This is a genomic window from Pseudomonas sp. AN-B15 (assembly GCF_019056475.1).
Taxonomy (GTDB): Bacteria; Pseudomonadota; Gammaproteobacteria; order Pseudomonadales; family Pseudomonadaceae; genus Aquipseudomonas; species Aquipseudomonas parakoreensis.
This window is the reverse complement of record NZ_CP049737.1, coordinates 2,807,052-2,864,722: the sequence shown is the minus strand read 5'-3', so window position 1 is coordinate 2,864,722 and position 57,671 is coordinate 2,807,052. Positions and strand designations below refer to the sequence as shown.

The following is a 57,671-nucleotide window of genomic DNA, read 5'->3' as shown; positions in this document are numbered from 1 at the left end:
CACGGCGGCTGGCATGACGACCACCATCGGTACCAGGAAGGTCCCGGTTATTACCAACATCGATAGGCGATGACTCCCCGCATAAACGTTAAAAACTGTGTTCCCGGAACGACCGCGCCTGCTGAATAGCAGGCGCTTTCTGTCTCTAATCTGACCTGCTCGTGTAAGACGTTGATCAAGCTTTTGTAGGACTCTTCGAGCTGCAACGATTTGCGCATTTTTGATATTTCTGGTCACACCCGTCTGGTGTAAATCCCCCTCCCCTCCGCTCTACTCTCTGCGCCCCTGAAGCCCAACCAGACGAGCTCATCCGCGCATGCAACGAACACTTATCGATATCAGCCCCGGACAGGCCATCGGCTTCTGTCTGGCCGTCTCCCTGTTTGAACTGCTGACCTACATGGCCAGCGACCTGATCATGCCGGCAATGCTGGCCGTTACCCTGGAATTAGAAGCAGACGCGCGGCATGTTCCCTACGCATTCAATCTGTACCTGATCGGTGGTGTCTGTCTGCAATGGCTGATAGGTCCACTCTCCGACCGTTTTGGCCGGCGGCGGCTGCTGTTGAGCGGGTGCCTGTTGTTCGGCGTGGCCTGTGCCGCGACCTTTGGCACCAGCAGCATTGAAGCGTTCAACCTGCTGCGGCTGATGCAGGGGATGGGCCTGGGCTTCGTTGTGGCCGTCAGTTATCCGGCCCTGCAGGAAGTTTTCTGTGAAGCGGATGCCGTGCGCTTGATGGCACTGCTGGGCAATGTGGCCTTGCTGTCGCCGCTGCTCGGGCCATTGCTTGGCAGCCTGCTGCTCGAATGGCTGAGCTGGCGGACGCTGTTTCTCGGCCTGGGCCTGGCGGCGGCCGTTGCCTGGCTGGGGCTGTATGTCTGCATGCCCGAAACCATCGACGTCATGCGCAACGACGGCCAACAACAGGCACCCGTTGCGTTCAACGCACGGCAGGTTGGACATCGCTATCTGACCCTGCTCGGCAACCGCCACTTCCTGTACGCCAGCCTCGCACTGGGCTTGATGAGCCTGCCGCTGATTGCCTGGATCGGGCTGTCGCCGCTGCTGCTGATGCAGTTGCTGGGCCTGTCCTCGCGCGAATACGGGCTGTGGCAGATCCCGATCTTTGGCGCCGTGATTGTCGGCAATCTGATCCTCGATCGTTTGCTCGCCAGCCACTCGTTGACCCGGGTCATTCGCATTGCGCTATGGCCACTGTGCCTGGGCCTGACCGGATTGATTGGCACAGCCCTGTCCAGCACTGCGCTGCCGCTGTTGATTGCCAGCCTGTCGCTGTATGCCATTGGCCTGGGCATGAGCAATGCAGCGCTGTACCGGTTGGCACTCTTCGCCAGCGATGACAGCAAGGGCCTGGTTTCCGCGACCATCGGCATGCTCTCGATTGTCGTAATGGGCACGGGCGGTTCGCTGATAGCCGCTGTTGGCGGTGCCGACAGTCTCGAGGGTTTCGCCCTGTGCGCGGCACTCGCTGGTTTGCTGTGCCTGCCGCTGATCCAGCGCTTTGTGCACTTGTCAAAGCAACCCAGCCTTGCCCCGGCTACACCTGAGGAGGCCCGCTAATGCACCTTTTCCCTCACAGTGACGCACTCTGTGCATCCCCGGCCGCCTACTGTGCGGACTCGTTGGCGCCCGGTCTGTTTGATCGTGCGATGCTCGAAATCACCCGTTTTCACATCGAACAGACCCCAGGTTATGAGCATTGGCTAAACGCCAATGGCATTGCAGCCAAAGACCTCGAAACCCTGGAGGACTGGTCGCAGCTGCCACCGATTTTCGCCAATTTCTTCAAACAGCATTTGCTGCTCAGCTCCACGGGCGAGGACGCGCTGCAACTGACGTCCTCCGGCACCAGCGGGCAAAAAAGCCGCATGCGTTATGACGCGCGCAGCCTGGGTGCGGCGCAGTACATGGTCGAGCGGATCTTCGCGCAGTACGGCTGGATTACACCGCATACGCCCTGCAATTACCTGTTGCTGAGCTACGAACCCCAGGCGCGAATCACCTTGGGCACATCGTTCACCGATCAGTTTCTGTGTGGCTTTGCCCCGGTCAATCGGGTGGTGTATGCACTACGGGCCGACGGTGACGGCCATCGCTTCGATCTGTTCGGCGTGATAACAGCCCTGCAAGCCTTTGCTGAAGAAGGTTTGCCGGTGCGCATCTTCGGTTTCCCGGCCTTTCTCTGGGAAACCCTGCAACGCATGCGCGCCACCGGCGCGACGGATCTGCAACTGCCGGCCGGATCGTTGGCGTTCTTTGGTGGCGGCTGGAAAACCCGTGCCACCGAAGAAGTCCCCAAGCAACAGCTGTACGCGCGGATCCAGCAACAATTGGGCATTGATGCCAACGACTGTCGCGATGGCTACGGCGCCGTCGAGCACGCGGTGCCTTATATCGAGTGCGCCCACCACCATTTTCATGTGCCGGTCTATTCGAAAGTGTACGTGCGCAGCCCCGTGGACTTTTCGGTCCTGCCCTATGGGCAGTGCGGCCTGCTCAGTCTGGTCTCGCCTTACATCTCGTCAAGTCCCGCCCACGCGGTGGTCATGAGCGACCTCGCCACGCTGTATCCCGCTGCAAGTTGCGGCTGCGGTCTGGCGAGCGACTGGTTCCAGTTGCATGGCCGCGCCGGCACGGCGCCCGCGCGGAGCTGCGCCATGGCCGCTTCGGAATTCCTGGGGAAACACTGATATGTACTTGATCAACGGAAAACTGCGCTGCGATTGCGATCTCGACAGTGCGTTGCAACAACTTTACCCGCTGCTGCCAAACCGGCTGCAGACGCCCCTTGAGACCTCCACTTTACTCACCGCTGCGCAGGCGTTCGCCGAACGCCTGCAACATCAATCTCTGGCGCTGTCACTCGACACCGGCCAGCGCCAGGCCCTGATCGACTTTTGCCAGCCAGCGACGCTGCAGGCCAAGCTGGATCATGAGCTGGGCCTGCAACCCGACTCCCTGCGCCGCATCGACTATCGGCAGTCGCGTTTCGAGCGCTGGAGCCCTCTGGGACTGGTGGTTCACATCACGCCGGCCAACGCGCCGTTGCTGGCGTTCTGCGCAGTGCTGGAGGGCCTGTTGAGCGGCAACGTCAACTGGCTGCGGCCCAGCAGCAGCGACGGCGGACTCACTGCGCGCCTGCTCCAGAAGTTGCTGGAATGTGACCCGAGCGGGCAACTCGCTGGTTACGTCGCGGTGTTGCCGACAACGACCGGACAAATCGGTCAGCTGTGCAGACACGCCAACGGTGTCTCCGCCTGGGGCGGCGACACCGCGCTGCAAGCCATCCGCCTGCAGATCCCGCCAGGCTGTCGCTGGATCGACTGGGGTCACCGCATCAGCTTCGCCTACCTGACCCCGGATGCGGCATCACCCGCCGTCCTCGATGCCATTGTCGATGAAGTCTGCCGCCTCGATCAGCAAGCCTGCTCCAGCCCGCAATGGTTGCTGGTCGACAGCGACGATGTGAGCGTATTGAACGATATCGGGGCGCAACTGGCTGCCGCGTTCGAGCGTCGCAGCGGGCACTGGCCGGCGCTCACCCCGACGCTCGAAGAAGCCTCACAAATCACCACCAGTACGGCGATGGCGCGGCTGGGGCAAAGTTTTGTCGGGCAGACCGGCCGGGTCTGGAGTACGCCGCACTGGCGGGTGATCTGGAGCCATGACCGTCAGCTCGAACCTTCTGCGCTGTTTCGCAGCCTGCTGCTCAAACCCCTGCCCCGCGAACTGCTGGGTACTACGTTGTTGCCGTGGCGCAACGTACTGCAAAGCTGTGCCTTGCTGTGTCCCGAGGCGCAAATCGCCGAACTGGCGCAGATGCTGATCGCCGCCGGTGTGACCCGCATCGCCCCGATTGAAGCCATCCACGACGGCTACGACGGCGAACCCCATGACGGTGTCTACGCCTTGCAGCGCCTGAGCCGTCGCGTGTCGGTCAGCCTGCCGCCGGACGCGCTGGCGGGGTGTGCCACGCTTGACCGCCAGCCGATTGCGCCAGCGCTATCAGGGGTGTCGATCATGGACAAGGCGACATTTGCAAGCCAGCCACCGAACGCCAAGGCACAACTGTACTTTCGGTCCGGCGGCAGCAGCGGTACGCCGACACTTTCCGCTTTCAGTTACCACGATTTCCAGCTTCAGATGCGTGCCACTGCCGACGGCCTGCTCGCGGTCGGCCTGGATCCGGCGCAAGACAATGTCATGAACCTGTTCTTCAGCGGCGGGCTGTACGGCGGATTTTCAAGTTTTGCCAAGGCGCTGGAACAACTGGAGGCCCGACACTGGCCCATGGGCGCTCCAGCGGATGACGATTACCGGGAGATCGCGCAACTGATCGTGGAACAACGGATCACGGTGCTGATCGGCATGCCCAGCACCGTGCACCGGTTGTTTCTCAATGAACAGCAGACGCTGCAGCGCTACGGCGCCATCGACAAGGTTTTTCTCGGTGGCGAGCACGTGAGCGCGCCCACCCGCGAGTTGTTGCAACGCTGCGGAGTCAGGCTGATCCGGTCGGCAATTTACGGCAGTGTCGATGCCGGTCCGCTCGGCCATGCCTGCCAGTTCACGGCAGACGGTGTGTTCCACCTGATGAGCGACATTCAGCACCTGGAAATCGTCCATTTCGATCAGGACGCGCCGGTCGATCACGGTGAGTCGGGGCGTCTGCTGGTGACCTCCCGGGCGCGTCAGGGCCAGTCCGTGCAGCGCTATGACATCGGTGACAGCGGACGCTGGCTATCCGGCCCATGTCCCTGCGGTCTGACCTCACCGCGCTTCGAGCTGCTGCAACGGCACGGCAAATTGCTGCGCATCGCCACTGACTTCATCTCGCTGGCAACGCTGGAGCAGCGCCTGCAAGCGCCGTTTCAACTGATCCTCGACCACGGCCCTGACGGCCGGGAACGCATGCGACTGCGCAGCCCACTGGAGCCGGCTCAGGCCCATCTTCAGCTGCAGGGCTATCAGACGCTGAGCACGCTGGTGCAGACCGGACTGCTCACCGTAGACGTCGAGCAATGTGCCGTTGCGCAATTTGCCCGAAACAGACACAGCGGCAAGACACCGTCCGTGATTGATTCACGCCGCTGAAGACGGGCGCCTGCTGGCGCCCCACCGCTCCTTTCCATACGAAACCACCATGAACACCACCACAGATTTGAATGCCTTGCTCGATTTTTCCCGCCGACATTCGCCTTATTACCGTGATCACTTCAAGAACGTCCCAGCCCCCATCAACGGTTTGAACGAGCTGCCCCTGGTCGATCCCGGGCAGTACTGGCACGGCAGCCAGTCCCTGCAGCAGTGGTCGGCGTTGACCGGCCCGACCGCGGATGCGCTGGTGTTTCAGACCGGGGGGACCACCGGTTCAGGCAAACTGTCGCTGTTCACCCGCGGCGAATGGCAAACCCTGACGCGTGATTTCGGTAGCCACCTCACGGCACAACTGAACCCCGGCGACCGGGTCGCCAATCTGTTCTTCGTCGGTGACCTGTATGCCAGCTTCATTTTCGTCCACGATGCCCTGGCACATGTCGAGACACCCGTCAGCGAGTTTCCATTCACCGGGGCCGTCGATAGCGCTGTACTGGCCAAGTCGATCGTGGCGAACCGGATCAACGTGCTGGCTGGCGTGCCGGCGCACCTGTTGAAATTTGCCGCCTGGCTCGAGCGCCGGTCGCAGGTTCTGGTGGGTGTCGAGACCCTGCTCTACGGTGGCGAGAGCCTGTTCGAAGCACAGTTGCAAATGCTGCGTCGGGTGCTTCCGAATGCGCGTATCGCCTCCATCGGTTACGCCAGCGTCGATGCCGGATTGATCGGCGTCAGCACTCGCGATTGCGCTCTGGGCGAACACCGGATGCTGGAGCGCCACAGCCTGCTGGAGATCATCGATGAGGTGAGCGGCACTGTCATCGAAGAATGCGACCGTAACGGCAAACTGGTCATGACCAATCTGACCCGTCGCCTGATGCCCGTCCTCCGCTATCCCGTCGGCGATCTGGCATGCTGGCGTGAACCGCCCGGCACGCCCATGCGCAAATTCGCGCTGATGGGACGCAGCATGAGCAGCCAGCGCGTACGGGTGGGCGTTTTGAGTCTGGACATGCGTGACATTGGCGATCTGGTGCAAAGCCTCGGTAACCGCGCCGACTGGCAATTGGTCATCGAGCAACAGGGAAAAAAAGACCTGCTGAGTCTCAGATGGGTACCCGACAGGCACATGACTGATATCGCCCAGACCAGCGCAAACCTGCGCAGCACATTGATCGAGCAATATCCGTGGATCGAGAAGCTACACGGCGAGCAATTGCTCGATCTGCATGTGATCGCCTGCGCCAGCGATGAACTGACGTGTCACCCACGTTCCGGCAAGCATCAGCGGGTCGTGGACCGGCGCGACTATCAGACTCCGTGCGAGCAGCAAGCCTGATGGCCAAGACCCTCCTGCGGCGTTATCGCATCACCGACGCACCGGCAGTCAGTGGCCTGTTCGAAGCCATTTACGGCACTCGCTATCCTCAACCGCATGTGTATCTGCCGTGCATGATCAATCAGAACCACAGTGACGGGCGCTGGCACTCGCTGGTGGCGGAGGTAAACGGGCAGATTCGCGGGCATGCCACCCTGTTTCGCCGGTCAGGCAGATCCTCACTGGCAGAACTGGCACTGACGGTGGTACATCCGGATACCCGCGGGCAGAACATCGCCACACGGTTGGGCCGGCAATTGCTGATTCATGCCCAGGCCCTGGATTGCCGGGGCGTCACCATCAAGCAGGTTACGCACCATCCGTACACTCAGCGTATGGCCGCCAGTCTCGGCTTTCACAGCTGCGGTCTGTTGCCGGATTACGCCGCTTCGCCCTTCGAAGGACAGGACCGAGAGAGCATCGTTGTCGGCCACTACGACATTGAGGGTTTTCGACGCCCGCTGCCCGCGCTGGCCTGGCCAACGGATTGCGGCGAATTGATGTCGCATCTGGAGGGGGCGTTTGGTACCACCGACAAAGCGGCACCCTGGAGCGGCCCGAAGGTCCATGTCGAACACGCCTCGGGGCGCTATGACATTGTGCTCAAGGAACTCGATGACAACCTGCTCAGGCAACTTGAGCGACTGCCGGTGCAATGGCTGGTTTCGCTCAGACTCAGGCTCGCCCAAGGATTTCCCGGCTCACTGAGCCAACTTGCCGATGTGGGTTTCGCTTTCACCGGAATCGTTCCCGATGAGCGTAGCGAAGGCTGGCTTGGGCTGTTTCATCGCGGTTACCAGCCGTCAACGCTGACATTGCACTGTCCGCACATGCAACGCTTGCAGGACCAGGTCCGACAGGTCGGGCAAATGTACCGAGGCTGAAAAAACGGCCCGCCCACAAAATGGGCGGGCCGTTTTCAAGATTCAGGCCTTGGCTTTGACACCTTGATCCACAGGTTTCGGCGCGTTGCCTTCACCGTAGGTTTTCAGGTTCTGCAGCACGTAGATCGCCTTTTTGAATTCGGGGATCAGGTTCTTGCCGTAAGCGTTGCCATTGAGGCCATTGCTCTGTATCGCGTCGAGCTGGGTCGCGAAATATTCCAGTGCGTTGAATTTGGCATCGACGTCTTTGGTCACGCCGAACCGGTCGAACTTGTCGCCGGCATTGAGCAAGGTGAACGAGGTGATCTCGGAGATCAGCCCGCGGCTGCGCAGGAAAACGCTCAGATTGCCCAGTTGTTTGACGGAAGTGTTCGACGGGTCGAAGCCCTTGATGTTCTTGCGCAGGCCCTGCTTGTCCATTTCTGCGGTGTTCAGCGCGTTCGGATCGTTGCCGACCATGGTCAGCATCTGCTGCACCTTGACGCTCTGACTCACCTGCTTTTTCGCGCCCGTATTGCGAACCAGCACACCTGCCTTGCTTTCCCAACCACCGACAATGCCGATCGTCATGAGAAGACTCCCTGTGAAATAACCATGAAATGTCCTTGGTGACACTTTGAATGACGCGAAGTATCTACCGGCCAACTAGTGGCACCAACCCTTTTAGTGCAGTCGCTTACAATTTCTGTACATTCTCGATACAAATCACCGCAAGCTCACTATCACTGGGCTTCATGGCAGTTTGACGATGGCTGGCGATGCTTTTTCCTTACCGGTTAAACAGGCGGTCAATTCATTTGTATCAGGATCGATACGCCCCTTCTGTCAGCCCGAAACTTTCTTGCACGAAAGTACCTAAAGCTTCCCCGCTCGCCGACGATACGCTGGTGTAACCCCGCCGTTTTTCCCTCGACCCCACAATAAGAATCGCAGCTCAAGGACCGGTCTCCATGCCCGCATTCCGCACCATCCAGGCTCGCTACACGTTATTTCTGGTTCTGTTCATCCTGCTGCTGTCGGTGCTGACCGTGGTCGGTATCAGCCAATTGGTCGCACCCAAGCTGCGACATACCGAAGAACAGGTGGTGCTCAATCGCATCGCCGAAGTCGCCGAGCAGATTCAGGGCGAACTCAATAAGGTTCAGTCGCAGCAACGCAGCATCACCCAGACCATTCCGCTGCTCGACAGCGCGGCCATCGACACGGTGTTGCCGGGGCTGGTGGATCAGTACGGCGAACTGAAAGTGTTTGGTGGCGGGATCTGGCCGTTGCCGGGCCAGCGCGAGGCCGGGCGGAACAAGTTCAGCACGTTCTGGCACCGCGATGCCTCGGGCAAACTGGCGGTGAACACCTTCTGGAACAGCGACGCGGCGCCGAACTACTACGATCAGAGCTGGTACAAGGGTGGCATGCAGACCCCGCGCGGCCAGTGCGCCTGGGCGGCCGCCTATAAAGACGATGCGAGTGCCGAGCCGCGCACCAACTGCGCCATGGCGATCCAGAAAAACGGTGCTGCCTGGGGCGTGTCGACCATCGACGTGACGCTGGGCTTCTTCAATGATCTGGTGGCGCGCAAGGAAAAAGACCTCAACGCCGAAATGCTGATCGTCGAGGCCGACGGCAAGATCATCAGCAACAGTTCGCGCATCAGCGGCCCGATCGTGCTGAAGAACATCAGCGAGCTGGCCGCCGGTTCGACCTTCGCCAGTCAGGTCAAGGCCGGCCTGCAAAACCGTGATCAGGCGCAACGTGTCGAGTTCGACAACAATGGCGAGGCCAGCACGTTCTTCATGCGCCCGATCGAAGGCACGCCGTGGTTCCTCGCCACCGCCCTGCCAACGAAAATGCTCACCGCCCAGCGTGACGACGTGCTCAGCAGCCTGAGCCTGCTGCAGATTCCGCTGGTGATTCTGCTGGTGCTGTTGCAGGTGTATGCGATCCGCCAACTGGTGTCGCGGATGAAAGCGCTCAAGGCCAATATCGACTCGTTGTCCAGCGGCGATGCCGATCTGACCCGGCGCATCACCATCCGCGCCGAAGATGAACTGGGCGCCATCGGCCACTCGGTCAACACCTTCATTGCCTACCTGCAGAACATGATCGGTGAAGTGACGCAGGCCACCGGCGCCATGGCCTCAAGCCTCGATGATCTGCAACGCACATCGGCCAACACCAGCCAGATTCTGCTGCGCCATGCATCGGAAACCGATCAGACCGTTACCGCCATCACCGAGATGAGCTCGACGGCTGAAAGCGTCGCGCAGAACGCCGCAGAAACCGCAGCGTTCACCCAGCGCGCCAACGAAAACGCCGACCGCTCGCGGGTGGTCGTCGGTGAAGCCACCAACAGCGTGGTGGCCTTGATCGATGAAGTGGCCAGCGCCACCAAAAAAGTCGAGAACATGCAGCAGGACGCGCAGCGCATCACCGAGATTCTCGGAGTGATCGGCGCCATCGCCGGCCAGACCAACCTGCTGGCGCTCAACGCCGCCATCGAAGCCGCCCGGGCCGGTGAACAGGGTCGCGGCTTTGCCGTGGTGGCCGACGAAGTCCGCGCCCTCGCCGCCCGCACTCAGGCCAGCACCTCGGAGATCAACGAAATGCTGACTCGCCTGACCCAAGGCGTGAGCTCCTCGGTCAGCGCCATGGAAAACACCCAGGCCAGTTGCCAGTCTGCCGCCGACGCCACGGCGCGGGTCAACTCAGGTCTGGATGAAATGGCCGGCTCGGTCAGTCACATCAACAGCCTCAGCACACAGATCGCCACCGCTGCCGAGCAGCAGAGCGCAGTCACCGAAGAGATCAATCGCAGCATGGTGCAGATCCGGCACATGGTCGAAGAACTGGTGCACAGCGGCCAGGCCAGCGAACGCAACACCCACCAGCTGCTGGAAGCCAACAACCGGGTGAGCGCGATCATGGGGCGGTTCAAGGTTCGTTGAGCCTGACAGATTTGTAATCTCCCTCTCAGCAGGCTGTCAGGCTTGATCAATGATCATCCTGCCAGCCTGTCTTGTATCAACTTGAAACACACCGTTGATGCCCGGCAGGATAATCCGGTCAAAATGCTTTCCTTTTTGATCGTCATCCGAGCCGAGAATCCATTATGCGAACCTCCCTGCGACTGGCCGCCCTCAGCGCCCTGCTCCTCTCCTCCCTGGCCCAGGCGGCCGACCTGATTCCGATCGAAGTCCATCGCGATGCCAATTGCGGCTGCTGCAAAAAATGGATCAGCCACCTCGAAGCCAACGGCTTCAAAGTCGAAGACCATATCGAAAGCGACATGAGCAGCTTCAAGCAGCAACACGGCGTACCACCGCGCCTGGGCTCGTGCCATACCGCGCTGATCAATGGCAAGTTCGTCGAAGGCCACGTGCCGGCTGAACAAGTGCTGGCCCTGAGCAAGCGTGACGATCTGTTGGGTATCGCCGCACCGGGCATGCCCATGGGGTCGCCGGGCATGGAAATGGACGGCATGAGCGATGCCTATCAAGTGATCGGCCTGAAGAAAGACGGCACGGATGTGGTGGTGGCGGACTACCCGGCGCATTGATGGCTGCCGGTTACCTCGGGCTGTTCGCGGCGGCGTTCGGCGCTGCGACGCTGCTGCCGCTGCAATCGGAAGCGTTGCTGGTCGGCCTGATCGCCAGCGACCGTTACTGGCTCTGGGGTCTGTTAGGCGTGGCGACGCTGGGCAATGTCCTCGGTTCGCTGGTCAACTGGTGGCTGGGGCGTGGCCTCGAACGGTTTCAGGATCGACGCTGGTTTCCGGTCAGCGCGAAACACATGGCCACCGCGCGCAAACATTACGAGCGGTACGGCCACTGGTCACTGCTACTCAGTTGGCTGCCGGTGATCGGTGACCCGCTGACCCTGATCGCCGGCGTCATGCGCGAGCCACCCGGGCGCTTTCTATTGATCGTCACCCTGGCCAAGGGCGCGCGCTACGCGGTGGTGGCGATGCTGACCCTGGGCTGGCTCGGTTGAACATTCTGCACGCAGCGTTGCCTGTGGTTAACGTCGCCCTAATCCGGGCGTTCCAGCATCGGCCGATTTTCATGGAGTTTGTCCCTATGTCCGTCACGCTCTCCCGCTGGCTGCCCGGCCTGTTCCTCAGCGCCGCGCTGCCGCTGTTTGCCCATGCCGCTGCCTCTGAAGCAGCCCCCGCCGACGGCCCGACTTATGGTCCGGAGCTGCAGGGTTTTCAGTATCCCTACACACTCAAGCACTTTGCCTTTCAGTCCCAGGGGAAATCCCTGCAGATGGGTTACATGGACGTTGCCGCCCACGGTAAGGCCAACGGCCGCACCGTGGTGCTGATGCACGGCAAGAATTTCTGCGCCGCCACCTGGGACAGCTCGATCAAGGCTTTGAGCGAAGCCGGTTACCGGGTGGTTGCGCCGGATCAGATCGGCTTCTGCACCTCGAGCAAGCCCGACCACTATCAGTACAGTTTCCAGCAACTGGCGACCAACACCCAACAACTGCTCAAGGCCCTCGGCATCCAGAAAGCCACGCTGCTCGGCCACTCCACCGGCGGCATGCTCGCCACCCGCTACGCGCTATTGTTCCCGGAACAGGTCGAACAACTGGCGCTGGTCAACCCGATCGGTCTGGAGGACTGGAAAGCCCTTGGCGTGCCTTATCGCACCGTCGATCAGTGGTACCAGCGCGAACTCAAGGTCACCGCCCAAGGCATTCGCGACTACGAACGCAACACCTATTACGACGGCCGCTGGAAACCCGAATTCGACCGCTGGGTCGACATGCTCGCCGGTCTGAGCAATGGGCCAGGCAAGACCCAGGTGGCGTGGAACTCGGCACTGATCTACGACATGATCTTCACCCAGCCGGTGTACTACGAGTTCAAGGACTTGAAAATGCCGACCCTGTTGCTGATCGGCACGTCCGACACCACGGCCATCGGCAAGGATCTCGCCTCCCCCGAGGTCAAGTCGAAAATCGGCCACTATGAGGTGCTCGGCAAGCAGGTCGCCAAACTGATTCCACAGTCGACGCTGGTGGAGTTCCCCGGCATGGGCCACGCGCCGCAGATGGAAGAACCGGCGAAATTTCACCAGGCCTTGCTCGGCTGGCTGAACAACCCCAATCCCGTTCGTTGATGAGGTAAGGCTGATGGCGGTGCAGATTGCAGTAATCGATGACTGGCAAGACGTGGCGCGGGACGTGGTCGACTGGTCGGTGCTCGACAGCATCGGCGAAGTGACGTTTGTGCACGACTACCCGGCGGACAATGCCACCCTGGCCGAACGTCTTGGCCAGTACCAGGTGATCTGCGTAATGCGTGAGCGCACGCGTTTCGACCAGGACCTGCTGCAGCGCCTTCCCAACCTCAAGCTGCTGGTCACCGGCGGCATGCGCAACGCGGCGCTGGACATGCAGGCGGCTGCCGACCTCGGGATCAAGGTCTGCGGCACCGACAGCTACAAGCACGCGGCGCCGGAGCTGACCTGGGCGCTGATCATGGCCGCCACGCGCAATCTGCTGAACGAAGCCAATGCCCTTCGCGCCGGCGGCTGGCAGCAAGGGCTGGGCGGTGATTTGCACGGTAAGACCCTGGGCATTCTTGGTCTGGGCAGCATCGGTCAAAAGGTCGCGCAATTCGGACAGGTGTTTGGCATGCGCGTGATTGCCTGGAGTGAGAACCTAACCGCCGAACGCGCTGAAGCCGTCGGCGTGACCCGGGTCAGCAAACAGCAACTGTTCGAGCAGGCCGATGTGCTGTCGGTGCATCTGGTATTGAGCGAGCGCAGCCGTGGGCTGGTCGACGCACAGGCACTGGACTGGATGAAACCCGGCGCGCTGCTGGTCAACACCGCCCGCGGGCCGATCGTCGATGAAGCGGCGCTGATCAAGGCCTTGCAGAAACGCAAGATCGCTGCAGCGGCGCTGGATGTGTTCGATCAGGAACCGCTACCTGAACTGCACCCGTTTCGCACACTGGACAATGTGCTGGCCACACCGCATGTGGGGTATGTCAGCCGACAGAACTACCAACAGTTCTTTTCGCAAATGATCGACGATATTCAGGGTTGGGCGGCCGGCAACCCAATCCGAATCCTCAACTGACCCCGTGTAGGAGCTGCCGAAGGCTGCGATCTTTTGATTTTGATTTTCTAAAAACAAGATCAAAAGATCGCAGCCTTCGGCAGCTCCTACAGGTTCACCAGCGTTCAGCAGATCAACAAATCTGACCGCACCACAACAGTGCACATTGCCTTTCCTCTAGCACAAAATCGTGACCGGCCAGTCACCGTTTTAGCCCTCCCCATCAAAAAAACCTGCCCTTCGTCGGTGCGTTCCGGCTTGAACACCACGGTTTTCGCTGCCTGCAAACCGATTGTCGAACAATTTACCCGTTTGCTCTCGCCCGCTCTAGGATCTGGCCTAGACTGATTTTCGCGGGTTAAAACCGGTCAGTCACAAAGCCGAAAAATTGTCGAAACTTTTGCCGATGGCGGCGGGTCATCTGAAAGGCAGGGTCAACGCGACTGGTGCAATCCTTGCAACGGCCCTTTCACCCATTCTGCTTGCGCGTGTTGGGTAGCGTTTGCTCACCGATGCGTGGCGCGTTTGCGCCCGGCCACAGGATTTGGCCACAGCTTGTTCGATACAAGAATCAGATCAACGACACGGGAGATTCATATGATCAGTGCGGCATTGGATATTCAGGGAGAGCGTGCTCAGCAGGCGGTTGGTGAATCGAGCACCATGAGTCTTCCCGGCAGCCGGTCGATCAGCGTCCCGGGCACCAAAACGCTGACGCCGGTCGCCAGCCAGAATCCGAACAAGAAGAAAGTGCTGTTCGTCACCTCGGAAATCGCCGACCTGGTGAAAACCGGCGGTCTGGGTGACGTCTCCGCCGCCCTGCCCCGCGCCATGGCGCACTTGCACGATGTGCGGGTGTTGATCCCCGGTTACCCGCAGGTGATGCACAGCGAGAACCCGATCCATATCATCGGCGAACTCGGCGGCCATGCCGCGCTGCCCCCGTGCAAGATCGGGCGCATGGACATGCCGGACGGACTGGTGATCTACGTCCTGATCTGCCCTGAACTGTATGAACGTGAAGGCTCGCCCTACGGCGCCAACAATGGCCGCGACTGGCCCGACAACCATATCCGTTTCGCCCGCCTGGGCCTGGCCGCTGCCGACATCGCCGCCAACCTCGCACAAATCCACTGGTGCCCGGATCTGGTGCACGCCCACGACTGGCCGGCCGGTCTGGCTCCTGCCTATATGCACTGGCGCGGGCAGCGCACGCCGACCCTGTTCACCATTCACAACCTGGCCTATCAAGGCGTGACCAGCCTCGGCTCGTGCCCGGAGCTCGGCATCCCGACCCATGCCCTGCAACAGGAAGGCATGGAGTTCTACGGCAAGATGTCGTTCCTCAAGGCTGGCATGGCCTATTCGAGTCACATCACCACGGTCAGCGCGACCTATGCGCAAGAGATCACCACCCCGGATTTCGGCTGCGGTCTCGACGGTTTCCTCGCCGCCAAGACCCAGCAAGGCTTGCTCAGCGGCATTCCCAACGGCATCGACGAGAGCTGGGATGCGGCGACGGATCCGCACCTGTTCGCGCCGTTCGCCACCGGCGACTGGGAAGGCAAAGCGATCAACGCCGCCCATGTGCGTGAACTGTTTGGTTTGAGCGACTCCAGCGGCCCGCTGTTTGCCGTGGTTTCGCGACTGGTCTATCAGAAAGGTCTGGACCTGACGCAAGCCGTCTCCGAATACATCGTGCAGAACGGCGGCCAGATCGCAATCATCGGCCGTGGCGAGCCGGAAGAGGAACAGGCCATGCGTGAGCTGGCGCTGCGCTTCCCCGGGCAGATCGGCGTGCGCATCGGCTTCAATGAAACCGACGCCCGCCGCATGTTCGCCGGCAGCGATTTCCTGCTGATGCCGTCGCGTTACGAGCCTTGCGGCCTCAGTCAGATGTACGCCCAGCGTTTCGGCTCGTTGCCGGTGGCGCGCAATACCGGCGGGCTGGCCGACACCATCGAGAATGGCGTCACCGGTTTCCTTTTCGACGAATCCACCGCCGACAGCTACCGCGAAGCCCTGAGCCGTGCGTTCAAGGTCTTCGCCTTCCCCGAATTGCTCAACGCGATGCGCTGCCGAGCCATGGCCGCGCCGTTCAACTGGTGCAAAGCGGTCGAACCCTACGCCGAACTCTACGAACGACTGGTCGCCAAGGCGCTGGGTAAAGCCGGCCACAAATAACTCAAGGAGCTTTCACGATGCCGTTACGGACCCAAGAAAACTGGCCCCACGGCGCGATCATGCAGGACGCCGAACACACTCAGTTTGCGCTGTGGGCACCGGATGCGTTTTACGTCAGTGTCGAACTTGAAGACGGCCAGTCCCTGCCGATGTTGCCGCAGGGCGATGGCTGGTTCGTGATCAAGGCCCGGTGCCCGGCGGGCACCCGCTACCGCTTCAACATCGACGGTGAACTGGAGGTGCCCGACCCGGCCTCCCGTGCTCAGGACGGTGATCTTGACCGTCACAGCGTGGTGGTCGATCCGCTGGCCTACGAATGGCGGCACACCACCTGGCACGGCCGGCCGTGGAGCGAAGCGGTGATCTACGAGCTGCACGTCGGCGCACTCGGCGGTTTTGCGGAAGTCGAGCAGCATCTGGCACGTCTGGTCGAGCTGGGGATTACCGCCATCGAACTGATGCCTGTCGCGCAATTTCCCGGTACCCGCAACTGGGGTTACGACGGCGTACTGCCTTTCGCACCTCAAGCCTCCTATGGCACCCCGGAACAACTCAAACACCTGATCGACAGCGCCCACGGCCATGGTCTGGCGGTAATTCTCGACGTGGTCTACAACCACTTCGGCCCCGACGGCAATTACCTCGGTCGCTACGCCAAAGGCTTCTTCCGCGAGGACAAGCACACGCCTTGGGGGGCGGCGATCGACTTCCGCCGCCGTGAAGTGCGGGACTTCTTTATCGAAAACGCGCTGATGTGGGTGCTCGAATACCGTTTCGACGGTCTGCGCCTGGACGCAGTGCATGCGATCGAAAGCCCGGATTTCCTGCCGGAGCTGGCACAACGCATCCGTCAACAGATCGATCCGTCGCGTCACGTCTGGCTGACCGTGGAAAACGAGCTCAACCAGTCGAGTCTGCTCGAAGAGGATTACGACGCCCAGTGGAACGACGACGGGCACAACGCCCTGCACGTGCTGCTGACCGGCGAAACCGATGCCTATTACGCTGACTATGCGCTGCAACCCACTGAGCAACTGGCCCGCTGCCTGAGCCAGGGCTTCGTGTTTCAAGGCCACATCACTCGCCACGGCGAACCGCGCGGCGAGCCCAGCGAACACCTGCCCTCCACCGCTTTCATCCTGTTCCTGCAGAACCACGACCAGATCGGCAACCGGGCCTTCGGCGAACGCCTGCATCAATTGGCCGACCCACGCGCCGTGCAGGCCGCCACCGTGCTGTTACTGCTGTCACCGATGATTCCGCTGATGTTCATGGGCGACGAGTTCGCCGCCGAGCAACCGTTCCTGTTCTTTACCAGCCACCACGGTGAACTGGCGGATCTGGTGCGCGAAGGCCGGCGCAATGAGTTCGCCGCATTCAGCGCCTTCACCGATCCGCACCAGCGCGAAAAAATTCCCGACCCGAATGCTGAACAGACCTTCCACGCCTCACAGCCACGCCTGGTCGGCAGCGGCAGCGCAAAACAGCAGGAAACCCTCGCGCTGTACCGACGCCTGCTGCAATTGCGCCATCAATACATCATTCCCAACCTGTCCGGTACTCAGGCGCTCGGGGCGCACATGCTCGGGCGTGGCGCGGTCAGTGCGCGCTGGCGCCTGGGCGATGGCAGTGAGCTGCGAATTGACCTGAACCTCAGCGACACGCCAGTGGTCAACCCAGCACAGAGCGACGCTGTGTGGCTGTTTCAGCAACCGCCCGCCGTTGCCCTGTCGGAACCGGGCCAACTGCCCGCGTATTGCGCGCTTGTCAGCCTCACGGCCGCAACCCCCTTGCAACCTCTGGATGGAGAGCGCCTATGAGCGATGCGCAACTGGAAATACTCGCAAGCCGCGCCGGCCTCGCCGTCGACTGGATCGACGCCAACGGCCGCCCGCAGAAAGTCGCCCCGGCGGTACTGCGCAACGTTCTTACCGGGCTGGGTCATCCGGCCAACACCGCGCAGGAAATCGATGCCAGCCTGCTGCAACTGCAACAAGTACAGCAAGATCGTCACTTGCCACCGCTGTTGACCGCCGATGTCGGGGTCGGCGTTGATCTGGCTCGCTATTTCGAGCCTGAGACGCCTTGCGAAATCCACCTCGAAGACGGTTCCCGCCTTAACCTCAAACTCGACGCCGAAGCGAAACTGCCCGGCTTGATCCCGGTCGGTTATCAGCAGGTGCATATCGCCGATCAGTATTTCACTCTGGCCGTGGCCCCCGAGCGCTGCTTCAGCGTGGGCGATGCGGTGGACAACCCGATCCCTCGCGTCTGGGGTCTGAGTGCGCAGCTGTACAGTCTGCGTCGCCCCGGAGACTGCGGCTTTGGTGACACCCAGGCACTGGAGGAACTGGCTCGTGTAGCCGGCGAACGCGGCGCCGATGCGCTGGCGATCAGTCCGTTGCACGCGATGTTCAGCGCCGATACCGGGCGCTACAGCCCTTATTCGCCCTCCAGCCGTCTGTTTCTCAACCCCCTGTATGCCGCACCGGGCGCCATCCTTGGCGAACGGGCTCTGCGCGATGCGATCGACGCCAGTGGGCTGGCGGAACAATTTCGCCAACTGGAAGATTCGAAACTGATCGACTGGCCGACCGCCGCCAACGCCAAACAGGCATTGCTGCAAGCCTTGTACGATGGTTTTGTCGCCGGCGAACATCCGTTGCACCCGGACTTCGCCAGTTTCCGTCATGCCGGTGGCGAAGCGCTGGAAAACCACTGCCGCTTCGAAGCGATTCAGGAAATGCGCGCCGCCCGTGGCGAAAGCCTCGACTGGCGCGAATGGCCGGAACACTGGCACGACCCGCGCGGTGCCGCCCTTGAAGCCTTTGCCGAGGAATACGCCGAACGCATCGGTTACTTCGCCTTCTGCCAATGGCTGATCCACCGCTGCCTGGAGCGCGCGCAGACGGCTGCCCGTAGCGCCGGCATGGGCATCGGCCTGATCGCCGACCTCGCGGTCGGAGCCGACGGCGCCGGCAGTCAGGCCTGGAGCTTTCAGGATGAATTGCTGGCCTCGCTCACCGTGGGTGCGCCGCCGGACATCCTCAACCGCTCCGGTCAGGGCTGGGGGATATCCGCGTTCTCGCCCGAGGGCCTGGTCCGTAATGGATTTCGCGCGTTCATCGACATGCTCCGGGCCAACTTCGCCCATGCCGGCGGACTGCGCATCGATCATGTGATGGGCCTGCAACGCCTGTGGGTGATCCCCAATGGCGCCGCTCCGGCCGATGGCGCTTATCTGTATTACCCGTTCGACGACCTGCTGCGTCTGCTGACCCTCGAATCCCATCGGCATCAGGCCATCGTCCTCGGCGAAGACTTGGGCACGGTGCCAGAGGGGCTGCGGGAAAAGCTCAGCGCACGTTCGATTCTCGGCATGCGCGTGCTGTTGTTTGAACAGGACAACACCCGTTTCAAGCCGATCCTTGACTGGCCGGACAACGCACTGGCGACCACCAGCACCCACGATCTGCCGACGCTCAACGGTTGGTGGCACGGCCGTGACATCGACTGGAATGCGCGCCTGGGCTTTGTCGATGCCAACGGTGAAATCGACTGGCGCCGTCATCGCCAGCGCGAACGCGAAGGCCTGCGCGGAGCCCTGAGTCAGGACCCGCAGAACTTTCGCGAAGAGTCCCACGAAGCCGATCAGGTGGTGGACGCCAGCGTGCGTTTCCTCGGCCACACCCGCGCGCCGCTGGTGTTGCTGCCGCTGGAGGATGCGCTGGGCATCGACGAACAAGCCAACCTGCCGGGTACCATCGACAGCCATCCGAACTGGTCGCGGCGCCTGCCTGGCAACAGCGAAGCATTGCTCGACGGCACCGATGCTGCGCGGCGTCTGGAACTGCTGGCCTGTGCCCGCCTGCAAGCTGCCGAGCGTGACCAATGAACCAGACGCTCATCCAGCCCCTGCGCGCCACCCTGCGCCTGCAATTTCACAAGGGTTTCACGTTGGAACAAGCGGTGCCGCTGGTACCCTACTTTGCCCGTCTCGGCATCAGTCACCTCTACGCCTCACCGCTGCTCGCGGCCCGCGCCGGCTCGATGCACGGCTACGACGTGGTCGACCCGACCCAGGTCAATCCGGAACTCGGCGGCGAACCGGCGCTGCGGCGTCTGGTCAGCACCCTGCGCGAACACAACATGGGGCTGATCCTCGACATCGTCTCCAACCACATGGCCGTCGGCGGCGGGGACAACCCATGGTGGCTCGACCTGCTGGAATGGGGCCGACTCAGCCCTTACGGCGAGTTCTTCGACATCCAGTGGCACTCGCCGGATCCATTGATGGAAGGCCAGTTGCTGCTGCCGTTTCTCGGCAGCGATTACGGCGTCGCGTTGCAGGAAGGCACGCTGAAACTGCACTTCGACGCACAGCAAGGGCGCTTTTACGTCGAGCATTACGAACACCACTTCCCGATCTGCCCGAATGACTACGGTGAACTGCTCAAACCCATTGAGACGCTGAAGTCACTGGCTGATCGTTTCAGTGCGTTGAGCTACCAGAACGACGCGCATGCGCTGGCGATGCCGCTCAAAGCTGAATTGAAGGAGCTGGCAAGCGATCCGCAGATCTTCGCCGCGATCAAGGAAAGTCTCGCGCATTACGCTTCCACCACTGCCGAAGGTTTTGACAAGCTGCATCAATTGCTCGAACGCCAGAGCTACCGTCTGGCCAGTTGGCGCACCGCAGCGGATGACATCAACTGGCGGCGTTTTTTCGACATCAACGAACTCGGCGGCCTGCGTGTCGAACGCCCGGCGGTGTTCGAAGCGACTCACGGCAAGATTTTCCAGTTGATCGCCGAAGGGCTGGTCGACGGTTTGCGCATCGACCACATCGACGGCCTCGCCGACCCGCGTGGCTATTGCCGCAAGCTGCGGCGGCGCCTCGACTTGCTCGCGCCGGGTCGGCACTTGCCGATCTACGTCGAGAAGATTCTCGGTGAAGGCGAAACGCTGCGCACCGACTGGGCGGTGGATGGCAGCACCGGTTACGAGTTCATGAATCAGCTCTCGTTGCTGCAACACGACCCCGATGGCGAACACGTCCTCGGCGATCTGTGGCAGCGGCGTACCGAGCGTCCGGCGGCGTTCATCGAAGAAGCGCAACTGGCGCGCCAGCAGATTCTCTATGGCTCGCTGGCCAGTGACTTCGAAAGCGTCGCTCAGGCGCTGCTGCAGGTTGCCCGGGACGACCTGATGACCCGCGACCTGACCCTCGGCGCGATTCGCCGTGTGTTGCAGGCGCTGATCGTGCATTTCCCGGTGTATCGCACCTACATCAGCGCACTCGGTCGCTCGGCCCAGGATGAGCACTTCTTCCAACAAGCCATGGACGGCGCCCGGCAGACCCTGAGCGAAGGCGACTGGCCGGTGCTCGACTGCGTGGCCGCATGGCTCGGTGGCACGCCATGGCGGCACACACCGCGCGGACGCTCGCGCAAGATTCTCAAGCACGCCTGCGTTCGTTTCCAGCAACTGACCTCCCCAGCGGCGGCCAAAGCCGTGGAAGACACCGCGCTGTACCGCTCGGCGGTGCTGCTGTCGCGCAACGACGTCGGCTACAACACCGAACAGTTCAGCGCACCGCTGAGTGACTTCCACGCGATCAATCAACAGCGCATGGAGGCGTTTCCCGACAACTTGCTGGCCACCGCCACCCATGACCACAAACGCGGCGAGGACACCCGTGCGCGGCTGGCGGTGCTCAGCGAGCGCAGCCACTGGTACGCCGAACAGGTCGAGTTGTGGCGCGCCCTCGCCCGTCCGCTGCGTGACGATGATCAACAGCCCTCGTCCGCTGATGAACTGATCCTCTATCAAGCCCTGCTCGGTAGTTGGCCGCTGCACTTGCGCGATGACGATCAGGCCGGTTTGGCCGATTACGCCGAGCGGATCTGGCAATGGCAGCAGAAAGCCCTGCGCGAAGCCAAGCTGCAAAGCAGTTGGAGTGCGCCGAATGAAGCCTATGAAAACGCTGCGCAGACGTTCACTCAACGCCTGCTCACCGGTGAAGCGGGCGAGCTGCTGCGCGCCGCGCTGAGCAAGACCGTCAACAGCATCGCTGCGGCCGGCGCCCTCAACAGTCTGGCGCAAACCTTGCTGCGCATGACGGTGCCGGGGGTGCCGGATCTGTATCAGGGCAACGAGTTCTGGGATTTCAGCCTGGTCGATCCGGACAACCGCCGGCCGGTGGATTACGCCGCTCGCGAGCAGGCCCTGCATGAACGTGTTGAAGTCGAGACGTTGCTGGCGAACTGGCGTGACGGGCGTATCAAGCAAGCGCTGATCGCCGAGGTGCTGAACCAGCGCGTCGAACACGCCGAGCTGTTCCGGCGCGGCGCGTACCAGGCCCTGGAGGTACTGGGCAGCCAGGCGCACAACGTGCTCGCGTTTGCCCGTGAGCACGAGGGGATGTACGCCATCGTGATCGTCCCGGTGCGCTGCGCGACGCTGCTGGAAAACGGTGCCGTCCCTCAAGTTGATGCGCCGCGCTGGGGCGATACACGGGTGGTTTTACCGTTCGCCGCCTCCGACACAAACCTGAAGGGACTTTTTCACAGCAGCGCAGTCACAAAAAACAGGGAGCTGAACGTCAGCGCCGCGCTGGGGGATATCCCGGTCAATCTGTTTATCCAACTCTTTACGTAACGACGAGTTCAGTTCAGGAGCATTGCGATGAGTACCGACGATAAACGCATCCGCGAGTTCGCCTATCAGATCTGGGAATCAGAGGGCAAACCTGAAGGTCATGAAGCACGCCACTGGGAGATGGCGCGCAAACTGGCTGAAGCCGAGGCTTTGGCGCCGAAGAAAGCACCGAAGGCAGCGGGCAGCAAGACTGCCGGCAAAGGAACTGACAGCAAGGCCCCGGCGGCCAAGCCCAAGGCGCCAGCGGCCGCCAAAGCCAAACCGGCAGGCGCCGCCAAAGTCGTACCGCCGGGTGAGAAAGCCGCCGAGAAAAAGCCCCGCGCCCCACGCAAGCCCCCGGCCAACTGACACACCCGGATTATCGAACTGAATGACCGTGTGGCGGGTTCGCCCGCCACGCAGGGACAACTCGTCCTTAAAAAACCCAATAACCCCTGTCAGGGAGAGATGTCTGTGGTGAGGGGATTTATCCCCGATCGGCTGCAAAGCAGTCACAGGGCCGCTGCGCGATCCATCGGGGATAAATCCCCTCACCACAGATTCTTTTCCCACCGTTGATTATTCGAACCAACCCGTTTTGCAGGAGCAATCATGACCAGTCCAAAAAAAGCCGAGCCCGCAGCGCACGCTGAACCGTCGAGAATCCGTGAAGGCCTGCCCTTCCCGCTCGGTGCGACCTGGGATGGTCTGGGGGTCAACTTTGCGCTGTTTTCCGCCAATGCCACCAAGGTTGAGTTGTGCATCTTCGACGACGCCGGCGAAGTTGAACTCGAACGTATCGAACTGCCGGAATACACCGACGAGATCTACCACGGTTATCTGCCCGACGCCCACCCGGGGCTGATCTACGGCTACCGCGTCTATGGCCCGTATGACCCGGCCAACGGCCACCGCTTCAACCACAACAAACTGCTGATCGACCCCTACGCCAAGCAACTGGTTGGCGAATTGAAATGGTCCGAGGCGCTGTTCGGCTACACCATCGGCCATCCCGACGCCGACCTCAGTTTCGATGAGCGCGACAGTGCGCCGTTCGTGCCCAAATGCAAAGTCATCGACCCGGCGCACACCTGGGGCAACGACCATCGCGTCAGCGTGCCGTGGGACAAAACCATCATTTATGAAACCCACGTACGCGGCATCAGCATGCGTCATCCGTCGGTGCCGGAGAACGTGCGTGGCACCTTCGCCGGGTTGATGGTCGATGATGTGCTCGAACACATCCGCAAACTCGGCGTGTCGTCGGTGGAACTGCTGCCGATTCACGCGTTCGTCAATGACCAGCACCTGCTGCACAAGGGCATGACCAACTACTGGGGCTACAACAGTATCGCCTTCTTCGCCCCCGACCCGCGCTATCTGGCCAGCGGCAAGATCGCCGAGTTCAAGGAGATGGTCGCGCACCTGCACGAGGCCAATCTGGAAGTGATCCTCGACGTGGTCTACAACCACACCGCCGAGGGCAACGAACAAGGCCCGACCCTGTCGATGCGCGGTATCGACAACGCCTCGTATTACCGGTTGATGCCGGACGACAAGCGCTACTACATCAACGATTCCGGCACCGGTAACACCCTCGACCTGAGCCACCCGTGCGTGCTGCAGATGGTCACCGACTCGCTGCGTTACTGGGCCAGCGAAATGCATGTCGACGGTTTCCGCTTCGACCTGGCAACGATTCTCGGGCGTTATCACGACGGTTTCGACGAACGCCACAGTTTCCTCGTCGCCTGCCGTCAGGATCCGGTACTGCGCCAGGTGAAAATGATCGCCGAGCCATGGGACTGCGGCCCCGGCGGCTATCAGGTCGGCCACTTCCCGCCGGGCTGGGTCGAGTGGAACGACAAATTCCGCGACACCGTGCGCGCGTTCTGGAAAGGCGACGACGGCCAAGTTGCCGACTTCGCCAGCCGCATGACCGCGTCCGGCGAGATGTTCAACCAGCGTGGGCGACGGCCGTATTCGTCGGTGAATTTCATCACCGCCCACGACGGTTTCACCCTCAACGATCTGGTGTCGTACAACGACAAGCACAACGAGGCCAACGACGAGAACAACCAGGACGGCAGCAATAACAACCTGTCGTGGAACCACGGCGTCGAAGGCCCGACCGACGACCCGGAGATCAACGCGCTGCGCCACCGGCAGATGCGCAACTTCTTCGCCACGCTGCTGCTGTCGCAGGGCACGCCGATGATCGTTGCCGGCGACGAGTTCGCCCGCACGCAGGACGGCAACAACAACGCCTATTGCCAGGACAGCGAGATCGGTTGGGTCAACTGGGACCTGAGCGAGGATGGCAAGGCGCTGCTCAAGTTCGTCAAGCGCCTGATCAAGTTGCGCATGGCATATCCGATTCTGCGCCGTGGGCGCTTCCTGGTCGGCGAATACAACGAGGACATTGGCGTCAAGGACGTCACCTGGCTGGCGCCGGATGGCACCGAGATGACCACCGAACACTGGCATGACGCGCATAACCGTTGCCTGGGCATGCTGCTCGATGGCCGTGCGCAGGAGACCGGGATCCGCCGCAAGGGTGCCGACGCGACGCTGCTGCTGGTGGTCAACGCCCATCACGACATCGTCAATTTCAGCCTGCCGGAAGTGCCCGAAGGCAGTTTCTGGACCTGCATGATCGATACCAATCAACCGGCCATTCGCGGTCAGGAGCGCTTCGAGTTCGGCCATGAATACTCGGTCACCGGCCGTTCGCTGCTGCTGTTCGAACTGCAACGCGAAGAAGAAGACTGATATGGACCTGCAACACTATCTGGCGCGCCGCCCGCCGGACTACGCCGACACCGCCGCCCTCGGCCACTGCCTGCGGGCGTTGGTCGAAGCCGGGCTGGATCAACTGCCGTTACCGGGCAGCGGCCTTACGCTGGAGCGTTTTCAGCGTCTGGCCGAAGTCGGCGGACACGACTTGGGCTTGTGCAAACTCTACGAAGGCCACACCGACGCACTGGCGATCATCGAACAGCTCGGTGGTTCGCCCACCCCGGGCAGCACCTGGGGCATGTGGGCCGCTGAACCGCCGCAGGCGCGGGTGCAAGTGCACCCGGCCGGGCACATGGTGCGTCTCGACGGGCGCAAGGCCTGGTGTTCCGGGGCGGCGGTGCTCAGCCATGCGCTGCTCACCGCGTGGGACGCCGAAGATCGTCAGCAACTGGTGGCGGTGGCGCTTGATCAACCGGGCGTGACCATCACCGATCAGGGCTGGCAAGCGGTCGGTATGGGTGCCACCGGCAGCGTCGAAGTGTTGTTCGACGGCGCCGAAGCCCAGGCCATCGGCGAACCCGGCGACTACCTGAAACGTCCGGGTTTCTGGCAAGGCGGGATCGGCATCGCGGCGTGCTGGTACGGCGCGGCGCGGCAGATCGCCGAGGCACTGCGGCAACACTGCGCGCAACGCCAGGAGCCACACGCCCTCGCCCACCTCGGTGCGGTCGATGCGGCGTTGTACGCAGCGGCGAATGTGCTGCGTTTCAGTGCTCTGCATATTGATGCGCACCCCGAAGCCGATGCACGACTGTTGGCCCAGCGCGCCCGCGCTGTGGTCGAACAATCCGCTGAGCAGGTAATGCGCGATGTCGGCCGGGCGCTGGGGGCCGGACCATTCTGCAAGGATCGACACTTCGCTCGGTTGAACGCCGATCTGCCGGTGTTCCTGCGTCAGAGCCATGCCGAGCGTGACCTTGCCGCGCTCGGCCAAGCGCTGGCCGAATACCCTGAGGAGGCGTGGACGCTATGAATGTCGCGAACAAACCCGATCCGATCATCGGCCACCAAGGCACGTCCCTGCTGCAATGGCAACATTCCCGGCACCTGGCGGCGCTGGACAGCGTCGATGTCCTCAGTCTGGTGCCACCGGGCGCGCGGGCGGTGATTGTCGCGCCGCACCCGGACGACGAAGTGCTCGGCTGCGGCGGGATGCTGCAGTTGCTGGCCGCCGCCGGGCGGCAGTTGCAACTGATCTCGGTCACCGATGGCAGCGCCAGTCATCCCGGCTCCGAGCGCTGGCCGGTGGAACGTCTGAGCGTGGTGCGGCCGCAGGAATCGGCAGAAGCCCTGCGCCGCCTCGGCGTGCCGCTGCACCGGATGAAATGGCTGCGCGGCGGTTTCAGCGACAGCCAGGTGGCCGAGGATGAAACGTCGCTGGTCGCGTTCATCGAACGCCATCTGCGCCCCGGCGATGTGGTGTTCAGCACTTGGTGCGAGGACGGCCATTGCGATCACGAAGCCGCCGGCCGTGCCAGTATCGAGGCCGCACGCCGGGTCGGCGCCACCTGCCACGAACTGCCGGTATGGACCTGGCACTGGGCCTCCCCCGAAGACGCTGCGGTGCCGTGGCAGCGCGCACGCAAAATCCTGTTGTCACCCGAGCAAGTGGCGCGCAAACGGCACGCGGTGCATGCCTTTGCCAGCCAACTGGAAGGCGACCCGCAAGCCGGGCTGCAACCGGTGCTGGCGCCCTACGTGCTGGATCGGCTGCTGCAACCTTTCGAAGTGGTGTTCCTGTGAGTGTCGATGATCGCTACTTCGAAGGCTTGTTCCGCGCCAGCGATGACCCTTGGGCGTTTCGCGAGCGCTGGTACGAACAACGCAAACGCGCGATCACCCTCGCGGCCCTGCCCCGCGCGCATTATCGGGCGATCTTCGAACCCGGATGCGCCAATGGTGAATTGAGTGCCGAACTGGCTGGCCGCTGCGACCGCCTGCTGTGTTGCGACACTGCCAGCGCGGCGGTGAATCTGGCGCGCAGCCGATTGAGCCTGTTCGACCACGCCGAAGTCCGCCAGAGTCGCCTGCCCGGCGACTGGCCGGAAGAAAAATTCGACCTGATTGTATTAAGCGAAATCGGCTACTACCTCGATGCCCAGGATCTGACAGACGTGATCCGGCGCATCAGCGATTCCCTGACCGCAGACGGGCAATTGCTCGCTTGCCACTGGCGCCCGCCCATCGACGGCTGCCCGCTCAATGCCCGCCAGGTGCATGACCTGATTCACGAACAATTGCCGCTGCCGCGTCTGGCGCTGCATCAGGAAGCCGACTTCATCCTTGAGGTCTGGAGCCGCGAGCCGCGCTCGGTGGCCGCACTGGAGGGCCTGCGATGATCGGCATTCTGATTCCCGCGCACAACGAAGAAGACTTGCTCGAGCAGTGCCTGACAGCCGCCCTGCGCGCCAGCAAACACGGACTGCTGGCCGGCGAACCGGTGGAGGTGCTGGTGGTGCTCGACAGTTGTACCGACCGGTCGGCACAGATTGTCAGCGGCTTTCCGGTGCTGAGTCTGCACATTGACGCTCGCAACGTCGGCCAGGCCCGTGCCGCTGGCGCGCAGGTTTTGCTGGAGCGTGGTGCACGCTGGATCTCCTGCTCCGACGCCGACAGCCGTGTGGCCGACGACTGGCTGGTGGCGCAGTTGGGCCTGGGCGCCGACGCGGTATGCGGCACGGTAACCGTCGAACACTGGGATCAATCGTTCGACGAAGCCGCGCAAATCCGCTATCACAGCCACTATCAGGCGCGTGACGGGCATCGGCACATTCACGGTGCCAACCTCGGAATCAGCGCAGACGCCTATCGTTGGGCCGGGGGGTTCAAACCTTTGGCCTGCGATGAAGATGTCCAACTGGTGCGGCAACTGGAGCTGTCCGGTGCCGACATCGCCTGGAGCCATCGCCCGCAAGTGCACACCAGCGCCCGTCTGGACAGCCGAGCCCGGGGCGGATTCGGTGATTACTTGCGGAAAGTGGTACAGATAGACATAAAAAAAGCGGATCAGATTGATCTGTGACGCGACGAATCAACTTTCATGAGCAATACTCTGCTGCGCGGCAATCCAGGGTTCGGAGCGACGCACGGCAATTCATCCGCCTTCACGGGTCGCGCGCACCTGGTTTTCCACGGTGTCTGCACGACTGAGGGCCAGAGACAACAAGGACGTAATACCCATGAAACCGTTATTCCTCAGCGAACACTCGCTGCCGGCGCAGATATGGAACAGCGCCCCGCAGCTGGACAACATTCCCGTCATCAACACCCACAGCCTCGTTCCCCCCGGTGCCCGTGCCGTCGTGGTCGCCCCGCATCCGGGTGATGAAGTGGTGACCTGTGGCGGTCTCCTGCAACTGCTTTCCAGCCTCGGTCATCCGCTGCAACTGCTGTCGATCACCGACGGCAGCGCCAGCCATCCGGGTTCACGACAATGGTCGGAAAAACGCCTGAGCGTATTCCGTCCCCAGGAAAGCGTCGAGGCCCTGCGCCGGCTCGGCCTGCCGATGCACAGTCTGAAATGGGTGCGCGGCGGTTTTACCGACAACGCGCTGCTCGACTGCGAGGCTGACATCACCCACTTCATCGCGCGCTACCTGCGCCCCGGCGACGTGGTGTTCAGCACCTGGCGCAACGACAGCAACGACGACCATGAAGCGGTCGGCCGTGCCAGTGCCCAAGCGGCTGCGCAAGTCGGCGCGACCTTCCATGACGTGCCGGTCTGGGCCTGGCACTGGCCGGAACGCGAGCAGAACCTGATTCCCTGGGAACGTGCGCGCAAACTGCGACTCGACACCTGGACCGTGGCGCGCAAAAGTCACGCCACCCACGCCTATGCCAGCCAGCTCAAGGGCGAACCGGCGATCGGCATTGCGCCGATGCTGCCGCGGGTGATCCTCGAGCGCATGCGCTTGCCGTACGAAATCGTGCTCATCTGAAACACGTTTCCCCTGTGGGAGCGGGCTTGCTCGCGAAGAGGCCAGTACTGCCGGCGCCTATTCCTTTGGCACCACATTATCCAGTGCCTGATTCACCGCCAGCTCCCCCAGCATCACCACCTGCGCGATGCCCAACGCCGTATGACGGCTCGGCCCTTCGAGCGTGCCGGCGAAATCACCGAGCATCACCGTGGCCGAGGCCAGGGACTCGCAGGCGTTGGCCAGCAGCGATTCGGTATCGGTTTGCGGGTTGACCAGGAACATGCTGCTGGGGGTGTACGGCGTTGCCATGATGTGCGCGGGCGCGAGGTAGTGGTCGAGGGCGCGTTCGGCAGCTTCGTGGAGTTTTCTGGAGTTGTGGGATTCGTAGGGTGATACCGGGTCTGTAGCGGGTGGATTGGGGGTGGTTTCGGGCATCATCAGTTGGAACTCCGATCGAGGCACTTTGAAAGAATGAGTCTCTGTAGGAGCTGCCGCAGGCTGCGATCTTTTGATGTTGCTTTTAAAAAAACAAGATCAAAAGATCGCAGCCTTCGGCAGCTCCTACAGAGGACCGGGCAGTTAGTTCGGCACGCGGCGGCCGTCCAGGACTCGGTTGACCATCAGTTCACTGAGCATGATCACCTGATGCAGCATCAGCATGGCCCGGCGCTGTGGGTGGTCGGCGACGTCGCTGATGTCCCGGGCCATGTCGCTGGCGGCGGCTAATGATTCGCAGGCTTCGACGAGCAAGGTTTCCTCGTCCACGGTGGGGTCGATGAGGAAGATTCTGCTGGATTTGCGTGACGAGGCTGAAGGGATCGAGATCTTCAGGGCGCCGGAGTTGAGGTAGAAGTTGATGGCGCGGTCGGTTGCCGCTTTTATCTTCTGCGGGTCGAGGGCCGGGTCGTACGGGATTGAGGCGTCCGGGGGATTGGGTGTGGCTTTGAACATAGGTGACTCACTGTTTTAAATGAATGAGGAGCCATCACTCTCGCTACCAAACGAAGGGTGGCGGCCATTTGTGGGTTGGTAGACCGGTCAAAACAGTAAACCCGGCGCTCCCGAAGGAGCCCCACGCATGGCCACCATAAAAGCAGAGCCCCAAAAACGGACCTGTAATGTGGCGCACGACTGTAATGAAACGGGCTACCAAACCCGATCACTGTTTTCCAGTGACAGGGAAACGATATCGCCCACCTCATAGCCGTGTAAGCTGGCGGATTCTGGCGTACGCGTAGGTAACGGCGCAAGGCGTTGTAGCCGGTATGGCGTAACGGATCGTGTACTTTAAACGTGGTTGCGCGGTTATGTTTATGTGCGGGGTTTGGTCTGTTGTTTTGATTTTGTCTGGCAGGCCGCTTTCGCGAGCAGGCTCGCTCCCACAGTTGGAATGCTTGCATTCAGTGGGAGGTTGGTCGGCTGGTGAGCCGACATCGCTGGCAAGCCAGCTCCCACAATTTGACCGAGTGCATTCAGTCAGAGATTGGTCGATCGGCAGGCCGCTTTCGCGAGCAGGCTCGCTGCCACCGGTTTTCTGGCGGCTCGGGTGATTTGTGTTACGGCCTGAGGCATCTGGAAGGAACTGCCCGCGCACAGACCAGTCGCATGAACAGGAAGCCGTTTTTTCAGAGGAGTGAACGTGTCCAGTGATCCCGAGCGTCACGCCGTCGACGCCCCCGTCATTCATCGCCTGCGCGTGCTGACGGTCAATACCCACAAGGGCTTCACCGCCCTCAATCGGCGCTTCATCTTGCCGGAACTGCGCGAAGCGGTGCGCAGCACCTCGGCCGATCTGGTGTTTCTCCAGGAAGTCGTTGGCGAACACGAGCGCCATTCCAACCGTTACAACGAATGGCCACAAACCTCGCAATACGAATTTCTTGCCGACAGCATGTGGAGCGATTTTGCCTACGGACGCAACGCGGTGTACCCCGATGGCCATCACGGCAATGCCCTGCTGTCAAAATACCCGATCCGCGAATACCGCAACCTCGACGTGTCGATCACCGGCCCCGAACGCCGTGGCTTGCTGCATTGCGTACTGGACGTGCCGGGCCACGCCGAAGTCCACGCCATCTGCGTGCATTTGAGCTTGCTGGAAAGCCATCGCCAGTTGCAGTTGCAGCTGCTTTGCCAGTTGCTCGAATCCTTGCCCGAGGACGCGCCGGTGATCATTGCCGGCGACTTCAACGACTGGCAATTGCAAGGCAATGCCGCCCTCGCCCGCCGCGATTACCTGCACGAAGCGTTCGAACGCCACCATGGCCGTCCGGCCAAGACCTATCCAGCGCGTTTTCCACTGTTGCGCCTGGACCGCATCTATCTGCGCAATGCCAGCAGCCACGACCCGCAGATCCTCGGCAACAAACCGTGGACACATTTGTCGGACCACTTGCCACTGGCGGTGGAAGTGCACCTGTAATCCTGCTGCGGCAGCGATCCCCGGCTCACCGAAAACGCCTGTGTGAGCAGGCTTGCCCGCGATGACGGCGGATCAGGCAACAGAGATGTTGAATGTTCCGACCTCTTCGCGGGCAAGCCCGCTCCCACAGGGTTAGCGGTGGCTGGACTAGCCCTCCGGCTTGAGAATCAACACCGCCAGCGGCGGCAGATTCAGTTCCAGCGACAGCGACTGCCCATGGCTCGGCACCTCTTCGGTAAACGCCCCGCCGCCATTGCCATAGTTGGACCCGGCGTAGGTGTCGGCATCGCTGTTGAGCAGTTCATTCCAGCGTCCGGCAAACGGCACGCCGACGCGGTACGACTGACGCGGCACCGGGGTGAAGTTGGCGACCACCAGCACCGGTTTGCCCTCCTTGCTCCAGCGCAGCCACGCGTACACGCTGTTGATCGCGTCATCACCGATCAACCACTGGAAGCCCTGCGGCGCGTCGTCCTGATCGTGCAGCGCCGGTTCTTCGCGATACAACCGGTTGAGGTCGCCGACCAGTTTCTGCACGCCTTTGTGTTCCGAGTATTGCAGCAGGTACCAGTCCAGCTGCTGATCGTGGTTCCACTCACGCCACTGGCCGAATTCGCAGCCCATGAACAACAGCTTCTTGCCCGGGTGGGTCCACATGAAACTCAGATAGGCGCGCAGGTTGGCAAATTTCTGCCAGCGGTCGCCGGGCATTTTGTCGATCAACGAATGCTTGCCGTGCACCACTTCGTCGTGGGAGATCGGCAAGATGAAGCGCTCGGACCAGGCGTAGACCAGACCGAAACTCAGTTCGTTGTGATGGTGCGCTCGGTACACCGGATCCTGCTGAATGTAGTGCAGCGAATCGTGCATCCAGCCCATGTTCCATTTGTAAGCGAAACCGAGGCCACCCTGCTGGGTGCCCTGGCTGACGCCCGGCCAGGCGGTGGATTCTTCGGCAATCACCAGCGCCCCCGGCGCCTCCAGCTCGACCACATCGTTCAAGTGCCGGAGGAAATCGATCGCCTCAAGGTTCTCGCGCCCGCCGTGGCGGTTCGGAATCCACTCGCCGGCCTTGCGCGAATAATCGCGGTAGAGCATCGAGGCCACCGCATCGACGCGCAGGCCATCCACGTGAAAGTGCTTCAACCAGTGCAATGCCGATGCCAGCATATAGCCGTGTACTTCGGTGCGCCCCAGGTTGTAGATCAGCGTGTCCCAGTCCTGATGGAAGCCCTCCAGCGGGTTGCCATATTCGTACAACGCCGTGCCGTCGAACTGCGCCAGGCCATGGGTATCGGTAGGAAAATGCGCCGGTACCCAGTCGAGAATCACCCCGATTCCAGCCTGGTGACAGGCGTTGACGAACTCACCGAACTGCTCGGGGGTGCCGTATCGCGCGCTCGGGGCGAATTGCGAGAGCAGTTGATAGCCCCACGAACCGCCAAACGGGTGCTCCATGATCGGCATCAGTTCGATGTGGGTGAAGCCCAGCTCCTTGACGTAAGGAATCAGCCGCTCGGCCAGCTCCGGCCAGGTGTACTGGCGGGCGACTTCGCCCAGATCGTCCAGCTCACACTGCCACGATCCGGCGTGCAGCTCATAGATCGACAGCGGCTGCGAATGCTGTTGCCGTTCGCGACGACCGCTCATCCATTCCTGATCCTGCCAGTCGACTTGCAGCGGTGCGGCGACTTTCGACGCGGTGTCCGGCGGCAGGCTGGTGGCCAGCGCCATCGGGTCAGCCTTCAGCGGCAGAATGCCGTGGGCGCCGAGGATCTCGTATTTGTACAACTCCCCCGCCTGCAGGCGCGGAATGAACAACTCCCAGACCCCGGATGGATGGCGCAGGCGCATCGGATGGCGGCGCCCGTCCCAGACGTTGAAATCGCCGACCACCGAGACGCGCCGGGCGTTCGGCGCCCACACGGCGAAACGCACGCCATCGACGCCATCGACGGTTTGCAGCTGGGCGCCGAGGCAACTGCTCAGATCGCGGTGATTGCCTTCGGCGAACAGATACAAATCCATTTCGCCGAGCAACTGACCAAAGCTATAGGGATCTTCCGCCACTTGCTCGCCGCCGGCCCAGCGCGTGCGCAGCAGATAGGGCCGGGCCTGGGCGAAGTGCCCGACAAACAGCCCCGGGGTTTCCGTGGCGGTCAGTTCGCCACGTTCTTCACCACTGTCCTTGTCCAGCACTTCAACTTTCAACGCACCCGGCAAATAGGCGCGGATGAACTGCCCGCCGGCACCATCACCGTGCGGGCCGAGAATGGAAAACGGGTCGCGATGTTCCGCACGTACCAACGCATCGATGTCTTGCGCCGTCGGCAATAACGCTTCTTTAGCGTGACCCTGTTCCTTGTTCGAGACACTCATGACTACTCTCCACCAAGATCGGAAAAGGGTTTAAGCCCCGTCAATAACCCATACAAACCGTGCAACGGCACGGGCAGCCACGTGGGGCGATTTTCGGCTTCATAGGCCACTTCATAGGCCGCCTTCTCCAGGCCGAACAGCGCCAGCGCTGCGTCGGCACCCGCAGGATCCTGCCAGGCATGATCAAGACTAGCCGCCGCCTGGCGATATGCCTGAACAAATGCCTCGCGCGCCTCACGCAGGTAGCGCTCGGCGACCCGATGCCGGGCCGCTTCCGACTCTGCACTGTGATCGACGTTATGCACGTTGATGGTCATGGCCGCCGCGTAATCGAAGGATCGCAGCACGCCGCTGACGTCCTTGTACGGACTGTGTTTGCCGCGCCGCTCGTGCAGCGGCCGCGCCGGTTCACCTTCGAAGTCGATCAGATAGGCATCGCCCTTGATCACCAGCACCTGGCCCAGGTGCAAGTCGCCATGCACACGAATACGCAAGCCGCCCACGGCTTTCTGTGCGAGTTCCTGCACATGGCCAAGGATGATTTTTTTGTTGTCCAGCAGCCGCGCGACCATTTTCTGATCCGCCGCGCTCAGATGACTTTGATGTTGCTTGAGCAGCTTCAGCGCATGCTCGACCTGCGCCGCAACGTCCTTGCCGGTGGCGTGGGCGTCCTTGGCGCTGGTGATTTGCGGGGCGAAATCGGGATTGTCGCTCGGCGCCGCGAGCACTTGATGCATTTCGCCCAGACGCTGGCCGAGCATGCCGGCAAAGTCCTTGAGCTCGCCGAGGGCGTTGTAATGCTGTTCCTGCTCGGACATGGCGTCGGCCAGTTCATCGCGCAGCGCCCGTTCGAGGTTGTTCTGCGTCCATTCCCAGGCATCACCCTGATTGCTCAGATAGCCTTGGGCGATCATCAAAAGATTGTCTTCGCCCTGGGCATCACGGCGAATCACCGAACCCAGCAGCGGCGAGATGTTCTCGAAACCGGCCTCGGTCAGGTAGGCACTCATTTCCAGTTCCGGGTGCACCCCCGAGGCGACTTTGCGGATCAGTTTCAGCACCAGGCTGTTGCCGATCACCACCGAACTGTTCGACTGCTCAGCCGACAGATAACGCACCTCGGATTCAGCGCCGAGGCCAAGTTTTTCCAACTGCGCGGTCGGCGCGAAACGAATCTCGCCCTGTTCGGAGTTGAGCACGGTGCTGCTCTGCATGCCTTGCAGCACGGCGTGCACAAACGTTTCGAGGCTGAACGCATCGGTGATCAGCCCCACCTGACGTCCGCGACGTACCCGGGACAAGGCCAATTGCTGCGGCAGCGCCGCCCCGACCTGATCTTCCGAGATAAACCCGAACGGCAGTTGATAGCGGCTGGTCTGCCCGGCGCTGGTGACTTCGATCTCGCTGAGCAGCACCGGATGCTGGGCATCGCCGAAGCGCACGCCGTAGGCCAGATTGACCTGCTCGATGGCCGCGTCCTTGCCGGCGAACCAGCGGCGGTTCTGCAGCCAGCTCGGCAAGATGCTCTGCTCCAGGGTGTTGCGGGTGGGCGCTTCAAGCAGTTCTTCCATGCGTTTTTTCAGCACCAGCGTGGTGAAGTCCGGCAGGCTCTGCGCCGGTTCCACGTGCCAGCTCGGCATCTGGTTTTCCGCCGCGAGGGCAAACCAATAGAAGCCGTACGGCGCCAGGGTCAGCAGGAAGTTCAACTGACCGATGGGCGGGAACGCGTTACCGCCAAGCATCTCCACCGGGACCATGCCCACATACGCAGACAGATCCAGCTCCGCCGCTTGCGCGCTGCGCGAGACGTTGGCCACGCAGAGAATGATTTCGTGCTTGCCGTCAGCGTCGGTGAACTCGCGGGTGTAGGCCAGGATGCGTCGGTTGCTCGGCGAGAGCATCTTCAGCGTGCCGCGCCCGAAAGCCTTCGACTGCTTGCGCACGGCGAGCATGCGTCGCGTCCAGTTGAGCAGCGAATGCGGGTCGCCGGCCTGGGTTTCGACGTTGACCGACAGGTAACCGTATTGCGGGTCCATGATCGGTGGCAGCACCAGGCTTGCCGGGTCGGCCCGGGAAAAACCGCCGTTGCGGTCGATCGACCATTGCATCGGCGTGCGCACGCCGTCGCGGTCGCCGAGGTAGATGTTGTCGCCCATGCCGATTTCATCGCCGTAATACAGGGTCGGCGTGCCGGGCATCGACAGCAGCAGGCTGTTGAGCAGTTCGACGCGGCGGCGGTCTCGCTCCATCAACGGCGCCAGACGTCGACGAATGCCGAGGTTGATCCGCGCGCGACGGTCAGCGGCGTAGTAGTTCCACAGGTAATCGCGCTCCTTGTCGGTGACCATCTCCAGCGTCAGCTCATCGTGGTTGCGCAGGAAGATTGCCCACTGGCAATTGGCAGGAATCTCCGGGGTTTGCCGCAGAATGTCGGTGATCGGGAAGCGATCTTCCTGGGCCAGCGCCATGTACATGCGCGGCATCAGCGGGAAGTGAAAGGCCATGTGGCATTCGTCACCGTTGACGCCTTCGGCATCGGTGTCGCCGAAGTACAGCTGAGTGTCTTCCGGCCATTGGTTGGCCTCGGCCAGCAGCATGCGGTCAGGGTAATTGGCGTCGATCTCGGCACGGATCTGCTTGAGGACGTCGTGGGTCTCGGGCAGGTTTTCGTTATTGGTGCCGTCGCGCTCGATCAGGTACGGAATGGCGTCGAGACGCAGACCGTCGATGCCCATGTCCAGCCAGTAGCGCATCACCGACAGCACGGCTTTCATCACTTGCGGATTGTCGAAATTCAGATCGGGCTGGTGCGAATAAAAGCGGTGCCAGAAGTATTGGCCGGCGACCGGGTCCCAGGTCCAGTTGGACTTTTCAGTGTCGAGAAAGATGATCCGGGTGCCGTCGTACTTTTGATCGTCATCCGACCACACATAGAAGTCCCGCGCCGCCGAGCCGGGTTTGGCCTTGCGCGCCCGCTGGAACCACGGGTGCTGATCGGAGGTGTGGTTGATGACCAGCTCGGTGATCACCCGCAAGCCACGTTTGTGCGCCTCGGCGATGAAGCGCTTGGCGTCGGCCATGGTCCCGTAGTCACTGTGCACGCCGCGGTATTCGGCGATGTCGTAACCGTCATCGCGGCGTGGCGACGGGTAGAACGGCAACAGCCAGATGGTGTTGACGCCGAGTTCGGCGATGTAGTCGAGTTTGGCGATCAGGCCGGGAAAGTCGCCGATCCCGTCATTGTTGGAGTCGAAAAACGATTTGACGTGAACTTGATAGATCACCGCATCCTTGTACCAGAGCGGGTCTTTGATGAAGGTGGCTGCCTTGGGTTTCTTCGCCATGTGAAACTCCTGAAAAATTCGTCTCTGCACATAATGTGATCGTGCTGATACTTCTGTAGGAGCTGCCGAAGGCTGCGATCTGTTGATCTTGCTTCTAAAAAATCAAAGGCAAAAGATCGCAGCCTTCGGCAGCTCCTACACGGGTCGGTGTCTGTCTTACACGGCAGTAATCCGCCATATCCCGAACGGCTGGTACGCCGGGTCTATGCGCATGAACTGATACTTGCCGTGCCAGTCCCAGCGATGCCCGTTCATCAAGTCTTCACCGTGGGTGGTTGCGTCGTCGGGCAGGCCCATCTCCCACAGCGGCAATTCGAAATTGGCTTCCTGCACGTTGTGCGGATCGAGGCTCACCGCCACCAGAATGAAATTGCTGCCGTCGAAGCTGCGCTTGCCGAAGTACAGAATGTTGTCGTTCCAGGCGTTGTAGATTTTCAGGCCCAGGTGCGTGTGCAGCGCCGGGTTCTGCCGGCGGATGCGATTGAGCTGGGCAATTTCGGCAATGATGTTGCCCGGCGCATTGAAGTCGCGGACGCGGATCTCGTACTTCTCCGAATCAAGGTATTCCTCCTTGCCCGGCACTGGCGCCGATTCGCACAGTTCATAACCGGAATACATGCCCCACAGGCCCGAACCCATGGTCGCCAGCGCCGCGCGAATCAAAAAGCCCGGACGCCCCGACTCATGCAGGAACGCCGGGTTGATGTCCGGCGTATTGACGAAGAAGTTCGGCCGATAGCATTCACGCCATGGCGACTGGTTGAGCTCAGTGAAGTAGGTCGCCAACTCGGACTTGGTGTTACGCCAGGTGAAATAGGTGTAGCTCTGGCTGTACCCGACCTTGCCCAGACGCGCCATCATCGCCGGCGTGGTGAACGCCTCGGCGAGGAAAATCACTTCCGGGTGCAGTGCCCGCACATCGGCAATCAGCCATTGCCAGAACGGCAGCGGCTTGGTGTGCGGATTGTCGACGCGAAAGATCTTCACGCCTTCGTTGACCCAGCCGACCACGATATCGCGCAGCTCGACCCACAGACTGGGGATCGCGTCCGGCGCATAGAAGTCGACGTTGACGATGTCCTGGTATTTCTTCGGTGGGTTCTCCGCGTACTTGATCGTGCCGTCCGGGCGCCAGTTGAACCAGCCCGGATGCTGCTTGAGCCACGGGTGATCCTGGGAACACTGGATGGCGAAATCGAGGGCGATTTCCAGACCATGCTCAGCGGCAGCGGCCACCAGTCGGCGGAAGTCTTCGCGAGTACCGAGCTGCGAGTGAATCGCCTCATGGCCACCCTCCTCGCTTCCGATCGCGTACGGGCTACCGGGATCATCGGGACCTGCGGTGAGGGAATTGTTGCGGCCCTTGCGGTGGGCGCGGCCGATGGGGTGAATCGGCGTGAAATACAACACGTCAAACCCCATGTCCTGAATCATCGGCAGACGCGCGTGCACGTCGTTGAACGTGCCGTGACGGTTGGGATCATCGGTGATCGAGCGCGGAAACAGCTCATACCAACTGGCAAACTCGGCCAGCTCCCGTTCCACGTCCACCGGGAATTCGGCGCTCAGGCTCAGATAGGCGCGGTGATCGGCCTGCGCCATCAACTGCGCACTGCGCGAGTGCAGAAACAACGCCACCTGCTCGGTTTCGAGCAGGCCGGACAATTCATGGTGCAGTGCGGCGAGTTGTTCGCTGAGCTGACCGTCGCTGCGCTCGGCGGCCTGTTGCACCATGGTGCGGCCTTCCTGCAGTTCGAGCGACACCGGGACGGCCGCATTGTGCTTTTTCTCCAGTTCGTACTGGAAACTGGCGAAGTGATCGATCCACGCTTCGATGCAATACAGGTAGCGACCCTGGCGTTCGGGACGAAACTGCCCCTGCCAACTGTTGTTGCCCAGCTCGTTCATCACTTCGCTGTGCCAGCTCTCTTCGCCCTCCGCGCGCCAACGGATGCGCACCGCCAGCTTGTCGTGGCCGTCGGCAAAGACCTTGCTGGTGACGATCACGTCACGCTCGACGATCGACTTGACGGCAAACTGTCCGCCATCCAGGGTCGGCATGGTGTTTTCGATCACGATGCGCGGCAGCAGTAACGCCTGCGACAGCGGCATATGCGGGTTATAGCTCTGCTCTGAAGGTTTTTCAGCGGACATCGAGCCTCTCTCCTTTACGCCCCAAGGACGCTCTTGTGCCGGATCCGTGTCCACAAGGAGGCACCGGCCCCGACATGAACTCACTTAGGTTCCGAGCGACTGGCGCGGGGAAAAGTTCACAGGGATTTGCCTGGGCAAAAAAGCGGATCGAATTCGCCAGCAGGTGGTCAATCCACTTAAGCACTTCTCACGCCATGTGCCACACGGAGGTCTACAGATGAACATCCCGATCCCGGCAGAAACGCCTGATCCGAACATCGACAAACCCACCTTGCCCGAGACCGAGCCGCAGCCGATTCCCGAGCAGGAACCCCCAGGCACCACGCCACCGCCGAAGGAAGAACCGCCGACGACAATGCCGCCCGTCATCGTCTGAGCAGCACGCCCCCCCTGTAGGAGTTGCCGCAGGCTGCGATCTTTTGATCTTGTTTTTAAAAATCAAAGTCAAAAGATCGCAGCCTGCGGCAGCTCCTACAGGTTGTTCGCGGTGTTCACAGATGCTGGTTTTTCTCGTCTTCTTTCTCGAACAACCTGACCACCCGCGGCATTACGCTGAAAATCCCCAGTGCCAACAGGGTACTGAGCAGTGCCGTCGCCTCCTTGCCCAACCCGGTCGCCACGCCGATCGCCGCCGTCATCCACAATCCGGCTGCAGTGGTCAGCCCTTTGACATGGCCCTCATCGCCTTCCTTGTTTTTCAGGATGGTTCCGGCGCCAAGAAAACCGATCCCGGCGATCACGCCCTGCAACACCCGGCTCATCGCATCGGACTCCGCCCCGCTGGTTTGCAGCACCAGCACAAACAGCGCCGCGCCGAGTGCCACCAGCATGTGCGTACGTACCCCGGCGGCCTTGCCTTTGTGCTCACGTTCAAAACCGAGAATTCCGCCCAGCACGGCGGCCATCAGCAGACGCACGGTGATGCGCGTCAGTTGCGAAGCGTCGCCGATGTCGGCGAACTCCGCTTGCAGCGTTTCCCACACTTCATCCCACCAGGCGTTCATCGCTCCGTCCTTTTTATTTGTCGTTAGTGCATGGACAGCGGCGACCATTAATCAGTTGCGCAGAACGATCGGCCCCGCGCGCGCCCTAACCTCTCAGGTACCCATGAAAAAAGGACAGCCTCATGCCCGTTCGAATCGATGAATCCAACCCCGAATCAAAAGTGTGTTTTTTCACCGTCGAAAATGGCGAAGAAATTCGTATCTGCGACACCCTGGAAGTCAAAACGGATAGCGAAAAAGCCATGTCGTTCGTGGAAATTGAAAACCGGCGCGTTTACATCACTGAAGCAGAGGCGGATGCCTTGACCGTCGCTGGCGCGAAGGACGGCCGCAAGCACCTGAAGGCTGACGAGAGTGATTCGGTGATTTGACTGACCCTGATCAACACCCGGTGCAGACGCCTGCGATAGGCGTTTGCGCCTGCGTCTGCGGGCTGCTTCAAGTTGTCGCAGGTCGTCGCTCAGACGCCATCTGATCCGCTTTTTATTCAAATAGCTGAGTCTGTTATGCAAACAGATCGGCGCTCATAGTTCGTTCGCCTGATGGAGGCTGATGAGCGAATGACCATGAGCGAACAAATCCCCGTCCGAACCGTAGAAGCAAGCCCCACCATTAAAAATGTGCCAGGTCGCCCAATGAAGGCGAAGGCCGGCTCCACCGACAAGCAGATCCACACCCGCAGTTTCACCGGGCTGTTCCGCCGCCTGCGCATCAGCGGCGCAGGTTTTCTGTTTTTGCTGTTTTTCGGCACCGTGTGGTTGAACTGGGGCGGTCGTCAGGCCGTACTGTGGGACCTCGCCGAAAGCAAATTCCACATCTTCGGCGCGACCTTCTGGCCACAGGATTTCATCTTGCTCTCGGCGCTGCTGATCATTGCTGCGTTCGGTCTGTTCGCCATCACCGTGTTCGCCGGCCGGGTCTGGTGCGGTTACACCTGCCCGCAGAGCTCGTGGACATGGATTTTCATGTGGTGCGAGAAAGTCACCGAGGGTGAACGCAATCAACGCATCAAACTGCAAGCAGCGCCGTGGGGCCTGAACAAACTGGCGCGGCGCGCCGCCAAGCACACCTTGTGGCTGGCGATCAGCGTGATGACCGGGCTGACCTTCGTCGGCTACTTCACACCGATTCGCCCGCTGGCCGAAGAGCTGTTCACCCTGCAGATCGCCGGGGTCAGCCTGTTCTGGGTGTTGTTCTTCACCGCTGCCACGTACATCAACGCCGGCTGGCTGCGCGAAGCGGTGTGCATGCACATGTGCCCGTATGCGCGATTCCAGAGCGTAATGTTCGACAAGGACACCCTGGCAATCGCCTATGACGCGGCCCGTGGCGAAAACCGTGGCCCGCGCAAACGCGACGTGAAGCCCGCCGAAGCCGGTCTCGGCGATTGCATCGATTGCCAGTTGTGCGTGCAGGTCTGCCCGACCGGCATCGACATCCGCGACGGTTTGCAGATGGAATGCATCGGCTGCGCGGCGTGCATCGACGCCTGCGATTCGATCATGGACAAAATGAATTACCCGCGCGGCTTGATCCGCTACAGTTCCGAGCGCGAATTGCAGGGTGGCAAGACCCACCTGCTGCGGCCAAGGCTGATCGGCTACGTCGCGGTGCTGCTGGTGATGATCGGCGCACTGGCACTGGCTTTGGTTGAACGGCCCATGGTCTCGCTCGACGTGACCAAGGATCGCGGGCTGTTCCGCGAGAACGGTCAGGGCCAGATCGAAAACATCTACACCCTGAAGGTGATCAACAAGACCCAGCAGCGCCAGGACTACACCCTGAGCCTGGTGGATGGCGAAGGCTTCCAGTTGCAGGGCAAGACCGAACTGAGCCTGGCGCCGGGTGAGATTGTCGACGTGCCGGTATCGGTGGCGATGACCACCGAACGCCCGGCCAGCAGCTCGCAGACCTTGAGCTTCAAGATCGCCGACAGCGACGAGCCGCAGATTTACAGCGTGGCGAAAAGCAGGTTTGTGGCGCCGATGAATCGCTGAGCCTTTAAGATGCAGCTCTCTTTTGACACTGCGATACCTGTGGCGAGGGAGCTTGCTCCCGCTGGGCTGCGTAGCGGCCCCAAAAACTGTGAGTGCTACGCACTCAAGCGGGAGCAAGCTCCCTCGCCACAACAAGCAATCCGAATTCAGTCCATCGCGGGATACCGATGAAACGCTACGAAAAATTCGCCGACGACATCGCTGAACTGATCCGCTCTGGCGTCCTCGGCCCAGGGCAGCGAGTGCCGTCGGTGCGCTACGCCAGCCAGACCTACGGGGTCAGCCCGTCCACGGTGTTCCAGGCCTATTACCTGCTCGAACGTCGCGGTCTGATCCGCGCGCGGCCGCGCTCCGGCTACTTCGTCAACACCCACGCGCCGAGTCCGTTTTCCGAGCCGGTGATCAGCAGCCACGTCAACGACTCCACCGAAGTCGACGTCAGCGAACTGGTGTTCTCGGTGCTCGAATCGATCAAGGACCCGAGCACCGTGCCCTTCGGCTCGGCGTTCCCCAGCCCGACCCTGTTCCCGTTGCAGCGTCTGTCGCGCTCGCTGGCCAGTGCGGCGCGGGAGATGGACCCGCGCATGGTGGTCACCGACATGTCGCCGGGTAACCCGCAACTGCGTCGGCAGATTGCCCTGCGCTACATGGTCGGTGGGCTGATGCTGCCCATGGAAGAACTGCTGATCACCAACGGCGCCCTCGAAGCGCTGAACCTGTGCCTGCAAGCAGTGACCGAACCGGGCGATCTGGTGGCCATCGAAGCCCCGGCGTTCTACGCCAGCCTGCAAGTGCTGGAGCGCCTGAAACTCAAGGCCGTGGAAATCCCCGTGCACCCGCGCGACGGTATCGACCTCGGCGTGCTCGCCCAGACCCTGGAACGCCATCCGATCAAGGCCTGCTGGTGCATGACCAGTTTCCAGAACCCGATGGGCGCGACCATGCCCGAGGCGAAGAAACAGGAACTGGTGGAACTGCTGCGCCGGCATCAGGTGCCGCTGATCGAGGACGACGTCTATGCCGAACTCTATTACGGCCAGCAAGCGCCGAAACCGGCCAAGGCGTTCGACACCGAAGGTTTGGTGATGCACTGCGGGTCGTTCGCCAAGAGTCTGGCCCCCGGCTACCGCATCGGCTGGGTCGCTGCCGGGCGCTATGCACAGAAAATCGAGCGGCTGAAACTGATGACCTCGCTCTGTGCTTCGATGCCGGCGCAAGCGGCGATTGCCGACTACCTGCAACACGGCGGCTACGACCGCCACTTGCGCAAACTTCGCTACGCCCTGGAAGAACAGCAAAGCGCGATGCTCGCAGCAATTGCCCGCTACTTCCCGGCGCAGACCCGGGTCAGCCAGCCGGCGGGTGGCTACTTTTTGTGGCTGGAATTGCCGCCGCAGATGGATTCCTTGAAGTTGTTTCAGATGGCGTTGGCGCAGGGCATCAGCATCGCGCCGGGGCCAATTTTCTCGCCGACCCAGCGCTTCAGGAATTGTATTCGCTTGAATTACGGCAGCCCGTGGACCGAGGATTCGGAAAAGGCGATGGAGACGCTGGGGCGGATTGTGCGGTCGTTCTGACAGTCAGGTATTGCCTGTGCTGGCCCTATCGCTGGCAAGCCAGCTCCCACAGTGATCGATGTCAGTCGCAAATATTGTGTACGACACAGAAACCTGTGGGAGCTGGCTTGCCAGCGATGGGGTCGGATCAGGCAACACAAAGGCCGAAGATCAACGCCCACCACCCAGATCAACAAACGTCCCGGTCGCATAAGAAGCCTTGTCCGACAGCAACCAGACAATCGCCTCCGCCACCTCATCCGGCCGCCCGCCCCGAGCCATCGGAATCGCCGACTCAAGCTTGCTGACCCGATCCGGATCGCCGCTCAGCGCATGGAAGTCGGTGTAGATGTAGCCCGGACGCACCGCATTAACGCGAATGCCCTCGCCCGCCACTTCCTTGGACAGGCCGATGGTGAAGGTGTCGAGCGCGCCTTTGGACGCGGCATAGTCGACGTATTCGTTGGGCGAGCCCAGGCGTGCGGCGACCGACGACACGTTGACGATACTGCCGCCCTGGCCGCCGTGTTTGGGCGACATGCGCAGGATCGCGTGCTTGGCGCAGAGGATCGGCGCCAGGACGTTGGTTTTCATGATTTTGAGAATGCGGAATTCGGACATTTCATCGACCCGCGACTTATGGCCGACGGTGCCCGCATTGTTCACCAGTGCGGTGACCCGTCCCAGTTCGGTGTCGACCCGGTGAAACAGTGCGATGACTTCGTCTTCGATGCTGACATCGGCGCGCACCGCAATGGCTTGCGCCCCCAGCGCCCGCACTTGCTCCAGCACGCTTTGTGCGGCCTGTTCATCCGACTGATAGTTGATGCAGATCCGATAGCCCTGCCCGGCAGCCAACAACGCTGTAGCGGCGCCGATTCCGCGGCCGCCACCGGTGATTACCATGACTTTATCCATGCTGGCCCTTCCCCCCAATGCACACGTAACAGTCGGGATGAAGAATAACCGCCATTGGGCGGTTTTGCATGGGCTCTGTCCAAGACAAAACCCTGCATGAGACTGAAATGTTTTTTGTGGCGAGGGAGCTTGCTACCTCGCCACCGTTTGCAGTCAGACAGCCGCCTGAGCCTTTCCACGGGTGAGGTTCTGCATGAACGCGTCCGCCGGCATCGGATGCCCCAACAGATAGCCCTGCAACGAATCACAGCCCAACTGCGTGAGGAAGTCCTGCTGTACGCCAGTCTCCACGCCCTCGGCAACAATGCGCAAACCGAGCGCCTGGCCCAGCGCCACAATCGCCGAGACGATGGCCGCATCATCGCTGTCGTGCTCCAGATCGCGGACAAACCCTCGGTCGATTTTCAGTTCGTTGGCCGGCAAACGCTTGAGGTACATCAGGCTCGAATAGCCGGTACCGAAGTCGTCGATCGACAGGTCGACGCCCATGTCCGATAACTCCTGCAACACCGTCATGCTGGCATCGGCGTCACTCATGGCCGTGGTTTCAGTGATTTCCAGGGTCAGGCTGTTGGCCGGCAAATGATGCGTGGCCAGCGCCCTGGCCACGCTTTGCACCAGTCCCGCGTGGCAGAACTGTAACGCCGAGAGGTTCACCGCGATGCGCCAGTCGGTGTAACCGAGCACATACCATTCGCGCATCTGCCGGCAGGCCTCGTTGAGTACCCAGTCGCCGATGGCGATGATCAGGCCGGTCTTCTCCGCCAGATCGATGAACTTGTCCGGCAGCAACATGCCCTGGGTCGGATGCCGCCAGCGCAGCAACGCTTCGGCCCCCACCGGACGACCGCTGGCAGCGTCGAATTTGGGTTGAAAATACAGGCTGAACTGCCGGTGCTCCAGCGCGGCGCGCAGATCTTGCAGCAACTGCAGCTGCTTGCGTGCGTTGCTGTTCATCGAGGCATCGAAGAAGCTGTAGCCGTTTTTACCGCCGCCCTTGGCGTGATACATCGCCGCATCGGCGTTCATCAGCAGTTCCTGAGCGCTCTGGCCATTCCCCGGGTACAGGGCAATGCCGACGCTGGCGGAAATCTGCAACTCATGCTCGGCCACGCGGAATGACTGGCCGATCAGGCCGACCTGACGCGCTGCCAGGCTCAGGGCATCGTTGGGCTCGGTCAGACGCACCAGCAGCACGAACTCGTCGCCGCCAATTCGCGCCAGCGTGTCCTGACTGCGCAAATCTTCGCGCAGGCGCACACCGACTTCGCGCAGCAACTGGTCGCCCATGTGGTGGCCGAAGGCATCGTTGACCGGTTTGAAACCGTCCAGATCAATGAACATCAGCGCAAAACAGCCGCCCTGCTCCTCGACCTTCTTCATCGCCTGATTGATCCGGTCGTCCAGCAGCATGCGGTTCGGCAGACCTGTGAGGGTATCGTGCAACGCCAGTTGCGTCAGTTCACGGTTGGCCAGGGTCAGCGAATGCGCCAGATCGGCAGTGCGTGCTTCGAGGCGAGCATCGAGAATCGAGGTCAGCAGGGCGATCGACAGCACCGCCAGCGTGGTGATCAGCACCAGATTGTCGAGGCCGTTACCCTTGAGACCGTCGAGCGTCGCGCCGCAGAAACTGCCATCAGGAAACTGCGCGGCGGCCATGCCCGTGTAGTGCATGCCGACAATCGCGATGCCCATGATCACCGCCGCACCGCCGCGAATCAGGCGCACATAAGGCGACTGCTGGCGCAAGCGAAAGGCGATCCACAACGCCGCCGCCGAAGCACCGACCGCAATCAGCAATGAGGCGCCGAACAGGGTCGGGTCGTAGTCGATGCCCGGCGTCATGCGCAGTGCCGCCATGCCGGTGTAATGCATGGCGCTGATGCCGGCGCCCATGATCAAGGCGCCGAAACCCAACTGCAGAATCGGCAGTTTCGGCTGGCTGACCAGCCACAGGGCAAACCCGCACGACAGAACGGCAATCAGCAGCGACAGCGCGGTCACCGGAATGTCGTAGCCCAGTTCGATCGGCAACTTGAAGGCCAGCATGCCGATGAAATGCATCGACCAGACGCCAACCCCCATTGCCAGTGCGCCGCCCGCCGTCCAGAAATGCACCGCGCGCCCACGGGCACTGGCAATGCGCCCGGTCAGGTCGAGCGCGGTGTAGGACGCGAGGATCGCCACACACAAAGAAATGAAAACCAGGGTGAAGGAATAATTACCGATGAGCATGAAGATTCTCGCGACCACCCGCGCCGTACTGCGTCCATTCTCGGCCGGGCAAATGCGGCGATTGTACTGATTGCGCGGAAGAACGCACTGACAAAGTAATCATTTTGCCATCAACCCGATGAAACGCTTGTTTGATGGTTTTGCGAGGCTCTGGAGCAACCATCACAACCTGTAGGAGCTGCGGCACGCTGCGATCTTTTGACCTTGTTTTTTAAGATCAAAAGATCGCCGCGTGCCGCAGCTCCTACACGATTTATTCGGTGGCCAGTTGACCGTCCCACCCGCCGCCCAGCGCTGCAATCAATTGCACACTGGCGATCAGCCGGCTCTGCAGGATATTGAGAACGGTGCGTTCGTTGCTCAGCGCCGTGGCTTGCACCACAACCACATCGATGTAGGCAATCAAGCCGGCCTTGTACTGGTTCTGGGTCAGACGCAGCGAGTCGCGCGCCGCATCCAGTGCTTCCTGACGCACCGCAGCCTCGTCTTCATATACCTTCAATTGCACCAGATAGTTTTCCACTTCGCGGAAACCATCGAGCACCGTCTGGCGGTACTTGGCGACGGTCTGGTCGTACACCGCCTCGGTACGGTCAACCTCGGCCGAACGGATGCCACCGTCGAAGATCGGCAAGTCCAGCTTCGGCCCGACCGACCAGAAACGGTTGGGTATGGTCAAAAGATTTTTCGAAGTACTGCTGCTGTAGCCGCCGCTCATGCTCAACGTCAGATCCGGGTAATAGGCGGCTTTGGCCACACCGATATTGGCGTTGGCAGCGATCACCGAGCGCTCCGCCGAGGCAATGTCCGGGCGCCGTTCCAGCAACTGCGACGGCAGGCTCAGAGGAATTTGCGGCAGGTTCGGGATGTTCTGGGTCTCGGCGATGCTGAACTCGGCCGGCGCCTGGCCGGTGAGCACGGCGATTGCATTTTCGAATTGCGCACGTTGCCAGATCAGGTCCACCAGATCGGCCTGGGTGGTTTTCAACTGGGTCTGTGCCTGCGCCACCGCATCGCGCCCGGAGATCCCGGCGCGGTACTGGTTCTGAGTCATTTGCAGGGATTTCTCGTAGGCCGCGACTGTGGCCTCAAGCAAGCGTTTCTGCTGATCGATCACCCGCAGTTGCAGGTAGTTCTGCACCAGTTCCGACTGCTGGCTCAGACGCATCGCGGCCAGATCGGCGAAGCTCGCCTGGGCGCTGGCCTCGTTGGCCTCCAGGCCTCGGCGCAATTTGCCCCAGATATCCGCTTCCCAACTCACGCCCAACTGCGCGTTGTAGGTATCGCGAATCCCGCTGGCAGAACTGCTCAGGCTCGAACTGCTGCTGCCGGTGCCCTGACTGGAGCGGGTCTTGCCCACGCTGAGATCGACACTGGGGTAAAACGCCCCACGGGCACCGCGCACCAAGGCCTGGGCCTGACGGTACTGCGCTTCGGATTGCGCCACGGTCTGGTTGGAACTGTTGAGCTTCTCGATCAGGCCATTGAGCTGCTGATCGCCATACAACTCCCACCAGGCACCGCGCGCCAGCGCGTCACTCGGATTGGCCTGGCGCCAGCCCTCGGCCTCTTTGTACTGTGCAACCTCGGCAGTCTGCGGGCGCTCATAGTCCGGGCCGACGGCGCAGGCACTGAGCATCGCCACGCACAGCGACAGGCTCAACAGGCGCGAACCGCGCGCAGTGGCCAGATTGAGAAGCGAACGGTCGGTCATAGCGGAGTTTCCAGAGCAGCGTCAGTACGCACGCCACGCCATTTGTTGAAGCGGTGGCGCAGCTTGTCGAGATAGAGGTAAACCACAGGCGTGGTGTAAAGGGTCAGCACCTGACTGAAGATCAGGCCGCCGATGATGGTCAGGCCCAGGGGCTGGCGCATTTCCGCGCCTTCCGCGCGGCTGAGCAACAGCGGCAAGGCACCGAGAATGGCCGCCAGGGTGGTCATCAGAATCGGCCGCAGCCGTTGCAGGCAGGCGCTACGAATTGACTCCAGCGGCGACAGGCCCTGATGGCGCTCCAGTTGCAGAGCCAGGTCGATCATCAGAATGGCGTTCTTCTTCACCACCCCGATCAGCAGGAACAGTCCGAGCAATGAAATCAGGCTGAATTCGCCGCCCAGCGCGTAGATCGAGAGCAATGCGCCGACCCCGGCCGAGGGCAAGGTCGAGAGGATCGTCAGCGGGTGAATGTAGCTTTCATACAGCACACCGAGCACCAGATACACCGCGAGCAATGCACCGAGGATCATGAACGGCTGGCTCTTCTGCGTCGCGGCAAAGGCATCGGCGGTGCCGGCCATTTTCGCGATCACGTCTTCCGGCAGACCGACCTTGGCAATCGCCCGCTCGATGGCGGCACTGCCCTGCTCCACAGTCACGCCTTCGGCCATGTCGAAGGCGATGCTTTCGGACGCAAACTGGCCTTCGTGGCTGACGCGGTCGTCTTCCAGGCTGTTTTCGTAATGGGCAATGGTCGACAACGGAATCCGCGCACCGTCAGCGGTAATCACCTGCACCTGATTGAGGGTCACCGGATCCTGCGCGTACTTCTGATTGACCTCCATCACCACCTGATACTGGTTGAGGCTGTCGTAGATCGTCGAAATCTGCCGCTGGCTGTAGGCGTTGTTCAGCACCGCCGTGACCATGTTCATGTCGACCCCGAGGCGCTTGGCCTGATCGCGGTCGACGATCAGCGTCACCTGCTGCGCACCGCGTCCTTCGCGGGCATCAATCGCAGTCAGCTCCGGCAGTGCGCGCAGCGCAGTCACCACTTTCGGGTACCACTCGCGCAGGGCGCCCAGGTCCCCGCTTTGCAGGATATAGCTGTATTGCGAGGTGGTCTGTTCGCGACCGCCGCCGAACTGCAGGTCCTGATCCGCCATCAGCATCAACTGGGCCCCGGGGACCTTGGGCATCTCCTTGCGCAGGCGTTCGATGACTTTCTGCGCCGACAGGTTGCGTTCCTTGATCGGTTTCAGGCGCACCAGCATGAACGCGTTGTTGGTGCCGTTGGTGCCACCGATGAACCCGGCCACGCTCTCCACCGCTTCGTCCTTGAGCACGGCGCGGCGGAAGGTTTCCATTTTCGGCTGCATCACGCTGAACGACAGACCGTCGTCACCCCGCACGAAACCGATCAACTGGCCGGTGTCCTGCTGCGGCATGAACGTCTTCGGCACCACCACGTACAGCGCGACGTTGACCCCGACCGTGATGATAAGGCTGAGCAAGGTCAGACGCCGATGGCGCAACACCCAGTCGAGGCTGGTCGCATATTTGCCGACCATCCAGTCGTTGGTCTTGCGGCTCCAGCGTTGCAGGCGGTTTTCCTGGCCCGGCCTATGCGGTTTGAGCCAGCGCGCGCAGAGCATCGGCGTCAACGTCAGCGAGACCACCAGCGACACCACGATCGCCGCCGCCAGGGTGATGGAAAACTCACGGAACAGGCTCTCGACAATGCCGCCCATGAACAGGATCGAGAGGAACACCGCCACCAGCGACACGTTCATCGACAACAAGGTAAAACCGACTTCCCTGGCCCCGAGGTACGCGGCCTTCATCGGTTTGACGCCTTCGTCGATGTGCCGGGAAATGTTTTCCAGCACCACGATGGCATCGTCCACCACCAGCCCGGTGGCCAGAATCAACGCCATCAGCGACAGGTTATTCAGCGAAAAACCGTAGAGGTACATCACCGCGAACGTGCCGACCAGCGACACCGGCACCGCCAGCGTCGGAATCAGCGAGGCGCGGAAGTTGCCCAGGAACAGGAACACCACCAGAATCACCAGCGCCACAGCAATCAGCAAGGTCATTTCCGCTTCGTGCAGCGTGGCCTTGATCACCGGCGAGCGGTCCATCGCCAGATTCAGCTTCACGCTGGCCGGCAGCACCGCTTGCAAGGCCGGCAACTGCGCCTTGATCTCGTTGACCGTCTCGATGATGTTGGCGCCGGCCTGGCGGTTGATCACCAGCAACACCGCCGCGTCATCGTTGAAGAAACCGCTGTTGTAACGGTCTTCGACGCCGTCGCTGACCTTGGCCACGTCCTTCAGACGCAGGGCCGCGCCGTCCTTGTAATGGATGATCAGCGACTCGTAATCCTTGGCTTTTTCCAACTGGTCGTTGGCCTGGATCTGCCACAGGCGCTCGCCGTCTTCGACCGAGCCCTTGGGCCGGCGTACGTTGGCCGCGGCGATGGTCTTGCGTACATCATCGAGCGCCACGCCGTACTGGTTGAGCGCCTGCGGTTCGAGTTCGATACGCACCGCCGGCAGCGAACTGCCACCGATCTGCACCTCACCCACGCCCTGCACCTGGGACAGGCTCTGCGACAGGATGGTCGAGGCCAGGTCGTAGAGCTGGCCTTTTTCCAACACATCCGAGGTCAGCGACAGCACCATGATCGGCGCCTGCGACGGGTTGACCTTCTTGTAGGTCGGCATGCTGCGCATCCCGCTCGGCAACAGGTTGCGCGAAGCGTTGATGGCTGCCTGCACCTCGCGCGCTGCGCCGTTGATGTCGCGGTCAAGGTCAAATTGCAGAATGACCCGGGTCGACCCCTGGCTGGAACGGCTGCTCATGGTGTTGACGCCTGCAATCGTGCCGAACGAGCGCTCCAGCGGCGTCGCCACCGTGGACGCCATCACTTCGGGACTGGCACCGGGCAGACTGGCCTGGACCACGATCACCGGGAAATCCATTTGCGGCAGCGGCGACACTGGCAGCAGGCCGAAACTGACGCCGCCCAGCAACATGATCGCCAGGCTCAGGAGCATGGTCGCGACCGGGCGCTTGATAAAAGGACCGGACAAGTTCATTGACCGCAATCCCCATCAACACAACTACCCACTGTGGGAGCGAGCCTGCTCGCGAATACGGTCTGACGTTCAACCTTGATGGTGACTGATCCAGCGCTTTCGCGAGCAGGCTCGCTCCCACAGTGGATGAGGTGCTGCAACGTCATACCACCACCTCATCACTGTCAGCATTGGTCTTGCCAAAGCGCCGACCGAGGCGGTCGAAATACAGGTAGATCACCGGCGTGGTGAACAGGGTCAGCACCTGACTCACCAGCAGGCCGCCGACCATCACCAGACCCAGCGGCTGACGCAGTTCAGCCCCGGAACCGGTGGCGAGCATCAACGGCACCGCACCGAACAGCGCCGCCAGCGTCGTCATCAGAATCGGCCGGAAGCGCAGCAGCGCCGCCTGATAGATCGCCTGTTCCGGCGCCATGCCCTGGGTGCGTTCGGCGTCGAGGGCGAAGTCGATCATCATGATCGCGTTTTTCTTGACGATGCCGATCAGCAGGATGATGCCGATGATCGCGATCATGCCCAGGTCATTGCCGCTGAGCAGCAACGCGAGCAAGGCGCCGACCGCCGCCGACGGCAGGGTCGAGAGAATGGTGATCGGGTGAATGTAACTTTCGTACAGCACGCCGAGCACGATGTACATGGTCACCACCGCCGCCAGAATCAGCAGCAAGGTGCTCGACAGCGAAGCCTGGAATGCCTCGGCCGCCCCCTGGAACTGGGTCTGCACGCCAATCGGCATGCCGATGTCCTTCTGTACCTGTTCGATGATGTCCACCGCATGCCCCAGCGCCACGCCGGGCGCCAGGTTGAACGACATCATCACCGCCGGGAACTGGCCGATGTGGGTGATCGCCAGTTGCGCCTGACGCTCCTCGACATGGGCCAGACTCGACAGGCGCACCTGCGCACCGTCAGTGGTCTTGACGTGAATCTGGTCCAGCGCCGCTGGCCCGATCTTCTCCCCGGCCTGTGCCTGCAGCACCACGCGGTACTGGCTGGCCTGGGTGTAAATGGTCGAGATCTGCCGCTGGCCGAAGGCGTCATACAGCGCATCGGTGATGTTCTGCACCGAAACGCCGAGGCGCGACGCCGCATCGCGGTCGATCACCAGATAGACTTGCAAGCCTTTGTCCTGCAAGTCGCTGGCAACGTCGGTCAATTCCGGTTGCTGCGCCAAGGCTTCGACCAGACGCCCGCTCCACTGGCTGAGCAATTCGGCGTCCGGTGAGGACATGCTGAACTGGTATTGGGTACGACTGACCCGATCCTCAATGGTCAAATCCTGCACCGGTTGCATGAACAGACGAATGCCGACCAGTTTGTCCAGTTGCGGCTGCAGGCGCGCAATCACCTCGGTGGCACTCAGGTCACGCTGGCCGTGAGGCTTGAGGTTGATCAGCAGACGACCGCTGTTGAGCGTGGCGTTGTCGCCGTCGACACCGATGTAGGACGACAGACTCTCCACCGCCGGATCTTCAAGAATCACCTTGGCCAGCGCCTGCTGACGCTCGCCCATCGCCGCGAAAGAAATCGACTGCGGTGCTTCGGAAATACCCTGGATCACCCCGGTGTCCTGCACCGGGAAGAAGCCCTTGGGCACCACCATGTACAGGAACACGGTCAGTGCCAGCGTGCCGATGGCCACCAACAGGGTCAGCGGCTGGTGTTTGAGCACCCACTGCAACTTGCGCCCGTAGGCGGCGATCATCCAGTCGATGAAGCCGCCGCTGGCCCGGTAGAAACGGCCCTGTTCGTGGGGCTCTGGCTCTCGCTTGAGCAGGCGTGCACACATCATCGGCGTCAACGTCAGCGAAACCACCAGCGAAATCAGGATCGCCACCGCCAGAGTGATGGCGAACTCGCGGAACAGCCGACCGACCACGTCAGCCATGAACAGCAGCGGAATCAGTACCGCGATCAGCGACAGGGTCAGGGAAATCAGGGTGAAGCCGATCTGTTTCGCGCCTTTGAGCGCCGCCTGCATCGGGCTGTCGCCCTCTTCGATGAAGCGCGCGATGTTTTCCAGCATCACGATCGCATCGTCGACCACGAAACCGGTCGCGATGGTCAGCGCCATCAAGGTCAGGTTGTTGACCGAGAAGCCGGCCAGGTACATCACGCCAAACGTACCGATCAGCGACAGCGGCACCGCCACTGACGGAATGATCGTCGCGCTGGCCCGCCGCAGAAACAGGAACGTCACCATCACCACCAGCGCGATGGCGATCAGCAGTTCGTGCTGCACGTCGGTGACCGAGGCGCGGATGGTCTGGGTGCGGTCGGTGAGCACGGTGACGTCGAGGCCAGCCGGCAGGTTGTCAGTGATGCTGGGCAGCAAGGCCTTGATCCGGTCGACCACCTCGATCACGTTGGCGCCCGGCTGACGCTGGATGTTCAGCAGCACCGCCTGATTCTGGTTGGCCCACGCGGCTAGACGTTCGTTCTCGGCGCCGTCGACGATTTCCGCCACATCCTTCAGGCGCAGCGGCGCGCCATTCTTGTAGGCGAGAATCAGGTTGGCGTAGTCCTTGGGCGACGTCAGCTGGTCGTTGGCATCAAGCATCGAGACCCGGGTCGGGCCGTCGAAGTTACCCTTGGGCTGGTTGACGTTGGACGCACCGATCAGGGTGCGCACGTCTTCCAGATTCAGGCTGTTCGCCGCCAATGCTTCCGGGTTGACCTTGATCCGCACGGCCTGACGCTGACCGCCGGCAATACTGACCATGCCGACGCCGCTGATCTGGGCGATCTTCTGCGCCATGCGCGTGTCGACAAGGTCATTGAGCTTGGGCAGCAGCATGGTTTTCGACGTGATCGCCAGGGTCAGCACCGGCGTATCCGCCGGGTTGACCTTGTTGTACACCGGCGGTGCCGGCAAGTCGGTCGGCAACAGGTTGGTCGCGGCGTTGATCGCGGCCTGCACCTGCTGTTCGGCAACGTCCATGTTGATGTCGAGGCTGAAACGCAGGGTCAGCACCGACGCGCCGCCGGAACTGGTCGAGGCCATTTGCGTCAGGCCCGGCATCTGCCCGAACTGGCGTTCGAGCGGTGCGGTCACGGCGCTGGTCATCACGTCGGGACTGGCGCCGGGGTACAGGGTCATGACGCGAATGGTCGGGTAATCGACCTGCGGCAACGCCGAGACCGGCAGCAGGCGATAGGCAATCAGGCCGGCCAGCACAATGGCCAGCATGCTCAGGGTGGTAGCTACCGGACGGAGGATGAACAGCCGCGAAATGTTCATGCGCCCTTCTTGGCCTTGTCAGCCGCGGCAGCGTCCGGTGCACTGGCGGCGGGTTTGCCCTGCAGGTGGCCGGTCGGGGTGGTCGGCACGTCATTACTGTCGTTGACCACCTCCACTTCACTGCCTTCCTTCAGGCGGTCGGTACCTTCCAGCACCACTCGGTCGCCCGCCGCGAGGCCTTCGGTGACCACGGTGTTGGTGCCGTCGCTGGCGCCGATCTTCAACTGGCGGATGGTGACTTTCTTGTCGCCGTCCAGCGCGTAAACGAAGGTGCCGTTGGTGCCGAACTGAATCGCCGCCGACGGTGCGAGTACCACGCCTTTCAAGGTATCGGCCAGCAGATGGACGTTGACGAACTGATTGGGGAACAGCGACTGGTCGCGGTTATCGTAACGGGCCTTGAATTTCAGGGTGCCGGTGGCGACGTCGATCTGGTTATCGAGACTTTGCAGCACGCCGCTGGCCTGGATTTTGGTATCGCCGCGATCCCATGCCTCGGCCGGCAGCCTGGCGCCGCTGTGGTAGCGGGCCAATACGGTTTCGAGGCTGTTTTCCGGCAGGGTGAAGACCACGCTGATCGGTTGCGTCTGAGTGATCACTGCAAGGAACGTGGTGTCGTTGGCCGCAACGAGGTTGCCGACGTCGACCTGACGCAGACCGACGCGGCCGGCAATCGGTGCGCGGATCTTGGTGAATTCGAGATTGAGTTTGGCGTCGTTGACCGCCGCCTGGTTGGTCTTGACCGTGCCCAGGTACTGGCCGACCAGCGCCTCGGCGGTGTCCAGGGTTTGCTTGGCGATGCTGTCTTCCTTGTACAGGCCACGATAACGCTCGACGTCGACCTGCGCGTTTTTCAACTGCGCCTGATTCTGCAGCAAGGTGCCTTCAGCCTGGAGCAAGGCGTTCTGGTACGGACGTGGGTCGATCTCTGCCAGCAAGTCGCCGGCCTTGACCATCTGTCCTTCTTCGAAATTGATCTTCACCAGCTCGCCGCCGACCCGGCTGCGCACGTTAATGGTGTTGAGTGCAGTCACCGTGCCCAGTGCCTTGTAATACAGCGGGAAGTCACCGGTGACCGCCGGGGCCACCCGCACCGGAATCGGACCGGCCGCACCGCCGAAGCCTGGCCGCATCATCCCCGAACGCCCGGTATGGCCGGCTGCGGCCTTGTCGGCGCCCTCCTTGTGGGCCGAACCGGCGGGCCAGAATTTCCAGCACAGGACGGCGATGACCAACAGGACGAGCAGGCTGATCAGCCAGCGACGGGCGTTATTAGGGGACGATTGCATGGATTGATTGACCATTGGGCGCGTGGGCTTCTTTTACGGGAGGCTGAACGATAAGCACTGGTGGGATTTAAGCAAAGCAGCTTTACCGGCAATTTACCTTCAACTTACGTTTCAAGGTGTGAGGCAAAACACTGATACACAAATGAAAACGGCCTGGACAGGGCCAGGCCGTTAACAATTGTAAAAGCGCTTACTTGAGTACGGCGAGTGCTGCGTCGTAGTTCGGCTCTTCAGCGATTTCCTTGACCAGCTCGCTGTGCAGCACGTTGTCGTTCTCGTCCAGAACCACTACGGCACGGGCGGTCAAGCCTTTGAGCGGGCCGTCAGCGATGGCTACGCCGTAGTTTTCGATGAACTCGGCACCGCGCAGGGTCGACAGGTTCTGCACGTTTTCCAGGCCTTCGGCGCCGCAGAAACGGGCCTGGGCGAATGGCAGGTCAGCCGAGATGCACAGCACCACGGTGTTGTTCAGTTCGTTGGCCTGAGCGTTGAACTTGCGTACCGAAGTCGCGCAGGTCGGGGTGTCGACGCTTGGGAAGATGTTCAACACTTTGCGCTTGCCGGCGAAGTCTTTCAGGGTGACGTCGGACAGATTGCCGGCAACCAGGGAAAAGGCTGGCGCCTTGGAACCGGCTTGTGGCAACTGGCCGTTGACTTGAACCGGGTTGCCTTTGAGGGTGACTTGAGCCATGACTTTAGTCCTTCTTAACGTGGTGATTGAGCATGCAAGAGGCCGAAGTTAACCACGAAATTGTCCGACGACCTATGCCCTGACTGAAAATTGTCAGGGACCTGCGCAAAAAATTGTATACAACTGCGAATCATGTGGGAGCGAGCTTGCTCGCGAAAGCAATCTGCCAGTCAACGCTATGCTGAATGTGCCGCCGTCTTCGCGAGCAAGCTCGCTCCCACAGTGATCTTCACGGATCCTGAGTCTGCATCATTTATTCAGAAGTTCTGTCGATTCGTGAGGTGCCCGTTCGACTAAGCAGTGAATCAACCCCATTCCCTGGAGAAATCACCATGCGATTCATGATCCTTGTCAAAGCCAGCGCCGACTCCGAAGCCGGCATCATGCCCAGTGAAGAGCTGATCACTGCCATGGGCAACTTCAACGAAGAACTGGTCAAGGCCGGCGTTCTCATCGACGGCAATGGCCTGCACCCGAGCAGCAAAGGCACCCGCGTGCATTTCTCCGGCGACAAGCGCACCGTCATCGATGGCCCTTTCATCGAGACCAAGGAGCTGGTGGCCGGCTACTGGATCTGGGAAGTGAAGTCCAAGGAAGAGGCTATCGAATGGGTCAAGCGCTGCCCCAATCC

Annotated in this window: 42 protein-coding genes (2 of these 42 cut by a window edge); 28 read left to right on the top strand and 14 right to left on the bottom strand. The window is 61.5% G+C overall.

Annotated elements, in window-relative coordinates:
• The 6 genes from GTQ41_RS12870 to GTQ41_RS12845 form a co-directional block, all read left to right on the top strand.
• Nucleotides 1-66, top strand: the final stretch of a protein-coding gene (locus GTQ41_RS12870; RefSeq protein WP_177327908.1) for a hypothetical protein. It extends 72 nt beyond the left edge of the window; only the last 66 of its 138 coding nucleotides appear in the window; its start codon lies off the left edge, out of view; its stop codon occupies nt 64-66.
• A gap of 250 nt (nt 67-316) precedes the next feature.
• Nucleotides 317-1,582 (top strand): MdfA family multidrug efflux MFS transporter, encoded by a 1,266-nt coding sequence (locus GTQ41_RS12865; protein WP_047294214.1) that lies wholly within the window; start codon nt 317-319, stop codon nt 1,580-1,582.
• Nucleotides 1,582-2,712 (top strand): acyl-protein synthase, encoded by a 1,131-nt coding sequence (locus tag GTQ41_RS12860; RefSeq protein ID WP_047294212.1) that lies wholly within the window; start codon nt 1,582-1,584, stop codon nt 2,710-2,712. The genes GTQ41_RS12865 and GTQ41_RS12860 overlap by 1 nt, the downstream gene beginning before the upstream one ends.
• A 1-nt stretch (nt 2,713) precedes the next feature.
• Nucleotides 2,714-5,116, top strand: coding sequence for an aldehyde dehydrogenase family protein (locus tag GTQ41_RS12855; RefSeq protein WP_047294211.1), 2,403 nt, complete (start codon nt 2,714-2,716; stop codon nt 5,114-5,116).
• A 49-nt stretch (nt 5,117-5,165) separates the two neighbouring features.
• The gene (locus tag GTQ41_RS12850) at nt 5,166-6,455 is read left to right on the top strand and encodes a phenylacetate--CoA ligase family protein (RefSeq protein ID WP_047294672.1); all 1,290 of its coding nucleotides are present in this window, start codon (nt 5,166-5,168) and stop codon (nt 6,453-6,455) included.
• Nucleotides 6,455-7,378, top strand: a complete 924-nt coding sequence (locus GTQ41_RS12845) for a GNAT family N-acetyltransferase (RefSeq protein WP_047294208.1) — start codon at nt 6,455-6,457, stop codon at nt 7,376-7,378. Before GTQ41_RS12850 ends, GTQ41_RS12845 begins: the two co-directional genes overlap by 1 nt.
• 42 nt (nt 7,379-7,420) lie before the next feature.
• Here the strand turns inward: GTQ41_RS12845 and GTQ41_RS12840 are convergent, their stop codons facing one another.
• Nucleotides 7,421-7,948: a hypothetical protein gene (locus GTQ41_RS12840; protein ID WP_047294205.1), complete on the bottom strand. Its 528-nt coding sequence runs from the start codon at nt 7,946-7,948 to the stop codon at nt 7,421-7,423.
• Between the two features lie 380 nt (nt 7,949-8,328).
• Here GTQ41_RS12840 and GTQ41_RS12835 point away from each other — a divergent pair, with 380 nt between their 5' ends.
• From GTQ41_RS12835 to GTQ41_RS12760, 16 genes are all read left to right on the top strand, one after another.
• Nucleotides 8,329-10,320, top strand: a complete 1,992-nt coding sequence (locus tag GTQ41_RS12835; RefSeq protein WP_041067073.1) for a methyl-accepting chemotaxis protein — start codon at nt 8,329-8,331, stop codon at nt 10,318-10,320.
• Nucleotides 10,321-10,484: 164 nt separating this feature from the next.
• Nucleotides 10,485-10,931: a DUF411 domain-containing protein gene (locus tag GTQ41_RS12830; RefSeq protein WP_047294203.1), complete on the top strand. Its 447-nt coding sequence runs from the start codon at nt 10,485-10,487 to the stop codon at nt 10,929-10,931.
• Entirely contained in the window at nt 10,931-11,365 is a 435-nt protein-coding gene (locus GTQ41_RS12825) for a YqaA family protein (RefSeq protein WP_047294201.1), read from the top strand. The genes GTQ41_RS12830 and GTQ41_RS12825 overlap by 1 nt, the downstream gene beginning before the upstream one ends.
• 86 nt (nt 11,366-11,451) lie before the next feature.
• A complete protein-coding gene (locus GTQ41_RS12820) occupies nt 11,452-12,501 on the top strand; it encodes an alpha/beta fold hydrolase (RefSeq protein WP_047294199.1) in 1,050 nt (349 codons plus the stop codon).
• Nucleotides 12,502-12,514: 13 nt separating this feature from the next.
• Nucleotides 12,515-13,468 carry a D-2-hydroxyacid dehydrogenase family protein gene (locus tag GTQ41_RS12815; RefSeq protein WP_047294197.1) on the top strand — a complete coding sequence of 318 codons (954 nt, stop codon included), beginning with the start codon at nt 12,515-12,517 and terminating at the stop codon, nt 13,466-13,468.
• Nucleotides 13,469-14,044: 576 nt separating this feature from the next.
• Nucleotides 14,045-15,631, top strand: coding sequence for a glycogen synthase GlgA (gene glgA, locus GTQ41_RS12810; protein WP_217325514.1), 1,587 nt, complete (start codon nt 14,045-14,047; stop codon nt 15,629-15,631).
• A 17-nt stretch (nt 15,632-15,648) separates the two neighbouring features.
• Nucleotides 15,649-17,451 carry a malto-oligosyltrehalose trehalohydrolase gene (gene treZ / locus GTQ41_RS12805; protein WP_047294194.1) on the top strand — a complete coding sequence of 601 codons (1,803 nt, stop codon included), beginning with the start codon at nt 15,649-15,651 and terminating at the stop codon, nt 17,449-17,451.
• Nucleotides 17,448-19,526 carry a 4-alpha-glucanotransferase gene (malQ, locus tag GTQ41_RS12800; RefSeq protein WP_047294192.1) on the top strand — a complete coding sequence of 693 codons (2,079 nt, stop codon included), beginning with the start codon at nt 17,448-17,450 and terminating at the stop codon, nt 19,524-19,526. Before treZ ends, malQ begins: the two co-directional genes overlap by 4 nt.
• Complete coding sequence (locus GTQ41_RS12795) at nt 19,523-22,291, top strand: malto-oligosyltrehalose synthase (RefSeq protein ID WP_047294190.1); 2,769 nt, start codon at nt 19,523-19,525, stop codon at nt 22,289-22,291. The genes malQ and GTQ41_RS12795 overlap by 4 nt, the downstream gene beginning before the upstream one ends.
• Before the next feature lie 27 nt (nt 22,292-22,318).
• Nucleotides 22,319-22,639, top strand: coding sequence for a DUF2934 domain-containing protein (locus GTQ41_RS12790; RefSeq protein WP_047294188.1), 321 nt, complete (start codon nt 22,319-22,321; stop codon nt 22,637-22,639).
• Between the two features lie 243 nt (nt 22,640-22,882).
• Nucleotides 22,883-25,042: a glycogen debranching protein GlgX gene (gene glgX / locus GTQ41_RS12785; protein ID WP_047294185.1), complete on the top strand. Its 2,160-nt coding sequence runs from the start codon at nt 22,883-22,885 to the stop codon at nt 25,040-25,042.
• Between the two features lies 1 nt (nt 25,043).
• The gene (locus tag GTQ41_RS12780) at nt 25,044-26,042 is read left to right on the top strand and encodes an acyl-CoA dehydrogenase family protein (protein WP_047294183.1); all 999 of its coding nucleotides are present in this window, start codon (nt 25,044-25,046) and stop codon (nt 26,040-26,042) included.
• A complete protein-coding gene (locus GTQ41_RS12775; RefSeq protein ID WP_047294181.1) occupies nt 26,039-26,812 on the top strand; it encodes a PIG-L deacetylase family protein in 774 nt (257 codons plus the stop codon). Before GTQ41_RS12780 ends, GTQ41_RS12775 begins: the two co-directional genes overlap by 4 nt.
• The gene (locus tag GTQ41_RS12770; protein ID WP_047294179.1) at nt 26,809-27,408 is read left to right on the top strand and encodes an SAM-dependent methyltransferase; all 600 of its coding nucleotides are present in this window, start codon (nt 26,809-26,811) and stop codon (nt 27,406-27,408) included. The genes GTQ41_RS12775 and GTQ41_RS12770 overlap by 4 nt, the downstream gene beginning before the upstream one ends.
• On the top strand, nt 27,405-28,091 hold the full coding sequence (locus GTQ41_RS12765) for a glycosyltransferase family 2 protein (protein WP_217325513.1): 687 nt from the start codon (nt 27,405-27,407) through the stop codon (nt 28,089-28,091). The genes GTQ41_RS12770 and GTQ41_RS12765 overlap by 4 nt, the downstream gene beginning before the upstream one ends.
• A 157-nt stretch (nt 28,092-28,248) precedes the next feature.
• Nucleotides 28,249-29,007: a PIG-L deacetylase family protein gene (locus GTQ41_RS12760; RefSeq protein WP_047294177.1), complete on the top strand. Its 759-nt coding sequence runs from the start codon at nt 28,249-28,251 to the stop codon at nt 29,005-29,007.
• 57 nt (nt 29,008-29,064) lie between these two features.
• Here the strand turns inward: GTQ41_RS12760 and GTQ41_RS12755 are convergent, their stop codons facing one another.
• Nucleotides 29,065-29,424: a DUF6124 family protein gene (locus tag GTQ41_RS12755; protein ID WP_047294670.1), complete on the bottom strand. Its 360-nt coding sequence runs from the start codon at nt 29,422-29,424 to the stop codon at nt 29,065-29,067.
• A 144-nt stretch (nt 29,425-29,568) separates the two neighbouring features.
• Entirely contained in the window at nt 29,569-29,940 is a 372-nt protein-coding gene (locus GTQ41_RS12750; RefSeq protein ID WP_047294175.1) for a DUF6124 family protein, read from the bottom strand.
• Between the two features lie 688 nt (nt 29,941-30,628).
• On the opposite strand from GTQ41_RS12750, the gene GTQ41_RS12745 reads away from it, so the two are divergent.
• Nucleotides 30,629-31,411, top strand: a complete 783-nt coding sequence (locus tag GTQ41_RS12745; RefSeq protein ID WP_047294172.1) for an endonuclease/exonuclease/phosphatase family protein — start codon at nt 30,629-30,631, stop codon at nt 31,409-31,411.
• Between the two features lie 147 nt (nt 31,412-31,558).
• Here the strand turns inward: GTQ41_RS12745 and glgB are convergent, their stop codons facing one another.
• The 3 genes from glgB to GTQ41_RS12730 form a co-directional block, all read right to left on the bottom strand.
• Nucleotides 31,559-33,790 carry a 1,4-alpha-glucan branching protein GlgB gene (gene glgB / locus GTQ41_RS12740; protein ID WP_047294170.1) on the bottom strand — a complete coding sequence of 744 codons (2,232 nt, stop codon included), beginning with the start codon at nt 33,788-33,790 and terminating at the stop codon, nt 31,559-31,561.
• A 2-nt stretch (nt 33,791-33,792) separates the two neighbouring features.
• Entirely contained in the window at nt 33,793-37,134 is a 3,342-nt protein-coding gene (treS, locus tag GTQ41_RS12735) for a maltose alpha-D-glucosyltransferase (RefSeq protein ID WP_047294168.1), read from the bottom strand.
• A gap of 156 nt (nt 37,135-37,290) precedes the next feature.
• A complete protein-coding gene (locus tag GTQ41_RS12730) occupies nt 37,291-39,288 on the bottom strand; it encodes an alpha-1,4-glucan--maltose-1-phosphate maltosyltransferase (RefSeq protein ID WP_217325512.1) in 1,998 nt (665 codons plus the stop codon).
• A gap of 217 nt (nt 39,289-39,505) precedes the next feature.
• Between GTQ41_RS12730 and GTQ41_RS12725 the strand changes: the two genes are divergently transcribed.
• Nucleotides 39,506-39,664, top strand: coding sequence for a hypothetical protein (locus GTQ41_RS12725; RefSeq protein ID WP_003224520.1), 159 nt, complete (start codon nt 39,506-39,508; stop codon nt 39,662-39,664).
• 115 nt (nt 39,665-39,779) lie between these two features.
• Here the strand turns inward: GTQ41_RS12725 and GTQ41_RS12720 are convergent, their stop codons facing one another.
• The gene (locus tag GTQ41_RS12720) at nt 39,780-40,292 is read right to left on the bottom strand and encodes an MgtC/SapB family protein (protein ID WP_217325511.1); all 513 of its coding nucleotides are present in this window, start codon (nt 40,290-40,292) and stop codon (nt 39,780-39,782) included.
• Between the two features lie 122 nt (nt 40,293-40,414).
• Here GTQ41_RS12720 and GTQ41_RS12715 point away from each other — a divergent pair, with 122 nt between their 5' ends.
• From GTQ41_RS12715 to mapR, 3 genes are all read left to right on the top strand, one after another.
• Nucleotides 40,415-40,663: a DUF3203 family protein gene (locus GTQ41_RS12715; protein ID WP_047294163.1), complete on the top strand. Its 249-nt coding sequence runs from the start codon at nt 40,415-40,417 to the stop codon at nt 40,661-40,663.
• A gap of 195 nt (nt 40,664-40,858) precedes the next feature.
• Nucleotides 40,859-42,289, top strand: coding sequence for a cytochrome c oxidase accessory protein CcoG (gene ccoG / locus GTQ41_RS12710; protein ID WP_047294668.1), 1,431 nt, complete (start codon nt 40,859-40,861; stop codon nt 42,287-42,289).
• A 167-nt stretch (nt 42,290-42,456) separates the two neighbouring features.
• A complete protein-coding gene (gene mapR / locus GTQ41_RS12705) occupies nt 42,457-43,866 on the top strand; it encodes a GntR family transcriptional regulator MpaR (RefSeq protein ID WP_008087199.1) in 1,410 nt (469 codons plus the stop codon).
• 150 nt (nt 43,867-44,016) lie between these two features.
• Here the strand turns inward: mapR and GTQ41_RS12700 are convergent, their stop codons facing one another.
• The 7 genes from GTQ41_RS12700 to tpx form a co-directional block, all read right to left on the bottom strand.
• Nucleotides 44,017-44,763: an SDR family oxidoreductase gene (locus tag GTQ41_RS12700; RefSeq protein WP_047294160.1), complete on the bottom strand. Its 747-nt coding sequence runs from the start codon at nt 44,761-44,763 to the stop codon at nt 44,017-44,019.
• Between the two features lie 153 nt (nt 44,764-44,916).
• A complete protein-coding gene (locus GTQ41_RS12695) occupies nt 44,917-46,998 on the bottom strand; it encodes a bifunctional diguanylate cyclase/phosphodiesterase (RefSeq protein WP_047294157.1) in 2,082 nt (693 codons plus the stop codon).
• Between the two features lie 253 nt (nt 46,999-47,251).
• Entirely contained in the window at nt 47,252-48,712 is a 1,461-nt protein-coding gene (locus GTQ41_RS12690) for an efflux transporter outer membrane subunit (RefSeq protein WP_047294156.1), read from the bottom strand.
• Complete coding sequence (locus tag GTQ41_RS12685; protein ID WP_047294154.1) at nt 48,709-51,816, bottom strand: efflux RND transporter permease subunit; 3,108 nt, start codon at nt 51,814-51,816, stop codon at nt 48,709-48,711. Before GTQ41_RS12685 ends, GTQ41_RS12690 begins: the two co-directional genes overlap by 4 nt.
• A 142-nt stretch (nt 51,817-51,958) precedes the next feature.
• On the bottom strand, nt 51,959-55,060 hold the full coding sequence (locus tag GTQ41_RS12680; protein ID WP_047294152.1) for an MdtB/MuxB family multidrug efflux RND transporter permease subunit: 3,102 nt from the start codon (nt 55,058-55,060) through the stop codon (nt 51,959-51,961).
• The gene (locus GTQ41_RS12675) at nt 55,057-56,364 is read right to left on the bottom strand and encodes an MdtA/MuxA family multidrug efflux RND transporter periplasmic adaptor subunit (protein WP_047294150.1); all 1,308 of its coding nucleotides are present in this window, start codon (nt 56,362-56,364) and stop codon (nt 55,057-55,059) included. Before GTQ41_RS12675 ends, GTQ41_RS12680 begins: the two co-directional genes overlap by 4 nt.
• 175 nt (nt 56,365-56,539) lie before the next feature.
• Complete coding sequence (gene tpx / locus GTQ41_RS12670) at nt 56,540-57,040, bottom strand: thiol peroxidase (RefSeq protein WP_041066982.1); 501 nt, start codon at nt 57,038-57,040, stop codon at nt 56,540-56,542.
• 332 nt (nt 57,041-57,372) lie between these two features.
• On the opposite strand from tpx, the gene GTQ41_RS12665 reads away from it, so the two are divergent.
• On the top strand, nt 57,373-57,671 hold the 5' portion of the coding sequence (locus tag GTQ41_RS12665) for a YciI family protein (RefSeq protein ID WP_041066976.1). Its footprint extends 127 nt past the window's final position; only the first 299 of its 426 coding nucleotides appear in the window; it begins with the start codon at nt 57,373-57,375; its stop codon lies off the right edge, out of view.

Coding starts and splice junctions, on each gene's coding strand:
- GTQ41_RS12865 (WP_047294214.1), top strand. CDS start 317: ATGCAACGAACACTTATCGATATCAGCCCCGGACAGGCCATCGGCTTC.
- GTQ41_RS12860 (WP_047294212.1), top strand. CDS start 1,582: ATGCACCTTTTCCCTCACAGTGACGCACTCTGTGCATCCCCGGCCGCC.
- GTQ41_RS12855 (WP_047294211.1), top strand. CDS start 2,714: ATGTACTTGATCAACGGAAAACTGCGCTGCGATTGCGATCTCGACAGT.
- GTQ41_RS12850 (WP_047294672.1), top strand. CDS start 5,166: ATGAACACCACCACAGATTTGAATGCCTTGCTCGATTTTTCCCGCCGA.
- GTQ41_RS12845 (WP_047294208.1), top strand. CDS start 6,455: ATGGCCAAGACCCTCCTGCGGCGTTATCGCATCACCGACGCACCGGCA.
- GTQ41_RS12840 (WP_047294205.1), bottom strand. CDS start 7,948: ATGACGATCGGCATTGTCGGTGGTTGGGAAAGCAAGGCAGGTGTGCTG.
- GTQ41_RS12835 (WP_041067073.1), top strand. CDS start 8,329: ATGCCCGCATTCCGCACCATCCAGGCTCGCTACACGTTATTTCTGGTT.
- GTQ41_RS12830 (WP_047294203.1), top strand. CDS start 10,485: ATGCGAACCTCCCTGCGACTGGCCGCCCTCAGCGCCCTGCTCCTCTCC.
- GTQ41_RS12825 (WP_047294201.1), top strand. CDS start 10,931: ATGGCTGCCGGTTACCTCGGGCTGTTCGCGGCGGCGTTCGGCGCTGCG.
- GTQ41_RS12820 (WP_047294199.1), top strand. CDS start 11,452: ATGTCCGTCACGCTCTCCCGCTGGCTGCCCGGCCTGTTCCTCAGCGCC.
- GTQ41_RS12815 (WP_047294197.1), top strand. CDS start 12,515: ATGGCGGTGCAGATTGCAGTAATCGATGACTGGCAAGACGTGGCGCGG.
- glgA (WP_217325514.1), top strand. CDS start 14,045: ATGATCAGTGCGGCATTGGATATTCAGGGAGAGCGTGCTCAGCAGGCG.
- treZ (WP_047294194.1), top strand. CDS start 15,649: ATGCCGTTACGGACCCAAGAAAACTGGCCCCACGGCGCGATCATGCAG.
- malQ (WP_047294192.1), top strand. CDS start 17,448: ATGAGCGATGCGCAACTGGAAATACTCGCAAGCCGCGCCGGCCTCGCC.
- GTQ41_RS12795 (WP_047294190.1), top strand. CDS start 19,523: ATGAACCAGACGCTCATCCAGCCCCTGCGCGCCACCCTGCGCCTGCAA.
- GTQ41_RS12790 (WP_047294188.1), top strand. CDS start 22,319: ATGAGTACCGACGATAAACGCATCCGCGAGTTCGCCTATCAGATCTGG.
- glgX (WP_047294185.1), top strand. CDS start 22,883: ATGACCAGTCCAAAAAAAGCCGAGCCCGCAGCGCACGCTGAACCGTCG.
- GTQ41_RS12780 (WP_047294183.1), top strand. CDS start 25,044: ATGGACCTGCAACACTATCTGGCGCGCCGCCCGCCGGACTACGCCGAC.
- GTQ41_RS12775 (WP_047294181.1), top strand. CDS start 26,039: ATGAATGTCGCGAACAAACCCGATCCGATCATCGGCCACCAAGGCACG.
- GTQ41_RS12765 (WP_217325513.1), top strand. CDS start 27,405: ATGATCGGCATTCTGATTCCCGCGCACAACGAAGAAGACTTGCTCGAG.
- GTQ41_RS12760 (WP_047294177.1), top strand. CDS start 28,249: ATGAAACCGTTATTCCTCAGCGAACACTCGCTGCCGGCGCAGATATGG.
- GTQ41_RS12755 (WP_047294670.1), bottom strand. CDS start 29,424: ATGCCCGAAACCACCCCCAATCCACCCGCTACAGACCCGGTATCACCC.
- GTQ41_RS12750 (WP_047294175.1), bottom strand. CDS start 29,940: ATGTTCAAAGCCACACCCAATCCCCCGGACGCCTCAATCCCGTACGAC.
- glgB (WP_047294170.1), bottom strand. CDS start 33,790: ATGAGTGTCTCGAACAAGGAACAGGGTCACGCTAAAGAAGCGTTATTG.
- treS (WP_047294168.1), bottom strand. CDS start 37,134: ATGGCGAAGAAACCCAAGGCAGCCACCTTCATCAAAGACCCGCTCTGG.
- GTQ41_RS12730 (WP_217325512.1), bottom strand. CDS start 39,288: ATGTCCGCTGAAAAACCTTCAGAGCAGAGCTATAACCCGCATATGCCG.
- GTQ41_RS12725 (WP_003224520.1), top strand. CDS start 39,506: ATGAACATCCCGATCCCGGCAGAAACGCCTGATCCGAACATCGACAAA.
- GTQ41_RS12720 (WP_217325511.1), bottom strand. CDS start 40,292: ATGAACGCCTGGTGGGATGAAGTGTGGGAAACGCTGCAAGCGGAGTTC.
- GTQ41_RS12715 (WP_047294163.1), top strand. CDS start 40,415: ATGCCCGTTCGAATCGATGAATCCAACCCCGAATCAAAAGTGTGTTTT.
- ccoG (WP_047294668.1), top strand. CDS start 40,859: ATGAGCGAACAAATCCCCGTCCGAACCGTAGAAGCAAGCCCCACCATT.
- mapR (WP_008087199.1), top strand. CDS start 42,457: ATGAAACGCTACGAAAAATTCGCCGACGACATCGCTGAACTGATCCGC.
- GTQ41_RS12700 (WP_047294160.1), bottom strand. CDS start 44,763: ATGGATAAAGTCATGGTAATCACCGGTGGCGGCCGCGGAATCGGCGCC.
- GTQ41_RS12695 (WP_047294157.1), bottom strand. CDS start 46,998: ATGCTCATCGGTAATTATTCCTTCACCCTGGTTTTCATTTCTTTGTGT.
- GTQ41_RS12690 (WP_047294156.1), bottom strand. CDS start 48,712: ATGACCGACCGTTCGCTTCTCAATCTGGCCACTGCGCGCGGTTCGCGC.
- GTQ41_RS12685 (WP_047294154.1), bottom strand. CDS start 51,816: ATGAACTTGTCCGGTCCTTTTATCAAGCGCCCGGTCGCGACCATGCTC.
- GTQ41_RS12680 (WP_047294152.1), bottom strand. CDS start 55,060: ATGAACATTTCGCGGCTGTTCATCCTCCGTCCGGTAGCTACCACCCTG.
- GTQ41_RS12675 (WP_047294150.1), bottom strand. CDS start 56,364: ATGGTCAATCAATCCATGCAATCGTCCCCTAATAACGCCCGTCGCTGG.
- tpx (WP_041066982.1), bottom strand. CDS start 57,040: ATGGCTCAAGTCACCCTCAAAGGCAACCCGGTTCAAGTCAACGGCCAG.